Origin of the sequence: Ralstonia psammae, from assembly GCF_958405935.1 — a bacterium.
GTDB lineage: Bacteria > Pseudomonadota > Gammaproteobacteria > Burkholderiales > Burkholderiaceae > Ralstonia > Ralstonia psammae.
The window spans coordinates 1-41,811 of sequence record NZ_CATZBU010000021.1; the positions used below are offsets into that span (position 1 = coordinate 1).

The following is a 41,811-nucleotide window of genomic DNA, read 5'->3' on the forward strand; positions in this document are numbered from 1 at the left end:
TGCCAGCATCCGCCAAAACCACCCCCATCCGATAGCGCTTCCCGGCATCACCGTCAACACCAACTGCTACGGTGCTGATCTGGCCCTTACGCGGCGCTGGCCGAGGTTCTCTGCCGGCTGTGGCATTGGGGCCCCGGCATTAGCCCCTGTCGAGCACTACTTCCCCCGAACTTTTCCCCATAGCCCAAAAGGCCAACGGCTATTAGGGTCGACTGCTCCCTGGGTAGGCGTCGCGGAAGAAAGCGCCACTTGCCGCGGCCTCTGTGCACTCCCGCCCGGCTGGGATGCCCCAGCCATGTCTTGTTTCGCGACCTCCTGACCCGCGCGTGCGCCCACGACAACCGCGCCAGCGGAGCCAGGTTGCAGGGCAGCCGCTGTGCCAGTTTGAGGAGCTGCGAACCACGAATTAATTATGGCTTGAGCCTTGTCCCCAAACATTGCGCGAAATGCCTGCTCGCCACCTTCCCAATGAGACCAATCAATGAGCCCAGGCTTCCCGCTCCGGATCTGTTCAATTGCTTCCGCAGCCTTGTTACCGAACGCCCCCCGAAAGCCCTCTACCCCCCCTGGCCACTGAGACCAATCGATTCCGTCATCGCCCGGCATAGCTACCCCCATTTGCATTTCGATACGCTTAAGTTACCCGCACCATCAAACCGATGGCTTACCGAGAACTCTGCGCGAACAGAAACCAGGCCCCACGACCATCAACCTCCCCACCCGTATGGCATCGGCATAGCGATAGAGACGATGGCGACACTCCCACTCCTATCGCGGGACTGTTCAACCTGTTGGTTGGGAAAATCGAATGCCTGACGGCAAGCACCGCGGTCGCAAATCCACACTCAGTGCTACGCAGCAATTCAAGGCGATTGCCCTGCTCAGTACAGTGCCGGCAACGGCTGTGGCAAAACACTCGGATGTCCACCCTCTGCACGCCGCGACGACTGCCAGCCTCTCACACCGCCCAAGTTTCATGGGGCGGCGTGGATTGCCGCTGTAGCGGTCAGTTTGGATCTGGGGGTGCCGGCTCGACCGTATAGGCGACGTCATGCCAGCGGCGCGAAGTCTTTGAGCCAAGCCTAGCGCCGGGATAGCGCGTGCTCCTCAGAGCGGTGAGCGCTTGAGCGTCGAGCGCTGGATCGCCACAACTACGCTTGAGTTCCACGGCCTGCACGCGGCCAGTGTCATCGAGTAGAACCCGCGCAAGAACGCGACGCCCGGCAGGCGTCGAGGCAGTGTTTCGTGCAAGGAGCGTGTCAAGCAGACCCATGATCGGAGGCTTCCAGTTTCTCGGCGGCGTCCAGCTCGCCCATCGGCAAGTCCAGACGCAGCTGCATTCGGACTAGCAGTTATTGACTTTCGGTGTCAGTCCAGATCCGTGTTGACGGCAAACCGATCATGATGCCCACTCCAACATCAATTCCCGCAACACATTCGGCTGCGCCGGGCCCGCTATAGAACAAGGTTACCGGTGGGCGGGAATCGTAGCCGCGCAGGGGCTGAATTCGCGCGGCGTGATGAAGTGGCGTGAGTCCCTACCCTGGCAGTGGCGGGCGCCCCCACCCTGATCTCATGATCGATCCGGTGCACTTCTACGTGATCCTTGCCTACCCAACGGTCGATCGCTTCGTTGCCGATCACGTTGATATAGGCACTGACCCGCTTGCGCGCATCCATCACTCGTTGTGTAAAGAAACCGTCCGCATGTCCGGAACGCGCAGCTGCGGCCATGTTGTCGAGTCGACGGCCGAGCTCGTGCGACAAGGTCGGCAACAGGCATCGCAGCCGATAGGCTGCGGCCAAATGCGGCTCGCTTTGCCGCAAATCGGTACCTTCCGGATAGAGCTGGCTCTGTCGCCGCAGGATTTCCACATAGACATCGCTGCGCGGCACCCCGCCTGGCGGGACATCCACACCGGCCCAGCCCGATTTTGATACATCTGCATCTAAATCGCGTAGGTGTAATCGATTGGCCAGTCCGGTCGCGGTCAGTGCTGGCAATCCCAACACGGCGACAAAAGATTCAGCCTTCAACTGACCACTGAACCCTGAACTATGCGTATTGCCGCCATCAACCACTGCCACCCGGTAGCATTCCGGCCCAGGATTCTTGTCAGTGGGCCTCCAAGCGTAATCCGGATAAAACCCAGCGTTGGCGCCGCGATGATTCAGGAGATCCCAATGCGCGTTGAGCACCCCCGTCGAAATGAGCGCTTCATGGAAAGCTATTCGCATGGATGCGGGTAAACAACTAAACAGCGCAGCCGTCAAATGCTGTTCGGCCCGGTACTGCCGTCGCAAGTCTTTGCGAGTAACGTCGCCGTAGTCGCGAAACTCGTCGCGGGCGGCATGGACTTCATCCTCGAATGGAGTGGCCCCTTTTGTTGCGGCACGTACCGCGGTCATTGCAAATATGCTGTTCCGCAACTCTCCTTGCGCCATCGCGCCTGCCGTCTTCTCCCGGGCAGAGCACTGTTTCTCGAGAGCATCGATGGTGGTACGCAACTGCACCAATTGCCCCTGCCAATCCAGTGCTCGCTCACGACGCTCAGGCGCGACCGTAGCAAGCATCTGAGGTGATGTGGCAAAGGTGCCTAGATCCTGAAAATGGGGGAGCATGTGCGAGGCCAGGCGCGGCGGCAGTGCCTCACGAATAGAACCCACAGGCTCCGGAGTTGGCACGACGTAGTCCACCCGAGGCGCTAGCCCCGCCATTGCGCCAAGGTAACCCGCGAGAAATTCGTCCCCCGCGGCTCTCGGCCCATAGGCAATTTCTTTGCTCCGCACCCGACGCTGTGTTCCCCCTTCCGACACCGATCCCAATGACGCGCAACGCGTCGAGAATCCGCCCGGACCGTTTGGGTCCAGCAAATCGGAGCTATCGAGCGAACTCAGTGACTCCTGGCTGCGAAAGCTACCCAAACTTCGGAGCGTGGATGTAGGCTCTGAGCTTGATCGACCGTTCACTGGCATCTTTGTCTCCACTGGTCCGCGAGATTGGCAATGGGGTTTCGCTATCGAATAGCTGGGATTCAATTCAACGTGCTAGCAGCCGTACGCAGATGCTGCACTTGATGTGCGAAATCTACCCCTCAATGCGACTGCGCACAGGGCGAGCCGTATCCATGGCATAGGCCACGTCATGCCGCCGACGCGACGTTTTCGGCCCGAGTCTCGCGCCGAGGTAGCGCGTACTCCGAAGCGCCGGATTGCCGCAACTGCGCTAAAGCCGCACAGACGGCACGTGGCCGGGTCATCGAGTAGAACGCGTGCAAGTACGCGATGTCTGCTAGGTGTCGATGCCCCATTTCGCACAAGCAGTGCTTCAAGAAGGGGCATGCGGTTACCGATGGAGTCAACCGAGGTTCTCCGGCTCCATCCGAAAGTTCCACACTACACCGGGACCCTGTGCATCACAACGAACGGCGGATGCGGACCTAAGATCGGAGCGGCTACCGCCCCTCTGGTTGAATGCCTGTCGCCTGAAGCCCCTTCGGCCCCTCCTTGATATCGAAAGACACCTTTTGGCCAGTCTTCAGGGTTTTGAATCCCTCGCTACGGATCTCGGAATAGTGCACGAACAAATCCGCGCCGCCTCCGTCCTGCATGATGAAGCCGAAGCCTTTAACGTCACTAAACCACTTCACGATTCCCGTCGCCATTCATCCTTCCCTCATAAAACCACGGCCACACTGCGGCTCGTCACACCCTTCCAAAGTTGATCTCTTGCACGCCGGTGGCACTGCGCAATACGTTCGCATATCGCATCAGCGCCTCGCGCAACCGGTCTGGCTGCGGCATCCCCGGTAATACCCACGCCGGATAGGCAACATCACTGCTTTCGATAATCAAGGTGCCGAAACCTAGCGGCCGCTGCCACCAGACAATTTGCGCCTCAACGTTCTGAATACGAAATAGTTCCAGGCTGATTACCCGCTGGACGCGAATGCCTCCGCGCCACGTTAATCGCTCCTGATCGATTGTGATGCGCGTTGCAGCAAGCTCGGCAAACCTGTATGCAACGGCACCGACTATCCCGGCCAGCGAAACCAGCGGGACCATCCTGACCCAAGGAGAGAAGTTCCACCGGGCGGCAAGCAACACGATGACGGTCAATCCCAACAGGATTGCCGAGCAACTCAGCAGCATCGGCAGGAGCACCAGCCAAGTCGGTGAGCCATCAAACGAGACACACCGGCTCTCTTCCGGCCATCGGATGACATTTCGCTGTGTTTGCATGATTAGCCGGATGAAAAACTGCCCTGGAGAGAAGTCGTCCCGCGATCAGCTGTGGGCTACGGTAACGCGCCTCCCTTTCCGGGCCTTATCACTTTCAGCCGCTTTCGCGGCTGCAGTCCGCTGTACCGACCTTATGACCAAGCGATCATAGGACGGCCTCGCATACGGCAGCCTTGCTCGTGCGCTCGCTACTGGAATAGGTATCGGACGCGTCCTCAACTAGCGCGTCGTGATGTCACCCCCAGGGAATCACGCTGGAAAGTTCAGTCGATCGGCTTAAGAGCAGCGAACCAGCTTTTTTCGGTGTCACCTGGACTGTGGTGGTTGGTGCCGCATGGAGACGATGGGCTGACGGCTATACGGTTTACATACGAGCGACACCACAGCAATCACCCTGACACGGCAACCGGATTTACTGAAGCCTTATAGGACGTTCTCAACGGCCCTTCGCCTGCGTGGCGCACGCGAGACGGAAAACCCGCGACCAATACGTCGTGCGCCCAATGGCTATCAGCTACGCAGTGAACTCCGTCGTTGGCATTGCTTCACGCAGCGTTTCGAGGAAGAGATCAACGACAGCCGATTTTTTTGCGGTACGCGCGGTAACGACGGAGACGTACGGCTGTTCGATCAGTGGTCCCTCTAGAGGGACAAACCTGAATTCGCCAGCCTCATGTTCCATTGCGACGTCAAACCATGTTAAGAACGAGATACCAAGGCCCGCGCGCACGAGCGACTTGATTGCCACAATGCGATTGCACGTCGCGGCGATTTGAAAGCGGCCGAGAGACTCCAATGCTGCACGAACTGCAGAATGGGCGATAAGTCCCTCATCAGGAAGAACGACTGGGTCACTAACGCACTCTTCCAGCCGCACTGATTTGCGATGCGCCAGCCGGTGCCCAGAGGGGAGTACGACGCCGATAGGGTTATGAACCGTCCATTCTGTTCGCCCCGGTGCCGACTTGGGAAGGTTGATGACCAAGCCAATATCGGCAGCGCCATTGGCTATCGATTCCAACACAGTCTTCGCATTACCCACGTTCAGTTGAAGTTGCACCCCTTGAACGCGACGTTGCACTTCTGCGACCGCACTCGGTACCAAGTCGTACGAAGCCACCTCCACGCAGGCAATTCGCAATACCTGCAATTGGAGCCCTGAGAGGCTTCTTAATGCGTCAGCCAATTGCTCACTCTCTCGCTCCCAGCGCTGAGCATATGTCAGCACGATTTGCCCCGCAGCAGTGAGCTGTAAGCCGTTCACAGTCCGGTCGAAGAGAGGCGTGCCAATTTCATGTTCGAGCTGTTGCACAGCCCGACTTACAGCTGACGGCGCGACGTGCAGTGCTAGAGAAGCAGCGCGGACTGACTTGGTGCGCCCGACCTGTTCAAAGTAGTGAAGCGCTCTACGGAGAGATCTCATCGTGTTGCTTTTTATAGTACAGATGGGTGCAATTATAGCAATTGACGGCAACAACTCGGGTTCCTAGACTCAGCACATAAAAGTCAAATGTATTTGACTGTTGCGCAAAGAAGAACGTATGGGGCGGGGACCCACAATGACACGGCAAATTAGCGCCTCGACAGTAATAGCCACGGCAATAAATATGGCACGCGCGTCTCCAGTGATGGACAGCGCAATTGCCGCAGGCGACACCCGGGCGGCTCGGTCACTACGACCTTGGCAATGCGCTGTGGGACACGGTTCTAGCGTCGACCTAGATCGACTTGGCGATCGAAGCGGCGGAAGAATCGACTACATGCCTGGACTTCCATCACTCTCCGACTAATGAGGGTCGCACGTGAATACCATCAATTCTTGCGGCAGCGGCTAGCAGCATCAGGCGCATAGCCCCCTCTTTTGCCAGCTTTCCTTAAAGGAACCAATTTTGGAACACAGCGAATTCATGGAGCGCGCTATAGCGCTAGCGCAACAGGGAGCAGAAGGCGGTCATGGTGGCCCTTTTGGTTGCGTTGTTGTAAAAGACGGCGAGATCGTTGGCGAAGGATTCAATCAGGTGCTTTCGGCGGGGGATCCTACCGCGCATGGAGAAATGGTTGCCTTGCGGCAAGCCGCAATGACTTTGGGTACCCATGATTTGAGTGACTGCGTTGTCTACAACATATCGGTTCCTTGCCCAATGTGCTTCTCGGCGATGTATTGGGGGAGAGTGAAGGCGGTGTATTACTGCTGCACACCTGCAGATGCAAAAGACATTGGCTTTGATAATACCAAGATTGCAAAGGAAATTTGCCTCCCCTTGCATGACCGGTCGCTCCCTTTGATTGAGATCCCTTCTCTATATCCGACCGCGCGCGCGGTATATGACGAGTGGTTCAAGAGCACGGGAAAGCTGTACTGAAGCCTATAATTGCTCTCGAAATCTTCAAGCTCCTTAGCGCATGTCGCTGCCAATTCAATAGGATCCCAATAATGCTGAATTCGAAAGCAGTAGGGCAACAATCCCGGGGAACGGAGTTGCTTTCGTCAAGAGTGGGAGGCAAACGTTGGATATTGATGTGCCCGTCCCTTTTTCTCTTCTGGGCAGTCGCAAATATTGACAAGGTCGGCATATCCGCTATCGCGGCGAATGATCAATTTTTGCAAGAAATGGGGATTTCTGGGCAGGCAACCGAGATCGGGAAACTGATGACAGCGTTCACGCTGTCCTATGGTTTATCTAGTGTGATATGGGGCTATCTTGTAGATCGAGTCGGCCCCCGCAGAACGGCGATGCTCGGCATCTACCTCTGGGGGCTGAGCCTCGTGATCGGAGGTTTTGCCAGCCATTACGATCAGGTTTTGCTGTCCCGCCTAATTTTAGGCTTGGGCGAAGGGATGCTTTTTCCCGTTACAAATAAATATATATCTGAATGGTTTCACCCAAAGGAGCTAGGAAAGGCCCAGGCTTCTTGGATATATGGCGCCTACGCTGGTCCAGCGCTTGGCTTGCCTCTGGTGATATGGATTAGTGGCGAATTTTGCTGGCAAATTTCATTCTTCGTTCTGGCGGGTGTTGCATTGATGGCAAATCTCCCGCTTATCTATTTCATCACGCGCGATACCCCCGCCTTGCATCCATCCGTATCCGAGGCCGAAGTAAATTATATCCAAGAAAACAGACATATTTACACCGATGGAGTAAAGAGTGCGAATTTCCACAAAGATCCTAAATACTGGTCGATTAATGCGGCCTTCTTGATGGCGGCGGCCCTGTTTTACGGTATCACGTTCTGGATGCCAACCTACCTACAGAAATCACATGGATTCTCGGCAAAAGAGATTAAATCCGCCCTCCCCCTGTCCTGGATATTTGCTGTATTTTCCGTCTCCGTTGTCGCATTTCTTGCCGACCGCACGAAACGACCTGCGCTAATCGCGATAATTATATTTTTGATCTGTGGCGTCGCACTAATTGCCGTCCCGATGCAGAACGAAAGAGGCGCAGTCACCGCGCTGCTGGCCCTGGCACTGGGGTGCACTGCGAGTGAGCTTCTTTTGAGTCAGCTAATGCTTGTTAATCTCGCAGCCTCAAAGGCTACCGGCAAGGCGGCTGGTGTGATGGGGCTCCTGAATCTGCTGGGTGGGTTCGTAACCACTTTCATGGGATTTATTGTCGACAAAACAGGAGGAAATTTCAACGCCGCGTTTCTATGCCTCGCATCTGCACCATTTCTTGGCTCGCTGGCATACGTTTGCTTGGCACGACATGAGGGTGCGCAACTACTGGAACGCAAAGCTCAGGCAATGTCCAGCGAGCAGCCCTTGGCTTTGTAGCGAATGCTCTCTGTGATCTTGATTCATCGCAGCACATTACTCGCATTCGGAGGTATTGAAAGGGTTGAAATTATTCGAACTAGTTTTATTAATAATAATATCCCACCCAAAGGATGGCGTCATCGGTTTTTTTCTAAAAGCAAAGCAGATTTAAAAACGGGGGAGCGTTAAACAAATGATCATAGGATATGCGCGCGTTTCAACTGATGAGCAGAATCTTGATCTTCAATTGCAAGCCTTGGGAGCTTATGGGTGCGACACTATTTACTCGGATCAAGGCTTTTCCGGTGCGCGGTTTGATAGGCCCGGCCTTCGTGATACGTTAGATGCCCTGCATTCCGGTGACACGTTGGTCGTATGGAAACTGGATCGAATGGGGCGTTCCCTGGGTAACCTAGTAGTTGTTATGTCCGAATTGGAGAAAAAGGACATTCGCGTAGTGTCGCTGACGGAATGCATCGACACCGTGTCACCCGCGGGACGATTTAGCTTCCACATGATCGCGGCACTCGCGGAGTTTGAGCGCGCGCTCATCAGCGAGCGTACGCGAGCTGGCATTGCAGCGGCGCGTGAGCGCGGCCGCAAAATTGGGCGGCCTGTGGCATTGTCCGCACTACAACAACAAGAGGTAAAGTCTTTGCGTGGAGTTGTACCAGAAGCCCAGCTTGCGCAAACTTACAACGTTCATGTTCGCACGTTGCAGCGCCACCTGGCCAAGACAAAGCACGCAGGGTGAGGTGTTCTGAGCAAACGGGCGTCAATCGAAGATTGACGCCCGACCAGCCACTCGTGCAGCCCTCTCCGAGGTCGAATGGGTCTCGGAGAGAATGACTCGATCTCGTCCGCAAGCCGAACTCGTAACGCAAACTCCAGGGACGTTATCCGATCCGGAAATGCTCGGCACTCTGTCCAGCGTTAACTGCTCGCTGTAGCCAGTCGGGCATATCGCCCTCGCCATCCCAGCTCCGACCGTCAGCACTGCGGTATTGTGCCGCGCGCCCCGGCTCCTTGTCGGCAGCCCCACGACTGCGAACTTCGAAGCAACCTGCTGCGATGAGATCGGCCAATGTCAATCCATGCTGGGCCATCTGTTTGCGTACCCAAAGCACTGCTTCAGCCTGCGCGCGCAGGCGTTCGACAGAATCGGCTTCCACAAAGGGATTATCTCGTTGCCTTGAGCGGGCCATTGGCGTAGGTGCTGTGACATGCTTTTTCGAATCCAGCATACTGACTCTCTGCAAGCAGGATGGACAGAGGGTGATAACTCTCGCAACTCTATTACACACAATCACAACGCCGACTGACAATCGAACACCGCAAGAGCTAAATGAATAATAGCCTTCTCTGGCTGGTCAGGCGACCAACCAACTGCCGGATTGCGCTCATTAGCATCTCTCGCGTGTCGTCCAGCCGAGTGCTCGGACAGACAAGCTAGGGCTCTCTTGCCGCCAGCGCGGGCATGTGAGAGATATATGCGCCGAGGACTGAGCTAGTCGGAACTCTCAGGCGGCTTATAGCTCGGCAGCGCCCACGATGGTGTGCCGCGCCATTTGCGATAGACACCCTCCAGACGTTCTCAGCGATATCCCTCAAAATCGTGCGCATACATGCAACCATACGGATCCTCGCCTTCGATCACAGGAATCTGTGCCAAGAACATCCACGCGCGAAATTCAGCGCGAAAGGGTTGCGGGATATCAATGAGGCGCACGTACTGCGTCCGATCCGTGCTTATCGAGGGAACCGTCCATTGCCACGTTCGCTCGCTCACTGGAGCAAGCCGGCTTCTCCCCTGCCACAAAACAAGAGGTGGTTCAGGCTGTGAGCTGCTTGATTCATGAGGTCGTTGCTCGCCAATTGCCCCCGTCGGCAACGCATCTTTGGGACATCTACCCGCTTGAGACGTCAGTGCAAGCAAGCGTGTTGAATTCAAGGGATATCGTTGAACGCATACGCGAGCGCATGGACGAGGAGCAACCCGATTTGCTTCTCCTCGAATGCTATGCGGCGGTACTGCGCATCGGGTTCGGTCAGCAACGGGCACATGGCCAGACCACTAGATTCAATACGCTCGCAAAATCACTGAACGTCCTGCTTGCCAAGCTTCGCGCCGAAACCGCCCGCACCGAACGCGCAGTTGCTGGCGCTGACGCTTGGACCGTGTGGCTAAACGAGATGCCCGCTTGGATGCCGCTCGGCGTATTTGGTACGGGAGCGCTGTGCTTGTACCGATGCGGCTATCTGCTGCTGACTGCAGGAATGGTCAACTGAACGTATACGTCTGAATTGCGTGACCGGCCCGTCCTTGGGCTCCTTTGAGGAGATGCACGAAATCGCGGACCTCTGCAATTGCTTCATCAAGGTAACCCTGCGCGATTCGCTGACCGACAGCTATTGGGAAGCTAGCCGGAGCGGTTCTCAGGTGCCGCTCGCGCGCCGCCTTGGTGCCGTCTCGATCAACGCATCCTGGTAGAGGTGGATCGGGAAGCTCAGGATGCCCCGGAAGTTCACATGTGCGAAGTGCGCAGGCCCCATGCGGCGCAGCCAGTCATCTTCGATCCGTTGTCCTTTGCGCCGCCACGTATCCACCGTCGCCTGCATGTGCTCGGTATTCCAGGCAATCACCAGATTCGTCAGCAGCGTGAGCGCCCCGGAAATTGCGATCATCTCGTCCTGGCGGCGGCCGCGCTCGTGTTGGACCTTGCTCATATAGATCGCCCGCTGGAGCTGGTGCACGGATTCGCCCCGATTGAGCAGCGTGCGCAACTCCCGACGAAACTCGATGTTGCTGAAAAAGTCGCACAGGAACAGCGTGCGCAGCAATTTGCCAAGGTGATCCGCCGCCCGGTGAGTCGGGTCTCCCTGAGCCGCGCTGCCGAATCGCTGCAGCGCCACGACCGCGCTCACGCGCCCCGAGTGGATGGACGCGACCAAGCGCAGCAGGCTATCCCAGCCGTCACGGATCGCCTTGAGTGAAATCTCGTGCGACACGGCAGCCGACAATCCCTCCGCCACCGACAGGCCGCGCGGCAGGTACAGTTTGCGCTCCGACAGGTTGCGCAGCCAGGGGCAGAGGTCAAAGCCAAGCAGCTTGGCCACCGCCATCCCCACATTCGTGTAACCATGGGTGTCGACAGCAAGCCGCAGCAGCCCGCCATCAGCGCGCGTCTCGTTGTGGCGCATCACACCTTCGATCGCCACACCGGTTTGACGCTCGTTGAGCACCATCGGCTGGTTGTAAACTATGCCGTGCTGATCCAGCACGTGCGTATAAATGCCGACGGCGTGCGTGCGTCGGCGGGGATCGGCGCGAGCATAGAACAAGTGTGGAGAAGTATCCAGACTCATGGAATCACTGGAGGCGAGCTGGCCGGTGCCCCATAGGTCGGTGATCGCGTGCCTGCGCTGGAACTCCACCACGCGTTCGTTGGCGCGGCGCAGCCGGCCGGGCATTTCCAGGGCGCGCATCGCCGTGGAGACGTGGGCAGGATCCAACTGCGGGATCATGGCCGCGACGCCTTTGGCGTCGAGTTCGGTGCCGTGCGCGATCAGGGCCGCGTAGAGGGAGATAAGCTCGTGAGCATCCCGCGCCTTGCGCGCCAGCAGCACTTCGCTGAAATTGGTACGCGCATCCATCTCCAGGATCATGTAGGCAAACTGCGTGCTACCGATGTCCTTGAAAAGCAGATCTCGGGTGCGTTGCGGCGTGGTATCGGTGGTCTGTGCTTCCAGTGGCGACAAATGCAGGACGCCGTCCGCGTCAATCGTGAAATGGCCAGCCTCACGGGCCTCGTCCAGCGCCGCAAGACCCGCCTTCAAATGCTCGGTCAGGCGATCAAGGTAGAGGCTCGCTTGGTTCGGCAGACCGAGCGAAGACAGATGCCGGTCCCGATCGACCTCCCACTGTACCGGCGGAATCAGCAACTGGTCTCGTTCTCGAAACGACAGGCTATGGTTGATCCACACCGTGCCGCGGCGCAGTCCCTTGCGCAAGCTCATCACTGCGGAGGCCTCCAAGGCACGCAGCGCACGCTGGCGATCCTCACCATCGACCAGCTCGCGCCAACTGGCGCTCACCGACACAGTGCAGTCAGGCGGCAATTCCGTCATGCCCTGGTCGTGCAAACCGCCAATGAGGTCGAGTTGGCGCATGGCCGGATCGTTACCGTGACTGGCAAATTCCAACGCCCGCAAGGGTGTCAGGAGATTGCGGAGTCGGTGGTGGTCCTCGGTGAGCGTTTCGCGCACGCTCGCGGCGTGACTTGCCGGCGGCCGACTGGACAGACCCTCAAGCAGCTTGCCGATGTCGGCCAGCCGCTCCTCGGCCGAGCGGCGGGTATCGTCCACCAGGGCCTTGATCTCCACCAGTTGCTGCCGGTACTCGACCGCCGAGCGGGCTTGTTTCGTTGTGGTCTTGTTGTAAGCCTGCCGGACCAGGTCTGAGATACGGCGCCCACTTTGGTAGACCATTGCGTCCGTCAACTCCAGCAAGGTGATACGCAGGAAGAACACCAGTTCGAGCGTGCGCGTCGACGCTTTGAGTTCGCGGACTTTGGCGGGACGGCGGGCCTGGATACGTTGGCCGTAGGCCCGCTGTTTCTCGATAGGGACCGCGTCAAATGTCCAGGTATGCGCGCCCAGGCCCTTCAAAAAGCTGATCTTGGCCAGCGTCTCGGTCATAGTCGACGGGCTGTGGCGCGCAGGTGGGGTCTTGAGCCATTCCAGCACCGTCGTTCCCGATATGGCGTGCTGGGCCAACACCGCAGCCTCGGCCCGCAGGATCTGCTCGGGCAAGACCACCACATCGATCATGGCCAGCAAATCCCGCTCGATACCAGCCCATATGGTGCGGGCAAGATCCCGCAGCGCTCGCGTCGACGGGATCAAAATGCGCCGTTCGTAGAGCCAGTAGTGGGCGTGCTGAAGCAGTTCCTCAATGGTCAGCGATTCGGCGGCGTCCTGGCGCATCCAGGTTTCGAGGCCGGTCCACTGATCTCCATCGAGCCGCGACAGGCCAAGATATTCGCAAGCCCAGATCTGGTGGTCATACAGGGTCTTGTAACGCTGATAAATCGTGCGCAACGAAGCGATGGTCGGGGACACCGTACCAAGCTTTTCGCCCACGTAGCGCAGCAATTGCCGTGGAAGCGTGTTGAGCTGGTCGAGGGTGCGGCCGCTTGCGCGCAGAAAAACCAGTTGGATGGCAGCCCCAGCGCGCCCGTCACGCCGGAATTTCTCATTGATCACAGCAACGTCGCTGTCGGTTAACGCGAAATAATTCTCGACATCGAACTCCGACAGGCGCGTTGGCAGAGAATCCTTTCCCACATAGCGAAATTCCAAGCCCGGCATCTTCTGCCCCCGTCAAGGTGGCGCGATCCGAAATCGCGGGCGAACATCGTACCCCCGAAGTCACTTGAGGGCAGCAGACAATTGTCGGAAATGACAGGGAACCCTTATGAACAGGGGCTTTGGGGGGAAAGCGCCAGATTTTGCATAAAAAGTACGATTACCCCGTCGTGCCCATGCCCGCTGAGCGACCACCGCAACGTCTGCGCGGCTAGCGCGAACTCCCGCCAGCCATGTCGTGAGGCATGCATATCCAGTGCTTCCGACGGGAAATCCCGTCCGAACTCGAATGTCGTGGGCGGCACCCGCGCCGATCGAAAGCGCAAGTATGGCGCTGCCCCGCACCCCATGGAGTTACACCATGAAGATTTCATTGCGCTCGCCGCCGGCTTGGCGGCCTTGCTGTCATCCGTGGCCACCTTTGCCGGCCCTGACTGGTATCTCATTGAGAAGGCCCGCGCCGCCAAACTGGCGCAGGTTCGCGCAGAACAAGCCCAAAAGGCTGGTGACCCCGCCGCCATGATGCAGATGTGCCAAAGCATGATGCCGGCCTGCGCGGAGATGATGGGGCAGTCGTGCGCCGGGATGATGTCGGCGCCCAACTAAGCCACCGGAGCCCCAGCCGCGCTTGGCACCCGGTTACCGCAGCCGGGTGCCATTTCCGGCAAGACGCTGCTACCATTTCGTCACCTACAAGACTCAACAAAACGTGCGCGCGCTATCGCGCCGGCTCTGGCTGGCCTGCTTCCTCGCTCTGACTTTTCTGACCGTGCAACTGGCCGCGGCTGCCTACGCTTGCGCGGGTGAGCGGTTCGCCGTGGGTCAGGCCGTTGAAATGCACGAGATGGGCGACATGTCGGAGTCCTGTCCAGAGATGGCGCAGAGCCCCTCGAAGGACACCGGGCAACACGATGGCCTCTGCCTAGAGCATTGCCAGGCAAGCCACAAGAGCGCCGATCACGTGGCGCCGCAGATTCCGACCTTCCTGCCGGTCCTTGTTCGCATGGTCGAGCCGACCCCGGTGGCCATTGCGGTACCCCAGGCCTTGGCCCTAGGCGATGCTGTTGCGCGCGCACCGCCACCACCGCTCTCCATCCTCCACTGCTGTTTTCGAACGTAGCCTCCGAAGCAATGCGTCTCTTGTGCTTTGCTGCTTAAGCGGCAAAGCGTTCGTTGCTTTCCGGAGGTTTTATGCATTTGCGTTTTCGCCCGCGCGGTGGGCGTCTGCTTGCGCTCGTCGCCGTGCTGGCCGTCGGCAGCCGGTTGGCGTTCGGCCAGCCTGCCGGTGAGGTCCTCTCATTGCAGGAGACAGTCGGCTTGGCGTCGGCCCGCTCCGCCGACGCGGAAACTTCCCGCGCGTACGTCCAGGCAGCCAGCGAGATGGCCGTTGCCGCTGGCCAGTTGCCCGATCCCGTCCTCAGGCTGGGTGTCAACAACGTCCCACTCAACAAGTCCGCTCAGTTCTCGCTCACCCGGGATTTCATGACGATGCGCTCGATCAGTGTGATGCAGGAATTCACGCGATCGGACAAACGCCGAGCGAAGGCAGCACGCTTCGAGGCAGAGGCTACGGCCGTAGAGGCGCAGCGCGCCGCTGCGCTGGCCAATGTCCAGCGCAGCGCTGTGGCCGCCTGGCTGGACCGCTGGTATGCCGAGCAGACCGACGCTCTGTTGGGGCACCACGGGCAGCCGCTCGAACTGGCCCGCCAAGCAGCGATGGCTGCCTATCGAAGCGGACGGGGCACACGTGCTGATGTGCTGGCCGCAGACATGGAAGTCCAGAAACTGCGTGACCGCCAGGATGCGAACCGTGCCGCGATCGAGATGGCCATGGTGAACCTGGAACGCTGGATCGGGCCGGCAGCCCGCCGGCCGCTGGGTGACCACCCGCCATTGGAGGTGCCTCAGTCTGCACAACGTCTCGCGGCGGACGCGTTCGACTCCGTGCCGGAAGTCGTGGCGGCCCAACGTGATGTGGCGCTGGCAGAAACGGAAATCCGTGCTGCAGCTCAAGCCAAGAAACCGGACGTGACGGTCGAGCTGATGTATAGCCAGCGTGGCTCCGCGTACTCCAACATGGGCTCGCTGAATGTCAGCTTCCCTGTGCCGTGGGACCAAGCCAATCGCCAGGACCGCGAAGTGGCCGCCAAGCTGGCGCAGGCGCAGGAAGCCCGCGCCAAGTCGGAAATCCTCCGGCGCAACACCCAGGCGATGGTCGCGGGCAAGCTGGCGGAACTGCGGCGCAACCTGGAGCGCCTCAAGCGCTACGACGAAACAACGCTGCCGTTGGCCAGCGCCCAGGCGGATGCGGCCCTGACTGCGTATCGGGCCAACACGGGGACGCTCTCGGCTGTCGCCGAAGCCAACCACCGCGCGATCGACGCTACACAAGAGCGCCTGGCGCTGGAAGCCAAGACGGCCAAGTTGTGGGCCGATCTGGCTTTTCTGGTGCCAATGCCTACCGCGCAAACCGAAACGGCAACGGGGAGCCTCCAATGAAGAAGAATATCATCGGCACCACTGCAGTTGCTCTGCTGATCGGTGCGGCAGCTTATGGTGGCTACCGTATCGGCATGCAGCGCGGCGCGCAGTCCATGCCGACCATCAGTTCCACGTCAGGTACGACGGGCCTCAAAGCCGGCGACGTCGATCCCAAGACCGGCAAGAGGGTGCTGTACTGGCACGATCCCATGGTGCCCGGGCAGCGTTTCGATAAGCCGGGCAAATCCCCCTTCATGGACATGCAACTGGTGCCCGTCTATGCCGAAGGGGACGGAGGCAGCGGCATCACGGTCGATAGCCGTGTCGCGCAAAACCTGGGCATCCGCATGACCGAGGTCAAGGCTGGCCGGTTGAGCGCGGTACTGGAGGCGCCAGGCAATATCGCCATCGACGAGCGCAGCGTGCAAGTGATCCAGGCGCGCACGAACGCCTTCGTCCAGCACGTCGCGGTCAGGGCGACCCTCGATCCCGTACGAAGGGGGCAGGCACTGGTGACGCTGTATTCGCCGGATTGGGTGGCGGCCCAGGAAGAGTATCTGGCCGTGTTGCACCAGTCGGCACACGGTCAGGCCGATCTCGCTGATGCGGCCAAGGCGCGCATGCTGCAAGCCGGCATGGCGCCGGGTCAGGTCAGCGCGGTCAAGGCATCCGGACGGCTGCAGCCCAGTGTAGGTATTGCAAGCCCAATCGATGGCATCGTGACCGAGGTCGCGGTGCGGGACGGGATGACGGTCTCCCCCGGCATGACGCTGTTCCGCTTGGCCGACTTGAGCCAGGTCTGGGTGGTTGCCGAGGTGCCGGAAGGCCAGGCTCGCACCATTTCGCCGGGCCTGGCGGTCAAGGTGCTGCCGACCGGGGCAGCCGAGCCCCTGGTCGGCAAGGTCGACACTGTGTTGCCCGACGTCAACCCGGCGACGCGGACCATCAAGGTGCGCATCATCCTGCCCAACAAGGGCCGGCACCTGTTGCCGGGCATGTTTGCTACGGTCCGCTTTGACAGCGGTGAGCAGCAGGATGTGTTGACCCTCCCGTTGGAGGCCGTCATCCGTACCGGTCAGCGCAGCATTGTCATGGTCGATGGTGGCCAGGCGGGCTTTATGGCCACCGAGATCAAGACCGGGCGCGAGGCCGAGGGTATGGTCGAAGTCCTCGCTGGTCTCAAGGCTGGCCAGAAAGTGGTCACCTCCGGCCAGTTCTTGATCGATTCGGAAGCTAGCCTGCGTGGCACCACCGAGCGCATGGCTGCCCCGGCTGCGGCCTCCACGCCCGCAGCGGCCACCACCGAGCACGAAGGCATCGGCCGCATCGAGGCCGTCACCGGTGAAGGTCTGACGATCTCGCACGGCCCGATTCCCTCGATCCAGTGGGGTGCCATGACGATGGACTTCGCGGCGCCACCAACAGGTGTGCCGAAGGGCTTCAAGCCAGGCGACCGGGTGCGGTTCCGCTTCCACCTGGACAAGGACGGCATGGCGGTTCTGTCCTCGGTGGAACCGGCCGGCGGTGGCACGGGAGGCAAGCCATGATCGCCTGGCTGATTCTGGCGTCCATCCGCAACCGCTTCCTGATCCTGCTGGCGACGCTGATGCTGACCGCGTGGGGATTGTGGGCGGCGCGCAGCACGCCGCTCGATGCCTTGCCCGACCTGTCGGACGTGCAGGTCATCATTCGTACCCCGTTCCCCGGCCAGGCGCCGCAGATCGTCGAGAACCAGGTCACCTATCCGCTGACCACCACCATGCTGTCGGTACCCGGTGCCAAGACGGTGCGAGGCTACTCGTTCTTTGGGGACTCCTTCGTCTACATGCTGTTCGAGGACGGCACCGACCTGTACTGGGCGCGTTCGCGCGTGCTGGAATACCTGAACCAGGTGCAATCCCGCCTGCCTGCCGCCGCCAAGCCTGCGCTGGGCCCCGACGCTACCGGCGTGGGCTGGATCTACGAGTACGCACTGGTGGACAAGACCGGCCAGCATGACCTCAGTCAATTGCGCGCACTGCAGGACTGGTTCCTGCGCTTCGAGCTCAAATCGCTGCCTAATGTGGCCGAGGTGGCATCGCTTGGCGGGATGGTCAAGCAGTTCCAGGTCGTCCTGATGCCGGACCGGTTACGCGCCTACAACCTGTCCCAAGCCAAGGTGCTGGCGGCGCTCAAGGGCGCCAACCAGGAGACCGGCGGCTCGGTGCTGGAACTGGGCGAGGCGGAGTACATGGTTCGCGCAAGCGGCTACCTGAAGACGCTCGATGACTTCCGCCAGATTCCACTGACGACAAGCGATGCAGGCATCGCCGTTCGCCTGGGCGATGTTGCGACCGTCCAGCTCGGGCCAGAGATGCGCCGCGGTATTGCTGATCTCGATGGCCAGGGTGAAGTCGCCGGCGGCGTCATCGTGATGCGCTCCGGCAAGAACGCATTAGAAACCATCGAAGCCGTCAAGGCCAAGCTCGCCACGCTGCAGAAGAGCCTGCCTGCCGGTGTCGAGATCGTGCCGACCTACGACCGTTCCGCGCTGATCAACCGAGCGGTGGAGAACCTGACGCACAAGCTGATCGAGGAGTTCATCGTCGTCGCGCTCGTGTGCCTGGTGTTCCTGTTCCACTTGCGCTCGGCGCTGGTGGCGATCGTGTCGCTGCCGCTGGGCGTGCTGGCCGCATTTCTGGTGATGCGCTACCAGGGCGTCAATGCCAACATTATGTCTTTGGGCGGCATCGCTATCGCCGTTGGCGCGATGGTCGATGCAGCCGTGGTCATGATCGAGAACGCGCACAAGCATCTGGAACACTGGCATGCAGACAATCCTGGCCGAGACCTGACCGGGCACGAGCGCTGGAGCGTGATCGGCGAGTCGGCGGCGGAAGTGGGCCCGGCGCTGTTCTTCTCGCTGCTGATCATCACGCTGTCGTTTATCCCCGTGTTCACACTGGAGGCGCAGGAAGGCCGGCTATTCTCGCCGCTGGCCTTCACCAAGACGTATTCGATGGCAGCGGCGGCCGGCCTGTCGGTCACGCTGGTGCCAGTGCTGATGGGCTACCTGATCCGGGGGCGAATTCCCACGGAGCAGTCCAACCCGCTCAGCCGCTGGCTGATACGCCTCTATCAGCCAATGCTTGCCAAGGTACTCGCCTACCCCAAAGCCACCGTGGCCATCGCAGCCGTCCTGCTGATCGCGACCGCCTGGCCGATGATGCGGATCGGCGGCGAGTTCATGCCACCGCTGGATGAGGGCGACCTGTTGTACATGCCGTCGGCACTGCCGGGGCTCTCCGCTGGCAAGGCGGCGCAGCTCCTGCAGCAAACCGACCGCCTCATCAAAACCGTACCCGAGGTTGCCAGCGTGTTCGGCAAGGCCGGCCGCGCCGACACGGCCACCGATCCGGCGCCCATCGAGATGTTCGAGACCACCATTCAGTTCAAGCCGCGCGACCAATGGCGCGCCGGCATGACCACCGACAAGCTGGTGGAGGAATTGGACCGCGTGGTCAAGGTGCCGGGCCTGTCCAACATCTGGGTGCCGCCGATCCGCAACCGCATCGACATGCTCGCCACCGGCATCAAGAGCCCGGTCGGCATCAAAGTGGCGGGCACGGACCTGAAGGAGATCGACCGGCTGACCACGCAGATCGAGGCGGCGGTCAAGACCGTGCCCGGCGTCACGTCAGCGCTGGCCGAACGTCTGTCCGGCGGGCGCTACATCGATGTCGACATCGACCGGGTGGCCGCCGGGCGGTATGGCCTCAATATCGAAGATGTCCAGAGCATCGTGTCGTCGGCGGTGGGCGGGGATAACGTGGGGGAAGTGGTCGATGGCTTGGCCCGGTTCCCGGTCAATGTGCGTTACCCGCGCGACTACCGCGACTCGGTCGAGCAACTGCGCAGCCTGCCGATCGTCACCGACCGCGGCCAGCAGATCACGCTGGCCGACGTGGCCCGCATCCAGGTGGTACAGGGCCCACCGATGCTGCGCAGCGAGAACGCCCGGCTGTCGGGCTGGGTGTACGTGGACATCCGGGGGCGCGATTTGCGCTCAGCCGTGCAGGACATGCAGGCGGCGGTGGCCAAGGCGGTGCCGATGCCGGCAGGCTACGCGCTGAGCTGGTCGGGCCAGTTCGAGTACCTGGAGCGTGCTAGCGCCAAGCTGAAGGTGGTCGTGCCATTCACCTTGCTGATCATCTTCGTGCTGCTGTACCTCGTATTTGGCCGCATCGACGAGGCGCTGCTCATCATGGGCACGCTGCCGCTGGCGCTGATCGGCGGCTTCTGGCTGCTCTATCTGCTGGGCTACAACCTGTCCGTGGCCGGAATCGTCGGCTTCATTGCGCTGGCGGGCGTGGCGGCCGAATTCGGCGTGATCATGTTGCTCTACCTCAAACAGGCGTGGACGGAGCGGCAGGAGGCCGGCCGCAACACAACCGAGGCGCTGCTGGAAGCCATTCAGGAAGGTGCTGTCCTGCGCGTGCGTCCGAAGGCCATGACGGTCGCCGTCATTCTGGCCGGCCTGATTCCGATCATGTGGACACATGGCACCGGGTCCGAGATCATGCAGCGCATTGCCGCCCCGATGGTTGGCGGCATGGTCACTGCACCCTTGCTGTCCCTGTTTGTCGTGCCGGCGGTATATCTGCTGATCCGCCGGCGCCAGACGGGACCATCACCGCTTTCCACCAACCCCTCACTTCAAGAGGAATCCACGTGAACCACATCAAGACTTTCACAATCGTGCTTGCGCTCGCTGCGGCACCGGCGGCATTTTCTGCCGGGTCCATGGACGGCATGGACATGAAGCCGGCTGGCCAGGCCAAGCAGGCGCCCAAGCCCGTGGCGGCCCAGATCCGCAAGATCGATATCGATTCCGGGCAGGTGACGCTCAGGCATGGTGCCATCGATAACCTAGGCATGGGCGCCATGACGATGTCCTTTACCGTGAAAGACAAGGCGTCGCTGAAGAACTTCAAGGAAGGGGATGCGGTGTTGGCGACGTTTGACATGGTCGATGGCAAGCCGACCGTGGTGGAGATGCGCCACCGATAACCGCGCGGTGCCCGGCTACCGGCCACGCTGGCTAAGGCTGCCAAGAACGTATTGAACGCGCAGGCTGCAGTGCGCAAGCCGCCGCCGGCCGAGTGGCACCGGGAGGCGCCTTTGCGCGCTCTCAGTGGCAGTGACGAATACCGGTCTTGTGAGCGATATGGCAGCCTTGCGCGTCGGTGCCTCCGCTATGCGCGCTGGCCGTGCTCCAGACTGCGAGCACAGCCACCGCGATCGCGGCCATCGTCAGTGTCTTCATACCTTGTCTCCCTTGAGGTATCCCGGCGCGCGTGCCGGTGGTGCCACCGTAGGCATCGCAGATGGCCGACCAATCCCTCACTTCGGGGCGTGGCGGCTGCCCGAAGATTTGCCCGGGCCAGCGTCGACGCGCGACAATAAAACTTGTTCTCCCACTCCGCTTCGTCGATATGTCCGTTCGCTCTGCCGCCCCGGCCCTCGCGGCCGCGCTGCTGTTTGGCGCTAGCACGCCCTTGGCCAAGACCTTGACTGGCGAGATCTCATCGATATTGCTTGCTGGCTTGCTCTACCTGGGCAGCGGGCTCGGCCTGGCAGCGGTGCTCCTGGTTCGGCGGCTGACCAGCAAGCCCGGCGAGGCAGTACCGTTTGCCCCGGCAATCCCCCGCCGCGAGATCCCTTGGCTCCTCGGGGCGATTCTCGCCGGTGGTGTGGCGGGGCCGGCACTCCTGATGACGGGGTTGACGCAAACGGGAGCTGCGTCCGCGTCGCTATTGCTCAACGTCGAAGGCGTGTTCACCGCACTGATTGCATGGATCGTGTTCAAGGAGAACGCCGACCGGCAGATCGTGCTGGGGATGGTCGCTATCGTGGCGGGCGGCGTGCTGCTGTCGTGGCAGCCGGATGCGGCCAGTTTATCGCCAAGCGCGTTGTTGATCGTCGCAGCCTGCGCTTGCTGGGCGATCGACAACAACCTGACGCACAATGTCTCGTCCAACGATGCGGTGCTGATCGCCTGCCTGAAAGGGCTGGTGGCCGGTGTCTGCAATACCGGTTTTGCGCTGGTCGCTGGGAGCCGGCTGCCCGAAGTCGTATCGCTCGCGTCGGCCATGTTGATTGGCTTCGCGGGCTACGGCGTTAGCCTGACGCTGTTCGTCATCGCACTGCGGCATCTCGGAACCGCGCGCACTGGCGCGTATTTCTCGGTGGCGCCGTTGTTCGGCGTGGTGATTGCCTTACTCATCTGGCCGGAAATCCCCGGAGCGTTGTTCTGGATCGCTGCGGCGCTAATGGCGCTTGGCGTCTGGCTGCATTTGCGCGAGCGGCACGAACACGAGCATGTGCATGAGCCGATGGAGCACACGCACACGCATCGACACGACGAACACCATCAACACGAGCACGATTTCCCGTGGGATGGCAAGCAGCCTCATGTGCACGCCCACCGGCACGAGGCACTGCTCCACAAACATCCGCATTACCCGGATATCCACCACCGCCACACACACTAGGTTGCGATGTCGGACGTCGACCACTATCTCGAAGCCGCCACTCGTGACCACACGCGACGCAGCTATCAGTCTGCCATCCGCCATTTCGAGCGGGAATGGGGAGGCTTCCTGCCGGCCAGCGCCGACAACATTGCGCAGTATTTGGCCGAACACGCGCAGACGCTTTCCATCGACACGCTGCGCCAACGGTTGGCTGCAATCGCGCAATGGCACATCTCGCAGGGCTTTCCGGACCCCACCCGAGCGCCACATGTCCGCAAGGTACTGAAGGGCATCCAGGCGCTACACCCGTCCCAGGAGCGACGCGCCAAGCCGCTGCAGCTCGCCCAATTGGAATAGTTGGTAGCGTGGTTGGATACGCAAGCTTCGGCCGCCTCGGCTGCGGGAAACGTCCACCAACTACAGGTTCATGCCCGCAACAAGGCGCTGATGCTGATCGGCTTCTGGCGGGGTTTCCGCTCCGACGAACTGAGTCGGCTGCAGATCGAGCACATCAAGGTCGAGGCTGGCCGGGGCATGACAATCTTCTTGCCGCGCACCAAGACGGACCGCAACCACGTGGGCACCACCCACAAAGCGCCGCCCTTATCGCGCTTGTGTACGGTCGCCGCCTATGAGGCTTGGCTGAGCGCATCCGGATTGGCCGGCGGCCCCGTGTTCCGACGGATCGATCGCTGGGGACGGACGGCCGACGACGGGCTGCGGGCCAGCAGCATCGTGCCGTTGCTGCGTTCGCTGTTTCGTGACGCGAGTCTGGCGCAGGCGGATAGCTACAGCAGCCACTCGCTGCGGCGCGGCTTCGCCACCTGAGCCAATGGGAACCAGTGGGATCTCAAAACGCTGATGGAGTACGTCGGCTGGAAAGACGCGCGCTCGGCTATGCGCTACATCGACGCGGCCGACCCGTTCGCACAGCACCGCATTGAAACGGCGCTGTCGATCGCGCCACCAGCGATGCCAGCACCGCCACACCACAAATTGCGGCCGCGCATCAGAGCAGGGCTGCGGCCTGCTTGATGGGACAGCCGAACGCGGCGCCGACCCACTCCACTACCTGCTCCAGGGCGTAGCCGAGCGCTACCATCGCTTGCTGTACCTCGGCGGCCGCCGCGCCCAGCCCCTTCAGCAGGTTGACCAGCGCCGCTTCGACCTGCCCGAACTGGTTCTTCAGTATCCGCGCCACCGCCTGCAGGTCGTTCAGCAGCTTGTGCCATTGCTGCTTGGCCCAGGCCAGGAAGGCGTCCAGCGTGTGCAGGGCGTCCTGCAGCAGCGATGCCGCCTCGTCCTTGATGGTCTCCTGCACCTGGTTGGCGATGTCCTCGAGCCTGGTGACCACGCCGTTGACGTTGACGCTCAGTATCGTGTACGGGTTGGTGCTGCTGCCCAGCGTCAGCTTCAGGCCCAACAGGTCGAAATCGAAGTAGCCGGCGACTGTCAGCTGCTTGGTCGACGCCGCCACGCTCAGCCCGGCGGCGAGACCGAAGTCCGGGAGTGTGAAGGCGGGCACCACTGTGACGCCCCATAACTTGATGTCGCCAAACTGGACGTTATTCCAGCCGAAATCGAAGGAAAACGCGGCGCTCATCTGGTAAGCCGACGGGTCGAACATGAACCGGATGCTGTCCCCGCTCCATGTGCCGCAACCGCCAGCCGGGTTGCGGTTCTGCACTGCGTAGTCGATCTCGAACCGATGGCCGTTGGTGACCAGCGCATACAAGTGCTCGGTCACCACGTCGAGGAAGCACAGGTACAGCGAAGCGTACAAACGCACCGGCTCGCCGCCGTTCACTCCTGGCACCACGATGCCGGTCGGCGTCGCCGCGATCGCGAAGGCCGGACCTTGCTTCGAGGGTTGGCCGGACGCCGGATCCCAGCCGGACAGGTGGAACACCGATCCCCAGACCACCGGCTGCCGAACGTCGATGGAGCCCGAAAAGCCGGCTTCAGGCCTGGCCTTTTCCTCGAGGGTCACCGAGACCTGCACGTCGGCCTGTTGCAGCAGGGTCAATTGCGCCTGCAGGCCGAAGCCGGGAGGGAACGGTCCCAGCGTGCCAATCTTCTGCAAGCTGGCGCCTTCGACGAACCAGGCGTCGAATTGCACGACACTGACCAGGTCGTCGATGCATGCCACCACGTCGGCGATCTCGGGCTCGCCCGCTTGCCTGAACGCCTGTGGCGAAAAATCCAGCGCGAAGGCGGCGTCCAGCACGTTCGACAGCGTCATCGGCGCCTGGTCGGCCTTGGTCCAGATCGCGATGCCGTTCGGGACTTCGAAGTCGGCCACTTCGATCTCGAACCCTACTTCGAACTCGTACTGCGGCGACGTCGGATTGCTGAGCTTGATGTCGCCGCCGAAGTCGAGCGTGACGCCGGCCGCCATGGCGCCGATCTTGACCCCGGCTTCCAGTTCTTCGATCAGTACCGTCGACAGGCCGAACGGCTGGTTCCAATTCTGTATCGTCAGGGTCAGCGCCAGGTCGCCCTCGGAAGGGACGATCTGGCCGGACAGGCCCAGATCGAGCGTGGTGTTGGCGTCGGGGCAGAACTGGCCGGCGGCGATGGCCGTGATGGTGGCGTTCGCCTGATTGCCGGAGCCGGAGAGGTCCCAGTCCAGCTCGAAGCCGTCGAACCGGAACACGCCGTTGTTCTTGGCGCTGAAGCCATCGTTCAATACCGCCTTCAGCGCGACCGCGCCGTTCGCGCTGGCATACGAGGCGAACAGGTCGAGCTGGCTGACATCTCCCAGGAACTGCGCGACCGCGGCCAGCTTGTCCTTCAGTTGCAGGGAGGTAAAGAACAGCACGCCCGGAATGGTGTCGAAGTCGGCCTTCAAGGCCGGCACGGCATCCGCGCTCAGCAGGCCGAGCGTAGCCAGGCTGCCCGATTTTCCCGGCAGCGTGGACACCACCAGCCCGGAGTTGTCGAAGGTGAGCACCGACAGGGGCGCCCACAGGCTGCCCGGCGACCATGCCTGCGCCACGACCCCGAACAGCACGCCGGTGGCTTCCGGGGTGTGCTGTACGCTCAGGGCCGCGTTCAGAAAGTCCCGGTGGTTGTAGAGCATGCTGCCCTGCCCATTGAACATGATCGACAGGTCGGGCCCCACCACCAGGTCGAGTTTGCCGTTGGCAAATTGCATCTGGTTGGCCGGTGACCACGCCAGCAGCCGTGGCCACAGCAGCTGCAACTGCCACTGCAGGGTTGCGCCCATGTCGGCCACCAGCTCCAGCTTGACCCCGCCGTCGACGGGGCTGAAGCTCAGCACCACCTGGGCATCAAGGTACTGGGTGCTGGTCAGGGTCACGGTGGCGCCGTCCGCCGTGGCCTGTAGCTCCAGGTCGGCCTGGCCAGTCTCGGCCTGGAGCGTCAGTTGCCGGGTCGCAGGGTCTACCTGCAGCGTCGCGTACTGGCCCAGTTGCAGGCAGATGCCATTTAGGTAATCGTTGAGCACTGTCTGGATCGGACCCGGGAACTGATCCTTCGCCAGTTGCAAGACCTTTTTCCCGGCGCCCGACTGCAGCAGCCCATGGAGCGTCGAAAAAATGCTGTTGCTCATGGGTTCAGCTTCCCAGCTTGTTCAGGGCGTTGCGTGCGAACTGGGTGGCGGCCGCGTCGATCTGGCCGAGGTTGGAGCCGATGTAGGCATTCAACTGGGCCAGCAAGTCATCCTTGACCGGTCCCTGGTTCACGATTTCGTCGATGAACTTGTCGTAGAACGAGTTGCCATCGCCATCCAACTGCACCGCGATATTCACGTCCGCATCTGCGGCCACCAGCGTGATGGCGCTGTAGTTCAAGGTGAGTTGGTCCGGCGTGTCGCCGCTCGCGGCCAGCGTGGTATCGACACCCAGTGTGCCGCTGGTATTCGTCAGCGTCACGGTCATGTTGCCCGAAAACGGGATCGGCTTATTGCTTCCGACCTGGATATTTAGGCTGAATGGCGTGCTGGCGCTGGCCGGCGGCGACGGTACCGTCTTCGAGTTCCCATCGACGTTCAGATTGGGGCCGGGATTGAGCGTGCCCAGACTCAGGCTCGCCGAGGCTTGCTGGTTGCTGCCGAAGACGATGCCGCTGGCCGGCGCGACTAGGTTCGACAGACCGTGGATCGCCAGGTTGGACAGGACGATCTGCGTCACCGATAGGGTCTGGCCCATGAAGGTGGTGCTGTACGGGCCGTCGATTTTCAGGTTGGTTGCCGTGTACGGTTCCAGCACCGGCGAATTCGAACCCAGCACCAGGGCGGGCACGTACACGTAGCTGGACGGATCGTTGAGGGCGGCACGCGCACGATCGAACAAGTATTTGTCGACCGCATTGGTGTCGGTGTCGACCGAGCTGTTGGCCACCTGCTTGCTGCCGAAGATCGTATCGAGGGCGTTCGCCAGTTGCTGATTCAGCAGTTTCTCGATCGTGGCCAGGTTGTCGGCCGAGTTCAAGGCATTGTTGATGCTCGTGGTGAGGAATTTCGCGGCATCCGGAGTTCCCAGTAGATTCTTGTACGTCGTGTTCCAGATCTCGTAGTACAGGGAGAAATCCGAGAGCAGGGTTGGGCTCATCGAGGTCCACTGCAGATTCTGAAGCGTGAACGACGGAAGGGTGCCGCCGACACCCTGCAAGGTCAGTTGTTCCAGGCCGATCTGGACGGTCTTGCCGTCGGGGCTAACAGTGATCGTGGTGCTGGCGACCAGCTCGGCCTTCGCGACCTGCAGCAGGGCCACGCCGCCGGCGCTGCAGTCGAAGCCGTTCGGATGGCCGTTGGATTCCGGCAGGTGGAGGGTTGGCGGGATGGGCGCCGGCGTGGTGCCGTGGCGCGCAAAGAAGCAGAGCGGTTGGGAAAGCGAAAACGCCAGGCCGGCGAACGACTGGCTGTTATTCGAATCGACGCCTTGCTGCGTGCCGCCCAGCGCCAATTGCTGGTTCCAGCTTTCGCCGGTTGACGGATAGGCGTTGAAATCCAGCTTGATCTGGGCGGTATAGCCAGCGTCGTTGATGGTGACCTGCGGCGCGGTGCTGCTGACGCGCACGTTTGCCAGCCCGTCGATCTCGATCTGCTGAAGGGTCAGGTTGAGACCGGTATTGGGGTAGGGCACGGCGTTCAGGTAGGGACCGTCATGGATCGCCTGGAGGGCCGCTTTGGCGTCGTCGATCATCTGCTGGGTCACGGTCGGCGGATTCGGCTTCTCCAGGCTCAGCATGTCCAACTGGCCTGTGTAGGCGCCGAACCAGGAGGTCGCGAGGTCGTTCGAGATGTCCTGCGCGCCGCTCATGTTGTTCGCGCTCCAGTTGCTGGCCTTGAGCGGCAGGTAGGGTACGTCGCCCGCTCCGGTCATGCCCGCCAACGCACGCGGCAGGAACAGGCTGTTGCCTTGCGCATTGTTATTCGCCTTGCTCAATAGCGTGTTATACGCAAAATTAAATAGTTGCAGACCCATATGCGCTCCTGATTGCTGGTCGTGATTCGTGATCGATCAATAAGATCGGTTGACGATAAACATTGTGATGTCGTGCAACGCACGGCGGTGCGGACTCTCGGGCAGCGGCTGCAGGTGCTCGACCGCTTGCAGCGCGGTATTGCGCGCTTCCGCGTAGGCCAGCGCGAAGGCGTCGGAACGGCGGACCTCGTCGACCCAGGCGTTGATCTGTTCGGGCGCCGCGGGTTCGGTGCCGCGCAGATAGCGCACCATCGGATGCAGGTCTCCGAACAGCTTCATCGCGTGGATGATGGGCAGCGTCATGCGGCGCTGGTGCAAGTCCAGCCCCTTGCACTTGCCCGATTCCTGGTCGGATTGCGACAGGTCGAGGATGTCGTCCATCATCTGGAAGGCGCGTCCCATGTGTCGGCCGAACGCGCCCAGGCGGCGCAGGTCGGCGGTGCGGGCGCGCATCAGCGCGGCGCCCGCCTCGCAGGCAAGGCCGAACAGCACCGCCGTCTTGCGGTCGATCGTGGTCAGGTAGCGCGCGTGCAGCGCGTCCGGATGCCAGTAGGGCTGCGTGGTCATCTCGTCGATCTCGCCGCGGCAGATGTCGAAGGCGGAATCGAGCACCCATTTCACCAGCTCCATGTCGTCCTGGTCTTCGATGGCATCGACGAAGCAGCGCACCGCCTGCAGGAACTGCATGTCGCCGATCAGGATCGCCATTTCGGTGCCGCGCGCGGCGTTGACGCTGCCCTGGCCGCGGCGCAGGGTGGCGTGGTCGACGATGTCGTCATGAATCAGGCTGGCGACATGCAGCATTTCGAGCGACGCCGCGGCGCGCAGCACCTTGTGCGGCAGCTCGCCCGTTTCCCGGAACAGGCGCGCCGTCAGCAGCAGGGTGAGTGGCCGCAGCTTCTTGCCGCCGCGGTACAGGGCCATTTCCGCGTCCGTCAGGTAGCCGTGCTGCGGTTCGAGCGCGCGCGCCAGTTCGTGCTCAAAGCCTTGCATCTCGGCCGCCATCAGGTCCTGGATGATGGTGCCGACCGGGTCCCGCGAGGGGGCCGCGATTCTTACCATCTCAGCGCGCGCCCAGCAGGACCCCGGCCAGTGCCGGCACCAGTGCCCGCTCGAGCGTGTCCGCCACGCGGTCGTGCAGCAGGCTCTTGATGAAGCGCGCCTGGCCCAAGGCCTCGCGCGCCAAGTGCGCCAGTCCGGTACCCAGGGCGGCGTCCCAGCCGCTGTCGTCGAAGTCGAGGTCGAAGCCGTCCAGCTCCACGCGCCCGTCCAGCAGGCGCAGGCCGCCCTCGTGCGCGAAGCGCAGCGCCACGAAGCAATCCAGCGTCGCGCGTAGGCCGCCTTGAGCCAGCGGCACCGGGTGGATCGCGTTAAGGCGTGCGATGTGTTCCGCATGCTCGGCCTGCATCCTGCGCACGAACGCCCGCTCGTCCTCGGAAAGGACCATGGTCCACGCATTGCCCTCGGCATCGCGACCGCCGATCGGATTGCCATTCAACAACGTATGGACGTCCTCGACGGAGACCGCGGGTGCCGGCTTGCCCTTGGCCACGATGGCGAACACCTGATCGCTGTTATGCTCCGGCACGTCCGTCAATTGGCCGACGTTCGTGTTCTGCATGATCGAGCTGGCGAAGGTAGCGACGCTGGCGGCCGCCAGGTTGTGTGGGTTGTTCGGGTCCTTCGGGTTGTTCGGATTGTCGAGGGCAGCCAAGGTGGTCAGGGCGATGGCCAGGGCCAGTTGCTGCGTCTGCGCATTCCCGTTGTAGGTGGTCGTGCCGTAGGTCTTGCTCGAACTGTTGATCACGCCATTGTTGTTGACGCTGTCGTTGGTATCCTGCGCCATGTCCGAGATGGGGCCGGCGGCCCAGCCGTTCTGGAACGACATCGTGTACTGCGACGTGAACGCATCGGTGAAGGCGGCGCGATGGGTCGAGTAGGTCGACAACAGAGCCGCGCCATTGCCGCCGGCAACGTTCTGCAGGGCTTCCCGCTGCTTGTTCGCGGTGGCGATCCAGGTCGGGTGCGGATCGTTATCGTCGTCCGCGCCGCCGCGCATCCGGACGCCGTGGCGCAGGCCGGTTCCGGCACCGTCGATCCCGCTCTCCCAGATTTGCGTGCCCTGGACTTCCTGCGTGCCGGACAGGCGCAGGCCGCTCACCCGCAGTTCCACCGTGCCCCGGTCCGGTTCGACGCCGGCGAGCTCGATCCGCAGCGGCTGTTCGCCGGACGGCGCTACCCGCAGGCGGCCTAGCTTGATGCCCAGGTCGCCCCGCGCGAAGCCCGCTTGCGGCGGCATGTCCAGTGCCTTGGCCAGCGGCAGGGCCGGTATCTCGTCGATGTCCAGTTGTCGTGGTAAGGCGGAGCCCAATTGTGCCGTCGTCAGATTGGCCCAGCCGTCGTAGATTGCCTGTAATTCTGATTGCATAAAATCTTCCCGGTTTGGATGTGGCGTCGGACGACTGGATCAGGTGATCTTCACGGTGGCGGAGACGAGCACGTGGTCGCTGTCGCTGGTGGAAATGTTCAGGTTGCTTGGGGTCAGCGTCAGGCTGATTCCCTGGTAGGTCATTGGAATCGGCGGCACCGTCACGGTCTGGCCGTCGAGGTAGCCTTGGCCCTTCGTTTGCAAGGTGGCGGTCACGAAGGGTGTGATCTGAGCGATGAGCGAGGTCGCCACGTGCTTCAGCGTGTCGGCGTTGAACTTCTCCCAACCGTTGCCGTCGGGCTTGTAGTTGATGGAAAATTTCGGCAGGGGTTGCAGTTGCAGCTTGATGGAATTCGAACCCGACACCGTCGGCGTCACCGTGACCGTTAGGGGCGTGGGATCGGTGGTGAAATCGGCCTTGGCAAAATCGACCATGCAATTCTCCTGCGCTGGAATTTATAAGAGGTTCGACGCCGCTTCGATCGCACACGCGCCAGGCACCAGCCACCACGACACGCCGACGCTGGCGGTCGCGCTGACGGTGGCCGTGACATTGATGTTCGGCAGCGTCGAGGCCAGCACGACCGACGCGTTGGTGATGCCGCCGCTGAACGAGTAGCTGCCGGCCCAATTGCTGTCGCTATAGTTCACGGAAGCGTTGTCCATTTGCTGGACGATACCGGCGCTGTACTTGCCGACCAGGGCAGTCAGGAACTTGCGTCCCAGCAGGAGGCCGAAAGGCTGTTGCGGCCACGTCACGCCGCTGATGTCGGGCGTCCCGTTCGCTGTCAGGTTGCTGGCGACCGCCAGGTAGCCGCCGCCGACGTTCATCACCGGCGGGGCGAAGTCCTGGCCGTCCACCGAGATCGCCGATGGGATCTTGTAGCCAGCGAGCAAATCCGACACTTTGGTGTAGACGATGCCGCATACCAGTTCCACGTACAGCAACTGGAAGGACTGTACGTTCAGCGGCAGTACCGCGACCGAGCCCAGCACGATCTGGTTGCCGGTCACGCGGACCTCGGCGAACACCGTCATTCCGCAGTCCAGCGGAAACGAATCGCCCTGCTCGGGATGGATGGTGGTCTTGACCGACGACAACGTGACCTGGAACATCTGGTCGGTCGGCGCGGGCGGCTTCGGATGGTTGGTGGGGGAAAAGACGTTCGGGTCATCCCACTGGGCCTTGGTGGGCGGCGTGAGCACGAACAATGGCGCGGCATCGATGCACCAATCGATCGATGTCACGCCCTCGGCGTTGATGGGCGCGTTACCCTTGAACAGCGTGGTCTTGGCCGTGGCATTCGCAAACAGCTGCGTCATGCCCATGTTCAGCGTGCCGGCATCGATTACCAATGCCACATCATAGTTGCTCATATTGCGCTTCTCCTCGGTACCCCGCCCGTGCCGAATAGGGGTTATGGGTCCAATAGGTTTCCATCCACTCGCCGCCATGGCGGTAGTGGAGAGGAAAATCGTCGAAACAGGCTTCGAAGCGGCTGCCTTGGGGGTCGGCGCCGTACACCAGGCGGCGATGCCGGCAATAGCCGTCGAGTAGAACGTAGTGCTGGGTGCCGCTGCGCCAGCGGATCGCCACCGCCATCGGACGACCGCTGTCGAGCTCGCGTATCAGGCGGCGGAACGGCGGCCGTCCACTGCTCCAGCCGGCCAGGCAGTTCACGTAGCGCAAGGTGCGCTCGAGCGGCGCCGGCTGGTTGTAGCGTTCCGCCTCCAGAAGGGCCGCCGGCGGCGCGCAATTGGGCCGCACCTGGTCGCGGCACAGGATGTGCCACGCCAGGCTGTCTTGCTGCCACGACGTGTCGCCGTAATACGTGGCGATCGCGCAGGTGACGCTCGACCAGCACCAATTGGACCGCCACTGGGGCTCCAGCGCCACCTGCAGGCGGACCATGCCGCCCTCGAACACGGAGGGAGGCGCCGTATCCGCGCGGTGCGCGGCGGGGCCGCGGCCGATGGTGCGCGCCAGCGGTTCGATTCTCAGTTTCACGTGGTCGATGCGCAAAACGGCAACAGCGTGGTGAGCTGATCGCCGACCACGCTGTTGATTTGCGACGAGATCAAACGTTCGATGGCGCCCTTGGCGACGTCCAGCACCAGGTTTTCCAAGGGGCTGAGCAGGTAATTCAGGACGCCGAGGTTGTTGATCCAGATGTTGGCGCCGGCGTAGCTGAACTGGGTGTTTAGGTCGGAGATGCTGCTAATGCACAGCTTGTCATTCGTGAGAGACACCTGGACATTGGCGCTGCCGGACAGGATGCCGCCGTCGATGCGCAGGTTGCCGGAAATGCCGGGATCCAAGAACGCCACGTGCAGGTCGCCGCTGACGGTCGCCGACAGCGAATCGGTCAACACCGCATGGAAATTCAGCTGGCCGATCAAGTTGTTGCCGGACGGTGTCAGATTACTTGCCACCATGTCCTGGAAGCGCACCGAGGACACGCCGGTCAAGTCGTTCACGGAGTAATGTGCGGTACCCACTCCGATGCCCTTCGAGCCCGACGCCACATTCTGGTACGGGTCGAAGCCGGCCTCCTTGATGGCAGGACCGATTTCGCCGTTCAGCTGCACAACCAAACCTTGCAAGATTTCATTGATGACCTGGGTAAACGGGTTTTCACTCATGCATGGCTCCTGGAATGTGAATGGCGGTTAAAGATGCTGCGAACAAAGAAAACGACTCCCCCTCCGACTTATTCGGAAAACCAGTCGGAAATATTCTCGGGATGAGGGAAAAACTGTTTTAGGACTTCCCAGTCAATGAATGGGATTTGGTTCTGCTACCACCGGTGTTGTTGCATGAATCATTCCGCCGCGCGAGGGTGCGAGTTCGTGGCCTGAACCCATGCCCGGCGCAAGATGGCGCAACGCTGCTATCGATGCCATTGGCAAGACCAGCAGGCGGGAGTGGAAGAAGATCAGTGGCTACCACCGGCGCTCGCTGATTGAGAACTTGATGTACCGGCTAAAAACGCTCACGGGGCTTGCCTGTGGGCGCGCGAGGTTGCCTCGCAGGCGACCGAGATGGCAATCCAACCGGGCGTGTCAATCGCATGGCTGCGTTTGCCCGCCCGCATTCCGTGCGTATCGCCTGATCTAACGCTCACAGGGGGCTCCGCATTCAGAGTCGATTTATGCAATAACGCCACAATGATGCGCCACTCGAACAACTCGAACAGCGCCTCTCGGCCAAGCCGGGCTTCGACGGCCAAGTCCACCAACGCACCATCGCTCTCCAAGGCGTACAGTCGGTTGCCTGGCGCAAACAGGTTCTGCAGCAGAGTCGTGGAGCCCATGGTCTGCATCGAATGTTAAAAATGCCAGATGTGCTACGGAAACGCGGACCCACCCATTTTTATTGGTGGCCCCATATTTTTAACAAACAATACACTCAATAATGCTTGGCGAGCATTAAGAATACGAAATAATTAGTTGCCTGATAATCAGATCTCTGATTTACTAATTTCACTATTGGTTACACCCGGCTGCTCCTGGCGCAGCACGCCAGCTAGCTCCAGCAGGCGCGCATAGACCCGCTTGCGCAGCCGATCGTCACGGTCGGCTTGCTCGCTATCGTGGCGTACCACGTGCTCGATGATCGCGCCCCGCTGCCGCATGATGCCGTGCGTGGAAGCCTTCTGATCCAGGTATTCCTGCGATTCCGCCCCCATGGTTTCGATCAGGATACGCCCCGGCGCAGCCATCGACCCCGCCGGCGCAGGCACCTCCAACTCAAAATCCGCCCGACAATGTGCTGTCGTGCCATCGGCCAATGTCACCTCGCTGTCGAACAGCGGTTTCTTGAGCGTGACGGTGACGCCCTTCTTTTTCACCCATCTCATTACATCCAGGAGCAATGCAAGCGTGTGCCGTTCGTAGCTGCTGTCCAGCGGCACCGGTTGGCGCATCTTGAAGGCATGCTGGGCGAACGCTTCACGCACCCGGGCGACGCCGTTGTCGTCCCGATCGATGACTGCAAGCACCCAATACGGGGGATTCGCAAAATTCTGGTCACGGCCGCCGATCCGAATCTCGCTTGCCGGCGATACGACGGTGGGCTTCCCCGTGGTCAACTTGGTCGCGTCCGACGCGGTCACCTTGTCCGCGACAAAGAGGAGATAGCCCATCCGCTTCTTCCCCTTGGGCCACTGCATTTGTCCACTTCAGCCATGAAATCGCCAGGTTTGACCCACGCGCGGGTCTCCATCATGTCCCAGAGCGTGAGCGCGTCTGTCACCGCTTCCTCAACGGCAAAACGCTCCAGGCGGTCCCAGGGGCTGAGCGGCTGCTTGCCGGCATCCAAGTCCTCCGTGGAAACCGTACTGAAGCCGGCTTGATCCAACAGGGTGTAAAGGATGCGCCCGAGCTTTGGCAAACGGCGTCTCCGACTTGAACCACTACCTGTTGGGAGGTGCGGACAAAATCTTGGACTACCTGGAGGTAGTTCATGTATTCGTACGAGGACAGAATTCGAGCGGTCGAGCTTTACATCAAGCTCGGCAAGCGCGTCAGGGCAACGATTCGTCAGTGGGGGTAGTGTCCCAGGTCTCGCATATGGCAGAACACAGCCGTTGAAACACGTCGCATACACGCCCGTGATGGTCATGGAGAACGGCCGGCGCGTCGTCAAGCCGATGCGGTACCAGTGCCGCCCAGCAGGCAAGCCAGCCTTCTACGACGAACAGTACCCCGGCACTTACAACGCCCGCCGCGACAATCTGCGCGGCTTCTGGAAAGGCCAGTACGGCCACACGCACGGCCTGGTCCTGGTCGACGCGTTCTACGAGAACGTGACCGGGCCAGACGGCAAAAACGTCGTGCTCGAATTCCGCCCCGACCCGCCGCAGACGCTGCTCGTCGCCTGCGTGTGGTCACACTGGCGCGCGACCAAGCCCGGCGAGAAGGATCTGCTCTCGTTCGCCATCATCACCGACGATCCGCCGCCGGAGATTGCAGAGGCCGGGCACGACCGCTGCCCGGTTCCGATCAAGCCGGAGAACATCGACACATGGTTGAAACCTGACGCGCGCAACCTCGAAGCTGTCGACGCGATTTTGGACGACAAGCCACGGATTTTCTACACGCACTCGAAGGCAAGTTAGCGACGCACATTGCCGCGGCAGAGATAATCAATGGCATTTCAGTACCGCCTGAAATCGCGCGCCCATTCGACGCCTTGCCCGATGTATTGAGCGAATCGCTAGACATCGAGCCAAATCATTCATACCGTGATGCTAATGGAATGCGCCGCGCAGAATGGCGCCCCGGCTACGGGAGGATGGGGGGGGACACAATAACGAGGTTCCCATGGAATTAATCGTAAAAGCACAGAAAGGCCACGTCGAAATACGCACCCGCCGACGAACCGATGGCAGATGGGCAAGCGAATTTCGTTATGCGCCGACCGGCAGAGCGCCGTTGGAATGGACATCTGCCTGCGCTGTTGAAGGATTCGTCACGGAGGGCATGGCATTGAGCGCGGCGATTCTGCTTGGCAAGCAAACCGCTGAGTCTTTCACCGCCGCTGCGCCCGCCCCCGCGTAAGCCGTTTGCACACGAGAAGCGGTGGGGCGCACCACCAAACCGCTGCTTCGCCCGACCGCTCCACCCAGGCCTCGAAAGCGAGTTTGGGATTTAGGAAACAAATCAATCAGAGCGCCTGATGTGCCGTACCCGCGCAACTTTGGTAGCACTCCCCCCGTCGGGACTGTTCATATCGCAGACGTCCTATCTGGCCAGAACACGTTTAGGGGTACGACGACACTGATATCGAACCCCTCCTCCCCGTCGTTCACACGGGGGGCACCATCGAGCGCCCACGCTGCCCATGCTTTCAGCCGAGAACATCGGTCAGCGCGCTCAGCCTGCGGCAATCCCAGGTAGGTCGCCAACATCGCGGAAGAGAGATGGAAGGACAGCGAATTCACTGCCTCCTGCCCATCGATGGTGCTCACCCGCCACCATGCGTGAACGTACAGTTCCGACAGGCAGTCGTCTTCGAGTCGCAACACCGCGTTTTCTGGAAGGACCCCCAAGATCGCAGTGCGGAGTTCGCCATGCGCGGCGCGGCGAATGGCGTCTAAGTCTTGCCGTTCCATGCCCCATCCCATCCCATCCCATCCTGCTCCTGCGCACCCACGCGTGCCTTTCACTGAAGCATAGTAGTGGGATGCCAGACCAGGTTGACGAGGCTCAACAGGGCCAGCGATGGCCAGGCAGACCATCGTTTAGTTTTTCCCTAGCACGCGAGTGAGTCGTCGCAAGGCGACGATTCTCGCTCATTGGCTGCATGGTGGCGGTTACCCTCAGTTCAACTGAGGGTCATTCGGGCCGGTTGCCGGCGCGCCCGCCGCACTGCGCCTTTGTGCTTCCGGCCCCACCCACGACACACATAACTACACATTTCCTCTTGCCACGGCCGCGTCCGTGTGTAGAATTACACACAGAACAACCGGAGACCCCCATGCAGTCTGGGCAGTTAATCCGGATGCTCCTCGATGACGGCTGGCAGTTGGTGCGTATCACTGGCAGCCATCATCACTACAAACATCCGGAAAAGCGGGGCCTTGTGACGGTGCCACACCCGAAGAAAGACCTGCCAATCGGAACAGTTCGAAGCATCCAGAAATCCGCCGGCCTGAAGTGAGGCCGGCGGTTTTTCGCAGAGGTGCAAAACCGGTCGCGCAACAACCTAGGAAGAAAAGCCATGCAATTCCCCATCGCGATTCACAAAGACGAGGGGAGCGTCTATGGCGTCACGGTGCCAGACATTCCCGGCGTCCATTCGTGGGGCGATACCGTCGATGAAGCCATCCGCAACACGCGGGAGGCCATCGCGGGTCATCTGCAGACTCTGGCAGAACTCGGCGAAGACGTAGACGTAACCTGCTCAACAATTGAAGACCTGACCAAGCAAGACGAGTACGCCGGTGCCATCTGGGCAATCGTTGAAATCGACGACGAGGAGCTTGATCGCACCCCGGAGCGCATCAACGTGTCACTCCCCCGCTTCGTGCTCAGAAAGCTGGATCGGTTTGCCGAGAAGCGGCATGAAACACGCAGCGGGCTTCTGGCTCGCGCGGCCATGGAACTCATGGCGCATGGGTAGGACGGGCGGCCGGTTGGTCGCCCTTTTTTTTTGTCCTGCCGCCGCGGAACAGAAGTGCGGTTAGTTGCCACGCTCCGTTCACGCTCATCGGCTACGATCCCAGTTGCCGTGCACAACAATCAGACCAACGTTGGCTTGGTAAAAGCAGGGGGATTCATGCTGTATCGCGTGCGGCCGGCTGCGTGCATCGTGCCATTTTTGTTATCGGCTGATTGCGCCAGCCAGCTAACGATTCCGCCGGAAACCGGTTTGAAAGCAGCACGTCCACCGGCTGTCGGATGCAGCGATCCGATCCTGGACTATCCCGGCGAAGCACGCCGCAGGCGCATGGAAGGCTTGGTTGTTGTGTGGGGCGAGATTGAACCGGATGGAAGCATCTCTGGCGAGCGTACCAATCGGTCTTCCGGCAGCACCCTTCTAGATGAAGCCGCCGTGCAAGCTGTCCGGTCAATGGCGTGCGCGCCTTTCAAAGACCCAAAGACCGGTCAACCAACGCGCACGACCTTCTCCAGAGGGTTCGCATTCGGCCTAGACCGCACCCCGCCGACGGTGCCATGAGCCGCTCATCATCCCCGCCGGCAGCTATCGGCACAAGCGCGCCCGCGCGCTGACTGACTTTGCACGGGCGTCCGTGCAGATTTCGGATTTGATTGAGGCGGGGTGCAGGGGGTGGGATGGGGCTCGCATCCCGGGCCAGTTAGCGGCGATGCAAGCACCTTCCGCAGCGGATGTCCGACGCTCACCCTCACGCCCCAAAGAAATCACCCGCGAAAACGCAATGCGTCCACCACCAATGAGAACGCGGGAGAAGGTTGCCGCCGACTTGGGTAATACAGGTGGTATCCGGCAAATTTCGGACACCAGTCTTCCAGCACGCGCATCAGCCGTCCAGCGGTGACATGGGACATCACCTCGTCTTCTGGCAGCAGCGCGACCCCCAAGCCGGCGAGCGCCGCCTCTACCTGCGGATGTGAGGTGTTGAAGATAAGCGGCCCATCCACGCGCACGTTGACCTTGCGACCGCGCCGCTCGAAGTCCCAGACATACAAGCCGCCTGAGGTCGGCATGCGCTGGTTAATGCAACGATGGTCCATCAGATCCCGGGGCACCTTCGGCACCGGATGCGCCGCGAAATACTCCGATGATGCGACCACGGCCAAGCGCAACGCGGGCCCGATCGGGACGGCGATCATATCCCTGTCTATGGTGCTGCCCATGCGCACGCCGGCATCGAAACGGTCGGCCACGATATCGCGGAACCCGTAGTTGACGTCGAACTCGACCTTGATGTCCGGGTAGTCGCCCAGCAAGGGCGCGAGCTTGGGCAGCAGGATGCTTTGCAACACGTGGTCGCCGCAAGTGATTCGAACTGTGCCGGCCGGCTTGTCGCGCAGCTCGGTCAGTGCATCAAGTTCAGATTCGATCTCGTCGAACCGCTGTCCAATCGCCAACATGAGGCGCTCGCCGGCGGCCGTCGTCGACACGCTACGCGTCGTCCGCGTCAAGAGACGGATCTGCAACCGTTCCTCCAGCGCGCGGATCGACTGGCTCAGCGCCGATTGCGTGACACCCAGGCTCGCTGCAGCCCGCGTGAAGCTGCCCTCACGCGCGACGGTCACGAACCCCAGCAGGTCGTTCAGGTTTCTCCTGGCCACGGATCCATCCTCGGATTAATTAGTCCAACTACTAAATGCATTAAGGATTCATTATCTAGTAGCACGTGCGGGGCGTCACCATAATTTGTGGCATGACTGAAGCACCCTCGACCCTCACGCCACGGCTTGACCGCAAGCCGAAAGAGAAGCCGCCTGCCGCTGCTGCCAGACGCGAACAATCGAGCCACTGGAGCGGCGTGTTCGCCATGGCTCTCTGCGTCTTCGCACTCATCGCATCGGAGTTCATGCCCGTCAGCCTGCTCACGCCGATCGCCGCAGACCTGCACGTTAGCGAGGGCGTGGCCGGTCAGGGGATCGCCGTATCGGGCGCCTTCGCAGTCTTGACGAGCCTCATGCTTCCGGCGCTGGCTCGACGGATGGATCGCAAGAGCATCCTGCTGTGGATGACCGCGTCCATGGCTGCATCCGGTGCCTTGATCGCTTTGGCGCCAGGCCTCGCGATGTACATGATGGGACGCGCTCTCATCGGTGTAGCCGTCGGCGGGTTCTGGTCCATATCTGCCGCGACGGCGATCCGGCTGGTGCCCACGCCGAAGGTTCCTCGTGCGCTGGCAATTTTCAATGGCGGCAATGCGCTCGCCACGGTTATTGCCGCACCCCTGGGCAGCTTCGTCGGCTCGCTGATCGGATGGCGAGGTGCGTTTTTTGGCCTCATCCCCGTCGCGGTGCTCGCGTTCGCCTGGCAATGGGTGAGCCTGCCGGCGATGCCCGCGAACTCACCGGCATCCGGATCCCGCAACGCACTGCGCCTTCTGGCGGATCCGCTCGTGCTGCTGGGAATGGCGGCGGTCGGCCTCTTCTTCGCAGGACAGTTTGCGCTTTTCACTTATGTGCGCCCTTTCTTGGAAGGGCCGACAAACGTCGGTGCCTCGACCTTCTCCCTGGTACTGCTCGCGATCGGGTTGGCGGGCTTCATTGGCACGGCCGTCATCGGCTGGTTCCTCTCCCGCAATCTGTATCGCACCTTGATCGGCATCCCGCTCGCAATGGCTGCAGTGGCTGTAGGGCTGACTCTGTTCGGAGGACTGACGGGCGCCGCTGTCGGGCTGCTGGCCTTGTGGGGGCTGCTTGCGACGGCCGCGCCCGTTGGGTGGTGGAGCTGGTTGGCGACGACGCTGCCGGAAAGCGCCGAAGCCGGCGGCGGGCTGATGGTCGCCGTGATCCAGCTCGCCATCGCGCTGGGCTCGACGGTTGGGGGCGTGCTGTTCGATGCCAGAGGCTATGCCACCACCTTTGGCTTCAGCGCGGTTCTCCTCGTGTTTGCGGCGGCACTTGCATTGGCGACGGCGTATCGCAGTCGGCAGGTGGCGTGACTAACCTATCTAAAGGAACGTACATGGATTTCTCGAACTCGCGCCGACGCGCGCTGCAAGGTGCGCTGGCTCTTGGAACAGCCGCCGTTGCGGCTGCGCCAGCACTGGCCGCCGATCACAAAAATTCGGGCCGAGGCCGCACGGAATCAACGACGCGTTGGGACAAGGTGTTTCCCCAAAGTGATCGTGTGGTCCATCGAAAGGTAACGTTCAGGAACCGGTTCGGGATTGTTCTCGCAGGCGACCTGTACCGGCCGAAGAACTCTGCCGCCGGCAAGCTGCCCACGCTGGTGCTCGGCGGGCCGTTTGGCGCTGTGAAAGAACAATCGTCCGGCCTGTATGCCCAGACGTTTGCGGAGCGTGGCTTTGTTACGTTGGCGTTCGATCCGTCGTTCACCGGCGAAAGCGGCGGCGAGGTGCGCAACGTCGCATCGCCGGACATCTTCACTGAAGATTTCAGCGCTGCAGTGGATTACGTCGGCCTGCTGCCGAGCGTGGACCGCGAGCGCATCGGCGCCATGGCGATCTGCGGTCTGAGCGGCATGGCGCTGACCGCAGCGAGCGCAGACTCGCGGATCAAGGCGGTGGCCACGGCTTCGATGTACGACATGTCTCGCAGCATGAGCCGTAGCCACAAGGACGCCTACACCCTCGAACAGCGGCACAAGGTCATTGATTACCTAAGCGCACAACGTTGGATCGACGCCGAGAAAGGCACGTTCGCAGTGGGCTTTCACGAGGTGCCATTCGACACCAACGGCCAATTACTGAAGGGCAACAGCGTGCTGCCCGAGAAGCTGCCAGCCAATCCGGACCCGGTGCTGGCCGCATTCTTCGACTACTACCGGACGCCGCGCGGCTTTCATCCGCGCGCCATTAACTCGACCACGGCGTGGACTGCAACGACTCCGATGTCGTTTTTCGAGTTCCCGCTGGCGGCGAACATTGCCATGATTTCGCCGCGGCCCGTCATGCTGGTCGCCGGCGCAAATGCCCACTCGCGGTACTACTCTGAAGACGCCTACAAAGCCGCGTCCGGCCCGAAGGAACTCGTGATCGTCCCGGACGCCGACCACGTCGACCTCTATGACCGACCGGAGAAGATTCCTTTTGACAGGTTGGAGGCCTTCTTCAGACAAAACCTCAAGCAGGCGTGATTTATAGGAGTAGCCATGGAACTGAAACGCGCAGGAACGCAACCGTCCATCAAAGGGCCCGCCGAGTGGTTCACCGGCAGTGTCCGCATCGATCCCCTGAGCAACCCTCCGGCGCCCGCGCGCCACTCATGCGCCGCCGTGGCTGTTGATTTGCACCGAATCCTGACCTACCGGGGGTGCGGTCAAGATTCGGTGCAAATCAACAGCCTGGCGTTTGTTACCGACTTTTCGATTCGAAAGGAAGTGGCAGCAGGCCAACTGGTTGGCATTCGCCTCGACCATCCGCTCACAGAGAA

39 protein-coding genes and 3 pseudogenes are annotated in these 41,811 nt (G+C 61.3%); 22 read left to right on the forward strand and 20 right to left on the reverse strand.

Annotated features, from left to right (window positions below):
• Positions 1–1,006: 1,006 nt before the first annotated feature.
• The 5 genes from R2N16_RS23810 to R2N16_RS23830 all read right to left on the reverse strand — a co-directional run bounded on the left by R2N16_RS23810 (position 1,007) and on the right by R2N16_RS23830 (position 5,665).
• The gene (locus R2N16_RS23810; RefSeq protein ID WP_316669238.1) at positions 1,007–1,273 is read right to left on the reverse strand and encodes an energy transducer TonB; all 267 of its coding nucleotides are present in this window, start codon (positions 1,271–1,273) and stop codon (positions 1,007–1,009) included.
• Between the two features lie 182 nt (positions 1,274–1,455).
• Complete coding sequence (locus R2N16_RS23815) at positions 1,456–2,685, reverse strand: hypothetical protein (RefSeq protein ID WP_316669240.1); 1,230 nt, start codon at positions 2,683–2,685, stop codon at positions 1,456–1,458.
• Between the two features lie 770 nt (positions 2,686–3,455).
• Positions 3,456–3,665: a cold-shock protein gene (locus R2N16_RS23820; RefSeq protein WP_316669242.1), complete on the reverse strand. Its 210-nt coding sequence runs from the start codon at positions 3,663–3,665 to the stop codon at positions 3,456–3,458.
• Positions 3,666–3,705: 40 nt separating this feature from the next.
• The gene (locus R2N16_RS23825) at positions 3,706–4,242 is read right to left on the reverse strand and encodes a PH domain-containing protein (protein WP_316669244.1); all 537 of its coding nucleotides are present in this window, start codon (positions 4,240–4,242) and stop codon (positions 3,706–3,708) included.
• 514 nt (positions 4,243–4,756) lie between these two features.
• Positions 4,757–5,665, reverse strand: a complete 909-nt coding sequence (locus R2N16_RS23830; protein ID WP_316669246.1) for a LysR family transcriptional regulator — start codon at positions 5,663–5,665, stop codon at positions 4,757–4,759.
• 466 nt (positions 5,666–6,131) lie between these two features.
• Between R2N16_RS23830 and R2N16_RS23835 the strand changes: the two genes are divergently transcribed.
• From R2N16_RS23835 to R2N16_RS23845, 3 genes are all read left to right on the forward strand, one after another.
• Entirely contained in the window at positions 6,132–6,605 is a 474-nt protein-coding gene (locus R2N16_RS23835) for a nucleoside deaminase (protein WP_316669248.1), read from the forward strand.
• A gap of 71 nt (positions 6,606–6,676) precedes the next feature.
• On the forward strand, positions 6,677–8,020 hold the full coding sequence (locus tag R2N16_RS23840; protein WP_316669250.1) for an MFS transporter: 1,344 nt from the start codon (positions 6,677–6,679) through the stop codon (positions 8,018–8,020).
• 175 nt (positions 8,021–8,195) lie between these two features.
• Positions 8,196–8,756 carry a recombinase family protein gene (locus tag R2N16_RS23845; RefSeq protein WP_316669252.1) on the forward strand — a complete coding sequence of 187 codons (561 nt, stop codon included), beginning with the start codon at positions 8,196–8,198 and terminating at the stop codon, positions 8,754–8,756.
• Positions 8,757–8,898: 142 nt separating this feature from the next.
• Here R2N16_RS23845 and R2N16_RS23850 read toward each other — a convergent pair whose 3' ends face one another.
• Entirely contained in the window at positions 8,899–9,246 is a 348-nt protein-coding gene (locus R2N16_RS23850) for an H-NS histone family protein (protein WP_428984162.1), read from the reverse strand.
• A 523-nt stretch (positions 9,247–9,769) separates the two neighbouring features.
• Between R2N16_RS23850 and R2N16_RS23855 the strand changes: the two genes are divergently transcribed.
• The gene (locus R2N16_RS23855; protein WP_316669307.1) at positions 9,770–10,291 is read left to right on the forward strand and encodes a DotU family type IV/VI secretion system protein; all 522 of its coding nucleotides are present in this window, start codon (positions 9,770–9,772) and stop codon (positions 10,289–10,291) included.
• 147 nt (positions 10,292–10,438) lie between these two features.
• On the opposite strand, the gene R2N16_RS23860 is transcribed toward R2N16_RS23855, so the two are convergent.
• Positions 10,439–13,372 carry a Tn3 family transposase gene (locus R2N16_RS23860; RefSeq protein ID WP_316669254.1) on the reverse strand — a complete coding sequence of 978 codons (2,934 nt, stop codon included), beginning with the start codon at positions 13,370–13,372 and terminating at the stop codon, positions 10,439–10,441.
• Positions 13,373–13,663: 291 nt separating this feature from the next.
• Here R2N16_RS23860 and R2N16_RS23865 point away from each other — a divergent pair, with 291 nt between their 5' ends.
• The 6 genes from R2N16_RS23865 to R2N16_RS23890 all read left to right on the forward strand — a co-directional run bounded on the left by R2N16_RS23865 (position 13,664) and on the right by R2N16_RS23890 (position 20,899).
• Positions 13,664–13,975, forward strand: a complete 312-nt coding sequence (locus R2N16_RS23865) for a hypothetical protein (protein WP_316669256.1) — start codon at positions 13,664–13,666, stop codon at positions 13,973–13,975.
• 103 nt (positions 13,976–14,078) lie between these two features.
• A complete protein-coding gene (locus R2N16_RS23870; protein WP_316669308.1) occupies positions 14,079–14,489 on the forward strand; it encodes a copper resistance protein in 411 nt (136 codons plus the stop codon).
• A gap of 71 nt (positions 14,490–14,560) precedes the next feature.
• Positions 14,561–15,868 (forward strand): TolC family protein, encoded by a 1,308-nt coding sequence (locus tag R2N16_RS23875; RefSeq protein ID WP_316669258.1) that lies wholly within the window; start codon positions 14,561–14,563, stop codon positions 15,866–15,868.
• Entirely contained in the window at positions 15,865–17,397 is a 1,533-nt protein-coding gene (locus R2N16_RS23880; protein WP_316669260.1) for an efflux RND transporter periplasmic adaptor subunit, read from the forward strand. The genes R2N16_RS23875 and R2N16_RS23880 overlap by 4 nt, the downstream gene beginning before the upstream one ends.
• Positions 17,394–20,564, forward strand: a complete 3,171-nt coding sequence (locus R2N16_RS23885; RefSeq protein ID WP_316669262.1) for an efflux RND transporter permease subunit — start codon at positions 17,394–17,396, stop codon at positions 20,562–20,564. Before R2N16_RS23880 ends, R2N16_RS23885 begins: the two co-directional genes overlap by 4 nt.
• On the forward strand, positions 20,561–20,899 hold the full coding sequence (locus R2N16_RS23890) for a copper-binding protein (protein ID WP_316669264.1): 339 nt from the start codon (positions 20,561–20,563) through the stop codon (positions 20,897–20,899). Before R2N16_RS23885 ends, R2N16_RS23890 begins: the two co-directional genes overlap by 4 nt.
• Positions 20,900–21,020: 121 nt before the next feature.
• Here R2N16_RS23890 and R2N16_RS23895 read toward each other — a convergent pair whose 3' ends face one another.
• Positions 21,021–21,155: a YHYH domain-containing protein gene (locus R2N16_RS23895; protein ID WP_316669266.1), complete on the reverse strand. Its 135-nt coding sequence runs from the start codon at positions 21,153–21,155 to the stop codon at positions 21,021–21,023.
• Positions 21,156–21,324: 169 nt separating this feature from the next.
• Here R2N16_RS23895 and R2N16_RS23900 point away from each other — a divergent pair, with 169 nt between their 5' ends.
• Genes R2N16_RS23900 through R2N16_RS23910 form a run of 3 tightly spaced genes read left to right on the forward strand, consistent with a single transcriptional unit; the run spans position 21,325 to position 23,193 of the window.
• A complete protein-coding gene (locus R2N16_RS23900; protein WP_316669310.1) occupies positions 21,325–22,383 on the forward strand; it encodes a DMT family transporter in 1,059 nt (352 codons plus the stop codon).
• 6 nt (positions 22,384–22,389) lie between these two features.
• Positions 22,390–22,722 (forward strand): hypothetical protein, encoded by a 333-nt coding sequence (locus R2N16_RS23905; protein ID WP_316669268.1) that lies wholly within the window; start codon positions 22,390–22,392, stop codon positions 22,720–22,722.
• A 12-nt stretch (positions 22,723–22,734) separates the two neighbouring features.
• A complete protein-coding gene (locus R2N16_RS23910; RefSeq protein ID WP_316669270.1) occupies positions 22,735–23,193 on the forward strand; it encodes a site-specific integrase in 459 nt (152 codons plus the stop codon).
• 181 nt (positions 23,194–23,374) lie between these two features.
• Here R2N16_RS23910 and R2N16_RS23915 read toward each other — a convergent pair whose 3' ends face one another.
• The 8 genes from R2N16_RS23915 to R2N16_RS23950 are packed head-to-tail and all read right to left on the reverse strand — an operon-like array spanning position 23,375 to position 32,886.
• Entirely contained in the window at positions 23,375–25,939 is a 2,565-nt protein-coding gene (locus R2N16_RS23915) for a hypothetical protein (protein WP_316669272.1), read from the reverse strand.
• 4 nt (positions 25,940–25,943) lie between these two features.
• Positions 25,944–27,815, reverse strand: a complete 1,872-nt coding sequence (locus R2N16_RS23920; protein ID WP_316669274.1) for a hypothetical protein — start codon at positions 27,813–27,815, stop codon at positions 25,944–25,946.
• A 36-nt stretch (positions 27,816–27,851) separates the two neighbouring features.
• Entirely contained in the window at positions 27,852–28,877 is a 1,026-nt protein-coding gene (locus R2N16_RS23925) for a polyprenyl synthetase family protein (RefSeq protein ID WP_316669276.1), read from the reverse strand.
• A 1-nt stretch (position 28,878) separates the two neighbouring features.
• Positions 28,879–30,243: a hypothetical protein gene (locus R2N16_RS23930; RefSeq protein ID WP_316669277.1), complete on the reverse strand. Its 1,365-nt coding sequence runs from the start codon at positions 30,241–30,243 to the stop codon at positions 28,879–28,881.
• A gap of 39 nt (positions 30,244–30,282) precedes the next feature.
• Positions 30,283–30,678: a hypothetical protein gene (locus R2N16_RS23935; protein ID WP_316669279.1), complete on the reverse strand. Its 396-nt coding sequence runs from the start codon at positions 30,676–30,678 to the stop codon at positions 30,283–30,285.
• A 21-nt stretch (positions 30,679–30,699) separates the two neighbouring features.
• Positions 30,700–31,620, reverse strand: a complete 921-nt coding sequence (locus tag R2N16_RS23940) for a hypothetical protein (RefSeq protein ID WP_316669281.1) — start codon at positions 31,618–31,620, stop codon at positions 30,700–30,702.
• Positions 31,607–32,251, reverse strand: coding sequence for a C39 family peptidase (locus R2N16_RS23945; RefSeq protein WP_316669283.1), 645 nt, complete (start codon positions 32,249–32,251; stop codon positions 31,607–31,609). Before R2N16_RS23945 ends, R2N16_RS23940 begins: the two co-directional genes overlap by 14 nt.
• Positions 32,248–32,886 (reverse strand): hypothetical protein, encoded by a 639-nt coding sequence (locus tag R2N16_RS23950; protein WP_316669285.1) that lies wholly within the window; start codon positions 32,884–32,886, stop codon positions 32,248–32,250. The genes R2N16_RS23945 and R2N16_RS23950 overlap by 4 nt, the downstream gene beginning before the upstream one ends.
• A 181-nt stretch (positions 32,887–33,067) precedes the next feature.
• Between R2N16_RS23950 and R2N16_RS23955 the strand changes: the two are divergent.
• Positions 33,068–33,356, forward strand: a pseudogene (locus R2N16_RS23955) (IS5/IS1182 family transposase); the annotation flags it as partial.
• Between the two features lie 348 nt (positions 33,357–33,704).
• Here the strand turns inward: R2N16_RS23955 and R2N16_RS23960 are convergent.
• Together R2N16_RS23960 and R2N16_RS23965 are read right to left on the reverse strand one after the other, a co-directional pair.
• Positions 33,705–34,388 carry a hypothetical protein gene (locus R2N16_RS23960; protein ID WP_316669287.1) on the reverse strand — a complete coding sequence of 228 codons (684 nt, stop codon included), beginning with the start codon at positions 34,386–34,388 and terminating at the stop codon, positions 33,705–33,707.
• The gene (locus R2N16_RS23965; protein ID WP_487384030.1) at positions 34,355–34,714 is read right to left on the reverse strand and encodes a hypothetical protein; all 360 of its coding nucleotides are present in this window, start codon (positions 34,712–34,714) and stop codon (positions 34,355–34,357) included. Before R2N16_RS23965 ends, R2N16_RS23960 begins: the two co-directional genes overlap by 34 nt.
• 133 nt (positions 34,715–34,847) lie before the next feature.
• Between R2N16_RS23965 and R2N16_RS23970 the strand changes: the two are divergent.
• Positions 34,848–35,363 (forward strand): annotated as a pseudogene (locus R2N16_RS23970) (SOS response-associated peptidase family protein); the annotation flags it as partial.
• Between the two features lie 205 nt (positions 35,364–35,568).
• Positions 35,569–35,805, forward strand: coding sequence for a hypothetical protein (locus R2N16_RS23975; protein ID WP_316669291.1), 237 nt, complete (start codon positions 35,569–35,571; stop codon positions 35,803–35,805).
• Between the two features lie 167 nt (positions 35,806–35,972).
• Here the strand turns inward: R2N16_RS23975 and R2N16_RS23980 are convergent, their stop codons facing one another.
• A complete protein-coding gene (locus R2N16_RS23980; protein ID WP_316669293.1) occupies positions 35,973–36,359 on the reverse strand; it encodes a hypothetical protein in 387 nt (128 codons plus the stop codon).
• A 365-nt stretch (positions 36,360–36,724) separates the two neighbouring features.
• Between R2N16_RS23980 and R2N16_RS23985 the strand changes: the two genes are divergently transcribed.
• The 3 genes from R2N16_RS23985 (at position 36,725) to R2N16_RS23995 (ending at position 37,927) form a co-directional block, all read left to right on the forward strand.
• Complete coding sequence (locus R2N16_RS23985) at positions 36,725–36,907, forward strand: type II toxin-antitoxin system HicA family toxin (protein WP_316669295.1); 183 nt, start codon at positions 36,725–36,727, stop codon at positions 36,905–36,907.
• A 60-nt stretch (positions 36,908–36,967) separates the two neighbouring features.
• Positions 36,968–37,369 carry a type II toxin-antitoxin system HicB family antitoxin gene (locus tag R2N16_RS23990; RefSeq protein WP_260803339.1) on the forward strand — a complete coding sequence of 134 codons (402 nt, stop codon included), beginning with the start codon at positions 36,968–36,970 and terminating at the stop codon, positions 37,367–37,369.
• Between the two features lie 108 nt (positions 37,370–37,477).
• Entirely contained in the window at positions 37,478–37,927 is a 450-nt protein-coding gene (locus R2N16_RS23995) for an energy transducer TonB (protein WP_316669299.1), read from the forward strand.
• Positions 37,928–38,130: 203 nt separating this feature from the next.
• On the opposite strand, the gene R2N16_RS24000 is transcribed toward R2N16_RS23995, so the two are convergent.
• Entirely contained in the window at positions 38,131–39,024 is an 894-nt protein-coding gene (locus R2N16_RS24000; RefSeq protein WP_316669301.1) for a LysR family transcriptional regulator, read from the reverse strand.
• A gap of 206 nt (positions 39,025–39,230) precedes the next feature.
• Between R2N16_RS24000 and R2N16_RS24005 the strand changes: the two genes are divergently transcribed.
• From R2N16_RS24005 to R2N16_RS24015, 3 genes and pseudogenes are all read left to right on the forward strand, one after another.
• Positions 39,231–40,358, forward strand: a complete 1,128-nt coding sequence (locus tag R2N16_RS24005; RefSeq protein ID WP_316669312.1) for an MFS transporter — start codon at positions 39,231–39,233, stop codon at positions 40,356–40,358.
• A gap of 23 nt (positions 40,359–40,381) precedes the next feature.
• Positions 40,382–41,515, forward strand: a complete 1,134-nt coding sequence (locus R2N16_RS24010) for an alpha/beta hydrolase (RefSeq protein ID WP_316669302.1) — start codon at positions 40,382–40,384, stop codon at positions 41,513–41,515.
• A 15-nt stretch (positions 41,516–41,530) separates the two neighbouring features.
• Positions 41,531–41,811: pseudogene (locus tag R2N16_RS24015) on the forward strand (hypothetical protein); the annotation flags it as partial.

Coding starts and splice junctions, on each gene's coding strand:
- R2N16_RS23810 (WP_316669238.1), bottom strand. CDS start 1,273: ATGGGTCTGCTTGACACGCTCCTTGCACGAAACACTGCCTCGACGCCT.
- R2N16_RS23820 (WP_316669242.1), bottom strand. CDS start 3,665: ATGGCGACGGGAATCGTGAAGTGGTTTAGTGACGTTAAAGGCTTCGGC.
- R2N16_RS23825 (WP_316669244.1), bottom strand. CDS start 4,242: ATGCAAACACAGCGAAATGTCATCCGATGGCCGGAAGAGAGCCGGTGT.
- R2N16_RS23830 (WP_316669246.1), bottom strand. CDS start 5,665: ATGAGATCTCTCCGTAGAGCGCTTCACTACTTTGAACAGGTCGGGCGC.
- R2N16_RS23840 (WP_316669250.1), top strand. CDS start 6,677: ATGCTGAATTCGAAAGCAGTAGGGCAACAATCCCGGGGAACGGAGTTG.
- R2N16_RS23845 (WP_316669252.1), top strand. CDS start 8,196: ATGATCATAGGATATGCGCGCGTTTCAACTGATGAGCAGAATCTTGAT.
- R2N16_RS23850 (WP_428984162.1), bottom strand. CDS start 9,246: ATGCTGGATTCGAAAAAGCATGTCACAGCACCTACGCCAATGGCCCGC.
- R2N16_RS23860 (WP_316669254.1), bottom strand. CDS start 13,372: ATGCCGGGCTTGGAATTTCGCTATGTGGGAAAGGATTCTCTGCCAACG.
- R2N16_RS23875 (WP_316669258.1), top strand. CDS start 14,561: ATGCATTTGCGTTTTCGCCCGCGCGGTGGGCGTCTGCTTGCGCTCGTC.
- R2N16_RS23880 (WP_316669260.1), top strand. CDS start 15,865: ATGAAGAAGAATATCATCGGCACCACTGCAGTTGCTCTGCTGATCGGT.
- R2N16_RS23885 (WP_316669262.1), top strand. CDS start 17,394: ATGATCGCCTGGCTGATTCTGGCGTCCATCCGCAACCGCTTCCTGATC.
- R2N16_RS23895 (WP_316669266.1), bottom strand. CDS start 21,155: ATGAAGACACTGACGATGGCCGCGATCGCGGTGGCTGTGCTCGCAGTC.
- R2N16_RS23900 (WP_316669310.1), top strand. CDS start 21,325: ATGTCCGTTCGCTCTGCCGCCCCGGCCCTCGCGGCCGCGCTGCTGTTT.
- R2N16_RS23905 (WP_316669268.1), top strand. CDS start 22,390: ATGTCGGACGTCGACCACTATCTCGAAGCCGCCACTCGTGACCACACG.
- R2N16_RS23915 (WP_316669272.1), bottom strand. CDS start 25,939: ATGAGCAACAGCATTTTTTCGACGCTCCATGGGCTGCTGCAGTCGGGC.
- R2N16_RS23920 (WP_316669274.1), bottom strand. CDS start 27,815: ATGGGTCTGCAACTATTTAATTTTGCGTATAACACGCTATTGAGCAAG.
- R2N16_RS23925 (WP_316669276.1), bottom strand. CDS start 28,877: ATGGTAAGAATCGCGGCCCCCTCGCGGGACCCGGTCGGCACCATCATC.
- R2N16_RS23930 (WP_316669277.1), bottom strand. CDS start 30,243: ATGCAATCAGAATTACAGGCAATCTACGACGGCTGGGCCAATCTGACG.
- R2N16_RS23935 (WP_316669279.1), bottom strand. CDS start 30,678: ATGGTCGATTTTGCCAAGGCCGATTTCACCACCGATCCCACGCCCCTA.
- R2N16_RS23940 (WP_316669281.1), bottom strand. CDS start 31,620: ATGAGCAACTATGATGTGGCATTGGTAATCGATGCCGGCACGCTGAAC.
- R2N16_RS23950 (WP_316669285.1), bottom strand. CDS start 32,886: ATGAGTGAAAACCCGTTTACCCAGGTCATCAATGAAATCTTGCAAGGT.
- R2N16_RS23960 (WP_316669287.1), bottom strand. CDS start 34,388: ATGGGCTATCTCCTCTTTGTCGCGGACAAGGTGACCGCGTCGGACGCG.
- R2N16_RS23975 (WP_316669291.1), top strand. CDS start 35,569: ATGGAATTAATCGTAAAAGCACAGAAAGGCCACGTCGAAATACGCACC.
- R2N16_RS23980 (WP_316669293.1), bottom strand. CDS start 36,359: ATGGAACGGCAAGACTTAGACGCCATTCGCCGCGCCGCGCATGGCGAA.
- R2N16_RS23985 (WP_316669295.1), top strand. CDS start 36,725: ATGCAGTCTGGGCAGTTAATCCGGATGCTCCTCGATGACGGCTGGCAG.
- R2N16_RS23990 (WP_260803339.1), top strand. CDS start 36,968: ATGCAATTCCCCATCGCGATTCACAAAGACGAGGGGAGCGTCTATGGC.
- R2N16_RS24005 (WP_316669312.1), top strand. CDS start 39,231: ATGGCTCTCTGCGTCTTCGCACTCATCGCATCGGAGTTCATGCCCGTC.
- R2N16_RS24010 (WP_316669302.1), top strand. CDS start 40,382: ATGGATTTCTCGAACTCGCGCCGACGCGCGCTGCAAGGTGCGCTGGCT.